General features: G+C 55.7%; 44 protein-coding genes and 2 pseudogenes (1 of these 46 running past the window's edge). 18 read left to right on the forward strand and 28 right to left on the reverse strand.

Annotated features, from left to right (window positions below; translation table 11 throughout):
- The first annotated feature begins 683 nt into the window (after positions 1–683).
- Positions 684–2,213 (forward strand): ATP-binding protein, encoded by a 1,530-nt coding sequence (locus FBR05_00005; GenBank protein MDL1870572.1) that lies wholly within the window; start codon positions 684–686, stop codon positions 2,211–2,213.
- Here FBR05_00005 and FBR05_00010 read toward each other — a convergent pair.
- A complete protein-coding gene (locus FBR05_00010) occupies positions 2,210–2,503 on the reverse strand; it encodes a hypothetical protein (GenBank protein ID MDL1870573.1) in 294 nt (97 codons plus the stop codon). The genes FBR05_00005 and FBR05_00010 overlap by 4 nt on opposite strands.
- 240 nt (positions 2,504–2,743) lie before the next feature.
- Here FBR05_00010 and FBR05_00015 point away from each other — a divergent pair, with 240 nt between their 5' ends.
- Together FBR05_00015 and FBR05_00020 are read left to right on the forward strand one after the other, a co-directional pair.
- Positions 2,744–4,057, forward strand: coding sequence for an inositol-3-phosphate synthase (locus FBR05_00015; protein ID MDL1870574.1), 1,314 nt, complete (start codon positions 2,744–2,746; stop codon positions 4,055–4,057).
- 15 nt (positions 4,058–4,072) lie between these two features.
- Positions 4,073–5,365 carry an endo-1,4-beta-xylanase gene (locus FBR05_00020; GenBank protein MDL1870575.1) on the forward strand — a complete coding sequence of 431 codons (1,293 nt, stop codon included), beginning with the start codon at positions 4,073–4,075 and terminating at the stop codon, positions 5,363–5,365.
- Between the two features lie 8 nt (positions 5,366–5,373).
- Here FBR05_00020 and FBR05_00025 read toward each other — a convergent pair whose 3' ends face one another.
- The 3 genes from FBR05_00025 to FBR05_00035 all read right to left on the reverse strand — a co-directional run bounded on the left by FBR05_00025 (position 5,374) and on the right by FBR05_00035 (position 10,841).
- Positions 5,374–7,107, reverse strand: coding sequence for a capsule assembly Wzi family protein (locus FBR05_00025; protein ID MDL1870576.1), 1,734 nt, complete (start codon positions 7,105–7,107; stop codon positions 5,374–5,376).
- A gap of 33 nt (positions 7,108–7,140) precedes the next feature.
- Positions 7,141–9,621, reverse strand: coding sequence for a hypothetical protein (locus tag FBR05_00030; GenBank protein MDL1870577.1), 2,481 nt, complete (start codon positions 9,619–9,621; stop codon positions 7,141–7,143).
- 71 nt (positions 9,622–9,692) lie between these two features.
- Positions 9,693–10,841: a glycosyltransferase family 4 protein gene (locus tag FBR05_00035; protein MDL1870578.1), complete on the reverse strand. Its 1,149-nt coding sequence runs from the start codon at positions 10,839–10,841 to the stop codon at positions 9,693–9,695.
- Between the two features lie 259 nt (positions 10,842–11,100).
- Here FBR05_00035 and FBR05_00040 point away from each other — a divergent pair, with 259 nt between their 5' ends.
- On the forward strand, positions 11,101–12,078 hold the full coding sequence (locus tag FBR05_00040; protein ID MDL1870579.1) for a flippase-like domain-containing protein: 978 nt from the start codon (positions 11,101–11,103) through the stop codon (positions 12,076–12,078).
- A gap of 71 nt (positions 12,079–12,149) precedes the next feature.
- Here FBR05_00040 and FBR05_00045 read toward each other — a convergent pair whose 3' ends face one another.
- Complete coding sequence (locus FBR05_00045; protein MDL1870580.1) at positions 12,150–13,766, reverse strand: hypothetical protein; 1,617 nt, start codon at positions 13,764–13,766, stop codon at positions 12,150–12,152.
- A gap of 51 nt (positions 13,767–13,817) precedes the next feature.
- Here FBR05_00045 and FBR05_00050 point away from each other — a divergent pair, with 51 nt between their 5' ends.
- A complete protein-coding gene (locus FBR05_00050) occupies positions 13,818–14,597 on the forward strand; it encodes a polyprenol monophosphomannose synthase (GenBank protein ID MDL1870581.1) in 780 nt (259 codons plus the stop codon).
- On the opposite strand, the gene FBR05_00055 is transcribed toward FBR05_00050, so the two are convergent.
- Complete coding sequence (locus FBR05_00055) at positions 14,551–16,365, reverse strand: capsule assembly Wzi family protein (protein ID MDL1870582.1); 1,815 nt, start codon at positions 16,363–16,365, stop codon at positions 14,551–14,553. The two genes, FBR05_00050 and FBR05_00055, sit on opposite strands and share 47 nt — an antisense overlap.
- On the opposite strand from FBR05_00055, the gene FBR05_00060 reads away from it, so the two are divergent.
- Positions 16,285–17,277 carry a flippase-like domain-containing protein gene (locus FBR05_00060; protein MDL1870583.1) on the forward strand — a complete coding sequence of 331 codons (993 nt, stop codon included), beginning with the start codon at positions 16,285–16,287 and terminating at the stop codon, positions 17,275–17,277. The genes FBR05_00055 and FBR05_00060 overlap by 81 nt on opposite strands.
- Before the next feature lie 78 nt (positions 17,278–17,355).
- The gene (locus FBR05_00065; protein MDL1870584.1) at positions 17,356–17,781 is read left to right on the forward strand and encodes a hypothetical protein; all 426 of its coding nucleotides are present in this window, start codon (positions 17,356–17,358) and stop codon (positions 17,779–17,781) included.
- A 33-nt stretch (positions 17,782–17,814) separates the two neighbouring features.
- Here FBR05_00065 and FBR05_00070 read toward each other — a convergent pair whose 3' ends face one another.
- On the reverse strand, positions 17,815–20,703 hold the full coding sequence (locus FBR05_00070) for a hypothetical protein (GenBank protein MDL1870585.1): 2,889 nt from the start codon (positions 20,701–20,703) through the stop codon (positions 17,815–17,817).
- A 285-nt stretch (positions 20,704–20,988) separates the two neighbouring features.
- Here FBR05_00070 and FBR05_00075 point away from each other — a divergent pair, with 285 nt between their 5' ends.
- Complete coding sequence (locus FBR05_00075; protein MDL1870586.1) at positions 20,989–21,990, forward strand: MBL fold metallo-hydrolase; 1,002 nt, start codon at positions 20,989–20,991, stop codon at positions 21,988–21,990.
- On the opposite strand, the gene FBR05_00080 is transcribed toward FBR05_00075, so the two are convergent.
- Genes FBR05_00080 through FBR05_00090 form a run of 3 tightly spaced genes read right to left on the reverse strand, consistent with a single transcriptional unit; the run spans position 21,938 to position 25,454 of the window.
- Positions 21,938–23,083, reverse strand: coding sequence for a glycosyltransferase family 4 protein (locus FBR05_00080; protein ID MDL1870587.1), 1,146 nt, complete (start codon positions 23,081–23,083; stop codon positions 21,938–21,940). The two genes, FBR05_00075 and FBR05_00080, sit on opposite strands and share 53 nt — an antisense overlap.
- The gene (locus FBR05_00085) at positions 23,080–24,294 is read right to left on the reverse strand and encodes a hypothetical protein (GenBank protein ID MDL1870588.1); all 1,215 of its coding nucleotides are present in this window, start codon (positions 24,292–24,294) and stop codon (positions 23,080–23,082) included. The genes FBR05_00080 and FBR05_00085 overlap by 4 nt, the downstream gene beginning before the upstream one ends.
- A 2-nt stretch (positions 24,295–24,296) precedes the next feature.
- Entirely contained in the window at positions 24,297–25,454 is a 1,158-nt protein-coding gene (locus tag FBR05_00090; GenBank protein MDL1870589.1) for a hypothetical protein, read from the reverse strand.
- A 184-nt stretch (positions 25,455–25,638) separates the two neighbouring features.
- On the opposite strand from FBR05_00090, the gene FBR05_00095 reads away from it, so the two are divergent.
- Genes FBR05_00095 through glf form a run of 3 tightly spaced genes read left to right on the forward strand, consistent with a single transcriptional unit; the run spans position 25,639 to position 28,698 of the window.
- Complete coding sequence (locus FBR05_00095; protein MDL1870590.1) at positions 25,639–26,328, forward strand: lipid carrier--UDP-N-acetylgalactosaminyltransferase; 690 nt, start codon at positions 25,639–25,641, stop codon at positions 26,326–26,328.
- An 8-nt stretch (positions 26,329–26,336) separates the two neighbouring features.
- Positions 26,337–27,611 (forward strand): flippase, encoded by a 1,275-nt coding sequence (locus tag FBR05_00100; protein MDL1870591.1) that lies wholly within the window; start codon positions 26,337–26,339, stop codon positions 27,609–27,611.
- Complete coding sequence (glf, locus tag FBR05_00105; GenBank protein MDL1870592.1) at positions 27,601–28,698, forward strand: UDP-galactopyranose mutase; 1,098 nt, start codon at positions 27,601–27,603, stop codon at positions 28,696–28,698. Before FBR05_00100 ends, glf begins: the two co-directional genes overlap by 11 nt.
- Positions 28,699–28,949: 251 nt before the next feature.
- Here the strand turns inward: glf and FBR05_00110 are convergent, their stop codons facing one another.
- A complete protein-coding gene (locus FBR05_00110; GenBank protein MDL1870593.1) occupies positions 28,950–29,120 on the reverse strand; it encodes a transposase in 171 nt (56 codons plus the stop codon).
- Positions 29,121–29,251: 131 nt separating this feature from the next.
- Here FBR05_00110 and FBR05_00115 point away from each other — a divergent pair.
- The 5 genes and pseudogenes from FBR05_00115 to FBR05_00135 all read left to right on the forward strand — a co-directional run bounded on the left by FBR05_00115 (position 29,252) and on the right by FBR05_00135 (position 34,391).
- A pseudogene (locus tag FBR05_00115) lies at positions 29,252–30,362 on the forward strand (IS3 family transposase).
- 196 nt (positions 30,363–30,558) lie between these two features.
- Positions 30,559–31,491 (forward strand): glycosyltransferase, encoded by a 933-nt coding sequence (locus FBR05_00120; protein ID MDL1870594.1) that lies wholly within the window; start codon positions 30,559–30,561, stop codon positions 31,489–31,491.
- Positions 31,492–31,680: 189 nt separating this feature from the next.
- Positions 31,681–32,103, forward strand: a complete 423-nt coding sequence (locus FBR05_00125; protein MDL1870595.1) for a hypothetical protein — start codon at positions 31,681–31,683, stop codon at positions 32,101–32,103.
- 150 nt (positions 32,104–32,253) lie between these two features.
- A complete protein-coding gene (locus FBR05_00130; protein ID MDL1870596.1) occupies positions 32,254–33,081 on the forward strand; it encodes a glycosyltransferase family 2 protein in 828 nt (275 codons plus the stop codon).
- A gap of 2 nt (positions 33,082–33,083) precedes the next feature.
- Positions 33,084–34,391, forward strand: a complete 1,308-nt coding sequence (locus tag FBR05_00135; GenBank protein MDL1870597.1) for an O-antigen ligase family protein — start codon at positions 33,084–33,086, stop codon at positions 34,389–34,391.
- On the opposite strand, the gene FBR05_00140 is transcribed toward FBR05_00135, so the two are convergent.
- Positions 34,378–35,460 carry a glycosyltransferase family 4 protein gene (locus FBR05_00140; GenBank protein MDL1870598.1) on the reverse strand — a complete coding sequence of 361 codons (1,083 nt, stop codon included), beginning with the start codon at positions 35,458–35,460 and terminating at the stop codon, positions 34,378–34,380. The two genes, FBR05_00135 and FBR05_00140, sit on opposite strands and share 14 nt — an antisense overlap.
- A gap of 261 nt (positions 35,461–35,721) precedes the next feature.
- Here FBR05_00140 and FBR05_00145 point away from each other — a divergent pair, with 261 nt between their 5' ends.
- Complete coding sequence (locus tag FBR05_00145) at positions 35,722–36,465, forward strand: FkbM family methyltransferase (protein MDL1870599.1); 744 nt, start codon at positions 35,722–35,724, stop codon at positions 36,463–36,465.
- Here FBR05_00145 and FBR05_00150 read toward each other — a convergent pair.
- The 4 genes from FBR05_00150 to FBR05_00165 all read right to left on the reverse strand — a co-directional run bounded on the left by FBR05_00150 (position 36,462) and on the right by FBR05_00165 (position 45,254).
- Positions 36,462–38,891, reverse strand: coding sequence for a LamG domain-containing protein (locus tag FBR05_00150; protein ID MDL1870600.1), 2,430 nt, complete (start codon positions 38,889–38,891; stop codon positions 36,462–36,464). The genes FBR05_00145 and FBR05_00150 overlap by 4 nt on opposite strands.
- A 162-nt stretch (positions 38,892–39,053) precedes the next feature.
- Complete coding sequence (locus tag FBR05_00155) at positions 39,054–41,732, reverse strand: LamG domain-containing protein (GenBank protein MDL1870601.1); 2,679 nt, start codon at positions 41,730–41,732, stop codon at positions 39,054–39,056.
- A gap of 139 nt (positions 41,733–41,871) precedes the next feature.
- On the reverse strand, positions 41,872–43,347 hold the full coding sequence (locus tag FBR05_00160) for an HAD family hydrolase (GenBank protein MDL1870602.1): 1,476 nt from the start codon (positions 43,345–43,347) through the stop codon (positions 41,872–41,874).
- An 86-nt stretch (positions 43,348–43,433) separates the two neighbouring features.
- Positions 43,434–45,254 carry an APC family permease gene (locus tag FBR05_00165; GenBank protein ID MDL1870603.1) on the reverse strand — a complete coding sequence of 607 codons (1,821 nt, stop codon included), beginning with the start codon at positions 45,252–45,254 and terminating at the stop codon, positions 43,434–43,436.
- A gap of 61 nt (positions 45,255–45,315) precedes the next feature.
- Between FBR05_00165 and FBR05_00170 the strand changes: the two genes are divergently transcribed.
- Positions 45,316–45,699, forward strand: coding sequence for a DUF983 domain-containing protein (locus FBR05_00170; GenBank protein MDL1870604.1), 384 nt, complete (start codon positions 45,316–45,318; stop codon positions 45,697–45,699).
- 419 nt (positions 45,700–46,118) lie between these two features.
- On the opposite strand, the gene FBR05_00175 is transcribed toward FBR05_00170, so the two are convergent.
- The 12 genes and pseudogenes from FBR05_00175 to FBR05_00230 form a co-directional block, all read right to left on the reverse strand.
- Positions 46,119–46,415, reverse strand: coding sequence for a hypothetical protein (locus FBR05_00175; protein MDL1870605.1), 297 nt, complete (start codon positions 46,413–46,415; stop codon positions 46,119–46,121).
- Positions 46,412–46,606: a hypothetical protein gene (locus FBR05_00180; protein MDL1870606.1), complete on the reverse strand. Its 195-nt coding sequence runs from the start codon at positions 46,604–46,606 to the stop codon at positions 46,412–46,414. The genes FBR05_00175 and FBR05_00180 overlap by 4 nt, the downstream gene beginning before the upstream one ends.
- A gap of 8 nt (positions 46,607–46,614) precedes the next feature.
- Entirely contained in the window at positions 46,615–47,070 is a 456-nt protein-coding gene (locus FBR05_00185) for a DUF882 domain-containing protein (protein ID MDL1870607.1), read from the reverse strand.
- Positions 47,071–47,262 carry a hypothetical protein gene (locus FBR05_00190; protein ID MDL1870608.1) on the reverse strand — a complete coding sequence of 64 codons (192 nt, stop codon included), beginning with the start codon at positions 47,260–47,262 and terminating at the stop codon, positions 47,071–47,073. It abuts the gene before it with no gap.
- An 8-nt stretch (positions 47,263–47,270) separates the two neighbouring features.
- Entirely contained in the window at positions 47,271–47,912 is a 642-nt protein-coding gene (locus FBR05_00195) for a hypothetical protein (GenBank protein MDL1870609.1), read from the reverse strand.
- A 4,328-nt stretch (positions 47,913–52,240) separates the two neighbouring features.
- A pseudogene (locus tag FBR05_00200) lies at positions 52,241–52,573 on the reverse strand (lytic transglycosylase domain-containing protein).
- Positions 52,574–52,612: 39 nt separating this feature from the next.
- Positions 52,613–53,170 (reverse strand): hypothetical protein, encoded by a 558-nt coding sequence (locus tag FBR05_00205; GenBank protein ID MDL1870610.1) that lies wholly within the window; start codon positions 53,168–53,170, stop codon positions 52,613–52,615.
- Positions 53,171–53,179: 9 nt separating this feature from the next.
- A complete protein-coding gene (locus FBR05_00210; GenBank protein MDL1870611.1) occupies positions 53,180–54,400 on the reverse strand; it encodes a hypothetical protein in 1,221 nt (406 codons plus the stop codon).
- Positions 54,327–54,971 (reverse strand): GNAT family N-acetyltransferase, encoded by a 645-nt coding sequence (locus tag FBR05_00215; GenBank protein ID MDL1870612.1) that lies wholly within the window; start codon positions 54,969–54,971, stop codon positions 54,327–54,329. The genes FBR05_00210 and FBR05_00215 overlap by 74 nt, the downstream gene beginning before the upstream one ends.
- A gap of 8 nt (positions 54,972–54,979) precedes the next feature.
- Positions 54,980–55,534: a hypothetical protein gene (locus tag FBR05_00220; GenBank protein ID MDL1870613.1), complete on the reverse strand. Its 555-nt coding sequence runs from the start codon at positions 55,532–55,534 to the stop codon at positions 54,980–54,982.
- A 145-nt stretch (positions 55,535–55,679) separates the two neighbouring features.
- Entirely contained in the window at positions 55,680–56,669 is a 990-nt protein-coding gene (locus tag FBR05_00225) for a hypothetical protein (protein MDL1870614.1), read from the reverse strand.
- A protein-coding gene (locus FBR05_00230) for a hypothetical protein (GenBank protein ID MDL1870615.1) crosses the window boundary here: on the reverse strand, positions 56,666–57,671 show its 3' portion. The gene runs 188 nt beyond the window's last position; the window shows 1,006 of its 1,194 coding nt (coding positions 189–1,194); its start codon lies beyond the right edge, outside the window; it ends in the stop codon at positions 56,666–56,668. The genes FBR05_00225 and FBR05_00230 overlap by 4 nt, the downstream gene beginning before the upstream one ends.

Raw genomic sequence — 57,671 nt, forward strand, 5'->3', positions numbered from 1 at the left:
AGCTGGTTCGCACGAAAATTTAGGGTCTTCCTTCGTCAGCCCCTAAATTTTGTGCTCTCTCAGCTTTTTTTCCGCTCCTACGCCCTCCCTCCTGCCTGACGGTCTGGGAGAGGGTATCGCCTCACGGCCTCCGATATAGTTTTAAAGAAGAAACCCAATCGAGTTCCTCAGTAAAACACTACCGCCCCCCAATCTGCGGAGGGGTGAGAATCTTCAACCCTCACAGACTTGGCAAAATCGACCGGCCTTTTCATATTTAGGTCGGCATAAAATGAATTGAATTTCAGTCGATATCCGTGGGCCAGCGTCCAAAAATCGAACACTATTCAAATTCTAAAGATCCATTTCGTCCCATATTGTTGTCCTCTTCCGTTTTTTTTCGGGCTGAAATCCGATTTTGTGGGCTTAGAAAACTAATCCTCGATTTCGACTCCTAGGCCGGGAGGGGATGTGGTTCTTCAGACCGTCAGGCAGGAGGGAGGGCGTAGGAGCGCTAAAAAGGCCTAGAGAGCACTCCAGTTAGAGGCTGACGAAGGAAGACTCTAACTGGATGTGCGAACAGGCCTTTTTAGTGCGAGTAGCCCGACCGGGCCGTAGGTCTGAAGAACCACATCCCCTCCCGGCCGGTGGGTGGCGACGAGCACAGATCAACGGAGCACGGATTTTGCAGACCAGAGCCTTGCATGCCCATCGCCACCCTACTCTCCGCCGGCCTCCAAGGCATCGACGCCACCCCGATCCACGTCGAGGTCGATATCACCCGCGGCCTGCCCGGCTGGTCGACGGTCGGCCTGGCGGAGAGCGCGGTCCGCGAGTCGAAGGACCGGGTCATTTCGTCGATTCATAACTGCGGCTATCAATTTCCCTTCCGGCGCATCACCCTCAACCTGGCCCCCGCCGACGTCAAGAAGAGCGGCACGGCCTTCGACCTGCCGATCGCGATCGGCCTCTTGGCCGCGGCCGAATTGCTTCCGGTCGAGTCGCTCCAAGGCTACGGCTTCCTGGGCGAGCTCTCGCTGGACGGGGGCCTCCGGCCGATCCGCGGCGCCCTCTCCGCCGCAGCCTTGGCCAAAGAAAAGGGCTGGCGCGGCCTGATCCTGCCCCTCGAGAATCTCCACGAGGCCGGCCTCATCCCGGAGGTCACGGCCTTGGGCGCCCGCAGCCTGCCCGAGGTCGTGGAGTTCCTGAAGGGCCGCGGTCCCCTTCCCCTGGCGACGGAGCTCCCACCGCCCCGCCCTCCCAAAGCGCCCCACCTGCCGGACCTCGCCGAAGTCCAAGGCCAGGGCCACGCCAAGCGCGCCCTCGAGGTCGCCGCCGCCGGCTTCCACAACCTGATGATGGTGGGCCCGCCCGGCACCGGCAAGACGCTCCTGGCCAGCTGCCTCCCCTCGATCCTGCCGCCGATGAGTCGCGAGGAGAGCCTGACCACGACGAAAATCTACAGCTTGGTCGGCAGGCTCCCGCCCGAGACGGGCCTGCTCACCGAGCGGCCCTTTCGCGCCCCGCACCATACGATCTCGGAAGCCGGCCTGATCGGGGGCGGCGGCGTCCCGAGGCCCGGCGAGGCGAGCCTCGCCCATAACGGGGTCCTGTTTCTGGACGAGATCGGCGAATTCAAGCGCCACGTCCTAGAGGCCCTGCGCCAGCCCTTGGAGAGCCACGGGGTGACCATCGCCCGGGCCCGGCACAGCCTGAGCTATCCGGCGCGCTTCCTGCTGGCCGCCGCAATGAACCCCTGCCCCTGCGGCCATCTCGGCAACGCCCGCGTCCCCTGCGTCTGCCCGCCGGCCTCGGTGCAGCGCTACCAAAGCAAGGTCAGCGGCCCGCTGCTGGACCGTTTCGACCTGCGCCTGACCGTCCCCGCCCTCGATTTTGCGGCCTTGAAGGCGAACGCGCGGGGCGAAAGCAGCCGCGAGGTCCGCGAGCGCGTCGCCCGGGCCCAGGAACGGCAAAGCCGCCGCCTGTCGGGAGAGGGCCTGTCCTTCAACTCGCAGATGGGACCGGCGGAGCTGCGGAGGCATGGACGCCTGGACGCGGCCTCGGAGGAATTGTTGAAAACGGCGGTGGAAAAATGGGGTTGGTCGGCGCGGGCCTATCATCGGGTCTTGAAGGTGGCGAGGACGATCGCGGATCTGGCGGGAGCGGAACGGATCGCGGCCGAGCATCTGAGCGAGGCGATGGCCTATCGCTCGGAGGAGGCGCAGCCAGTTTAAATGCCCAAAAGCCTCGCGCGCTGCGAGTCTTCGTTCACCACCTCGGCGAGGTAGTCGGTGAGTCCGTCGATCAAGGCGGGCACCTTGAAGACTTCGGTCAGGCTGGCCTCGACCTTTTTGCGGAGCTTCAGCTTGGCCTTGGCGGTGTTCAATTTGAGGGGACCGATCCCCCGCACTTGGGCGGCGAAAAAGGCCGACTCTTGGAGCGCGGACTCGGGCTTGGGAAAATCTCCTTGCGGAGCTTCCTCGGGTGCGAAAACGGGGCGAGTGCTCACTTTGCTGACTTTCATAGAATAAGTATTTCGGGAACGAGAGTGTGTCGGTGCCGCCGCGCATTTGTTGCTAAGAATTTTCTAATAATTCCGCAATTTTATGCCATTGATTCTGTACGAAATAACGCCTTCAAAAATCTCGAAACAATCCCTCGGTTTTTCCCCGGCCGGCCCGAAAATCGGCGTTTACAAGGCCGGAATCGCAATGCTATAGGCGCACCTCCAGTCACATTCCAGCTTTCAACGAGAAAGGTATATATGATCGAAAAGGGAACTCCCATTGAAGCCGCACAGGGAAAATTGGGCATCTTGCTCGTCGGCCTGGGCGCCGTCAGCACCACCTTTGTCGCCGGCGTCGAGCTGATCAAGCGCGGCCTCGCCAAACCCATCGGTTCCCTCACCCAGCTGGGCCACATCCGTCTCGGAAAACGTACAGACAAAAAGAATCCCCTCGTCAAAGACTTCGTCCCCATCACCAAGCTCGAGGACCTGGTCTTCGGGGCCTGGGACATCTTCCCCGACAACGCCTACGAGGCGGCGACCAAGGCCGGCGTCCTCAAGCAGAGCGACCTCGACGCCGTCAAAGAACCCCTGCAACAGCTGAAACCCTTCGCCGGGGCCTTCGACCAAAATTTCGTGAAGAAGCTGGAAGGCAAGCACGTCAAGAAGGGCACCCGCCGCGAGCTGGCCGACCAAGTCATCCAGGACATCGAAAACTTCAAGAAGCAGAGCGGCGCCAAGCGCGTCGTAGTGATCTGGTGCGGCTCCACCGAGGTCTTCATCCAGCCCGGCCCCGCGCACGCCAGCCTGAAGGCCTTCGAGGCCGCCCTCGACAAGGACGACAAGACGATCTCCCCCAGCATGATCTACGCCTACGCGGCCCTTAAGCTGGGCATCCCCTTCGCCAACGGCGCGCCCAACCTGACGACCGACACCCCGGCCCTGCTCGAGCTGGCGCAGGAGACCAAGGCGCCGGTCTCCGGCAAGGACTTCAAGACGGGCCAGACCCTCATGAAGACCATCCTCGCCCCCGGCCTCAAGGCCCGCTACCTGGGCCTCTCCGGCTGGTTCTCCAGCAACATCCTCGGCAACCGCGACGGCGAGGTCTTGGACGATCCCGATTCCTTCAAGACGAAGGAAGAGAGCAAGCTGGGCGTCCTCGACACCATCCTGCAACCCGAGCTCTACCCGGACCTCTACGGCAACTTCTACCACAAGGTCCGCATCCACTATTACCCGCCCCGCGGCGACAACAAAGAGGGCTGGGACAACATCGACCTGGTCGGCTGGTGCGGCTACGACATGCAGCTGAAGATCGATTTTCTCTGCCGTGACAGCATCCTGGCCGCCCCGCTGGTGCTCGACCTCGTCCTCTTCATGGACCTGGCCAAGCGCGCCGGCATGAAGGGCATCCAGGAGTGGCTCTCCTTCTACTACAAGTCGCCGATGACCGCGCCGGGGCTCTATCCCGAGCACAACCTCTTCATCCAAGAGATGAAGCTGAAGAACACCCTGCGCTACCTGATGGGCGAAGAGCAGATCACGCACCTGGGTCTGGATTATTACGAATAAATCCCGCGGTGGCTTATGCGAGGCCTTGGTGTCTTTGCCGAGATTGTAGGGGTCGTTCGCGAACGGCCCTTACGTTTCCTCGCCACGGCCTTGCTTTCTTTAGTGGCCCTGCTGGCCTCCGCCTCCGCCCAGGCCCGCGCCCCGCACCCCAGCATCCCTCCTCCCGTCGTCCCCGAGGGTTTCGGAGTCAACATCCACTTCACCGATCCCCAACCCGGCGAGATGAAGAAGATCGCCGAGTCCGGCGCGCGCTGGGTGCGGATGGACTTGCATTGGGACACCACGGAGAGAGAAAAAGGCGTCTACGACTTCAGCGCTTACGACCGCCTGGTTCAAGCCTTGGACGAGCACGGGCTGAAGGCCCTGTTCATCCTCGACTACGGCCACCCGCTCTACGACGGCGGCCTGGCCCCGCGCGACGAGGCGACGCGCCAGGCCTTCGCCCGCTGGGCCACCGAGGCCGCGCGCCGCTATGCGAAGAAGGGTTACCTCTGGGAGGTCTGGAACGAGCCCAACCAGAAGATGTTTTGGCGCCCCAAGCCTAACGCGAAGGACTACGCCGCGCTCGCCCTGGCGGTGGCGCGGGCCTTCCGCGAGGCGGGCTTGGACGAGGCCTTGATCGGGCCGGCCACCTCGCGCATCGACTTGGGCTTCCTCAAGACCTGCTTCAAGGCGGGATTGCTGGAGCACTGGGCGGCGATCTCGGTCCATCCCTACCGCATGTGGCTCCCGCCGGAGACGGCGGGCGTCTCCTACGACCGGCTCCGGGCCTTGCTGCGCCGCCAAGGCGCGGATGGCGATTTTCCCATTCTCTCCAGCGAATGGGGTTACTCCTCGGTGCAGTTCGGCCTCGACGCGGAGCTGCAGGGGAAATTCCTCGCCCGCATGTGGCTCTTCAACCTCGCCTCCGGCGTCCCGCTGTCGATCTGGTACGATTGGAAAAACGACGGCAGCGATCCCAAGAACAACGAGCACAACTTCGGGATCGTGGGGACCGACCTGAATCCCAAACCTGCCTTCCACGCGGCCAAGACCCTGACGGAGGCCTTGGCCGGCCATCGTTTCGAGCGGCGCCTGCGCGTCGGCGACGCCAAGAATTACGTGCTGGAATTTTCGCGGGAGGGAAAGCCCCGCTGGGCGGCCTGGCGCAGTTCACCGAAGCCGGCGACGGTGATCTTGCCGGGCCTGACGGGGCGCTTCCATTCGGTGAGCCATGACGGGAAGGTCGTCAAGCTACTCACGGCGGGCCCCAAGGGGCTGCAACTGCGCCTGGGCGATGCCCCGCAATACCTGCAGGCCCTTCCCTAAAAAGAAAGCTATCGCGGAAACCGCGTCCACCGGTCGAACTCGAAGCGCAGCCCGACCTCGCCCAGGAAATTATTGCGGTCGTTGCCGGCGACGAAGTTGAAGTTCTGCGCCCGCTCGTAGGCCAGTTGCGCCCGGACCTGGAGGGGAAAACCCTGGACACGGTGCAGCCACTCCACCCGGCCGCGCAGCCGCCGCTCCTCGGGGCCGTCCGCCACCTTGGTGAAGATGAACTCCCCGGCGGGATCGACGACGGTCCAGAGATCGCTGCTGCGCGACTCAAAGGCCCCGTGGAAGCTCAAGAGGTTGCTTGGATCGACGTCCCAATTCACCGTGCCATAGAGCCCCCAGGCGTTCGGCCCCAGGTTGTCGCCCATCAGGAATTGATTGAGCGTCCAACCGGAGACGAATTGGGCGTGCTCGTAGAAGCGCAGGCCGGTGCGGCGGTATTCCATCCGCAGGTCGATCGCGCCCGCTTCGTCGACGCGCGGCAGGTAGAAACCCGCCACGTAGGCGGCGTCGTCGACGAAGGCCTTCTTGGGCTTGCTGAAAGGATTATGGTTGTCGTCGAAGTTGGCCTCGACATAGAGCTCGAGCCCGCGCGCCGGGGGGATTCGGAAGCGGAAGTCCACCCCGCCGATATGGTTACCGATCTCGACCTGATTGACCCCGCCCGCTTGGTCGACCGGAAAGACGTCCCGCACCCGGTCGAAGAAAGAGGCCGGCGGCGAGCCGTCGCCGCCCGATTGGGTCAACAACGCGGCGCCGATCTCGAAAAAATTCAAGGGCTGTAGGCTCCACTTGTAACCGACCAGATAGGCGTTCGGAAAGTTCTGCTCGGGGCCGAGGTCCGCGTAGAAAAAGCTGATCTTGTTCGCCCCGAGGTATTTGAAGACCCAAGGCAGAAAGAAGGGCGAATCGTTGCTGATCTTCGCCATATCCAACCCGCGCGGGTTGGTCGAGAGCAGCTGGCCGGCCTCAATACCCTGTCCCCACATCAGGTTGTCGCGACCAATTTGGATCTCGAGGTTTTTCACCCAAAATTTCCCGTAGAGATTGAGGACGTCGGCGCGGTTTTGGTCGGGCGTGGCATTGCGGCCGAGGCCCAACTGAAAGCGGGGCCTCACCAGCATGGCGAAGTAATCCGAGGCCCTCAGCCAGGTCGTCGTCTCGAGGCCCAGGTTGGCGCCGTCGACGAGGTGCCGGCCCTGGCGGTAGTCGAGCAAGGGATTGATGACGGCGTCGATCGAGCCGAGGCCGTTGCTCACCGGCAGGGGCTCGGCGGGGCTGGAGGCAACGCCGAGGTCGGCCTCGACCTTCTCGAGCAGGTGCACGGAATACCACTTGGTCTCGCCCTCGAGGGCGCCGTTCTGCACCAGTTCTTCGTGGTAATCACGCTTCAGGCGCTCGAAGATCGGCTTGAGGTAGTCGAGACGCGCACGCAGCTTCTCCTTGCGCGATTCGGGGACCTGCGGGTCCTCGAGGGGGCCTTGCAGGCGCGGCAGGTGGACCATCGCCTCCTTCACGATACGAGCGATCTCGCGCCGCGAGAAGGGACGCTGGCCCATGATGATCTTGTCGACCAGGCCGTGCGCGACCAATTTGTCGATGTCGCGGTAGACGGGATCGGTGACCGGCACGTTGACCGAGGCCTGGCCGAAAACCGGCGCCGGCGGAAAGCTCGATGCGGCGCCCAACACGAAGAAAAACACGAGGAAATACCGGCGAATTCGCGAAAAACGCATAGGGACTGGGACTAGCCGGGGCCTAAGGAGGCGTCAATCAAATACTTGGGCGGAGAGGGCCCCGCCCTTCACCGAATCGGGCTCGGTCCCCGGGGCTCCTTCGAGAAGGAGGAGGCGCGGGAACACCCACACGCAGACGAGGGCCACGATGCTCAGGCCCAGGATCGAGATCCAACCGATCGAACGCAGTCCCGCGCTGGAAGACAAGGCCAGGCCGCCGAAGCCGATCAGGCTGGTCAGGCTGGAGACGAAGATCGCCGGCACGTCGCGGCGGACGATCTCGGAGAGGTCGCGCTCCTCGTCGAAGCGGTGGCTGTAGTGGATGAAGCAGTCGATGCCGGTGCCGAGCACGATCGGGATGATGGCGATGTTCATCACGTTGAGCCGGACGTCGCAGAGCCACATCGCCCCGGAAAGCAGGACCAGGCTGCCGAGTAAATTCAAAAAAACGGTCAGGGCCCGCTTGGCGGGCTTGAGCGTCACGAAGAGAAAGCCGGCGAAGAAGAGCAGGATCAGCCCCATGCCGCGGGGCGCCTCGCGCTCGATCAGCTTGATCAAGTCCCATTGGACGAAGACGGCGTCGACCGGCTCGAAGGCGATGCCGCTCTCGCGACGGGCCTGATCGATGCCTTCGAAGTAGCGCCCGATGTTCTGCGAGGAAGTCCGGGGCAGGGATTGGTAGACCAAGACCGTCTGCACCGCCGCGCCGTCCTGGGCGCGGAAGGCGCGCCGCACCTCTTCGGGCAGCTCGTCCCGCGTGATGGGCGGGACGGCCAGGCTGTCGGAGAGGCTCTCCAGGGTCTGGGCCTTCTTGTCCTTGTTCACCAGCTTCGCCAGCGCCAGCTTGTCGCGAATCCGCGCCAGCCGCTCGCGCTTGCCCTCCTGGTCGGAGGGGACAAAGCTCGCGAGGCCCAGGGCCTTATGGTAGACCAATTCCTCCGGGGGGCGGCCGTCGATCTTCGCGTTCAGGTATTCCAACAGTTTTTCTTCTTCGGCCTCGGAGGCCACCATCAGGACGCCGGGCTTCAAGGTGCCGTAGCTCGCCTGGCTGACGCGCTGGTTGAGCTGGTTGGCGGGCAGCTCCTGGACGTCCATCTGACCGTCCTCATAATAGATGCGACTTTGGACCGGCAGCGTCAGGGCGGAGAGCGCGACCAGCACCGCGGCCACGCCCGTGCCTAGCCAGGCCCGGCGCGGCGTAAACCAGCGCACCCAGGCCCCGCCACGGCCGAAGGGGTTGAAATTGGGCAGGCGGTCGAGGCCGTGGAACCACTGGAACCAGCGATGGCCCTGCCAGTCATGCGCCAACTTCAGCAGGCTGGGGACGATGAGCATCATCGCGACATAATTCATCACCAGTCCCACGGCGCCCAGGATGCCCAGCTCGACGAAGACCTGGAAGTTGGAAAAGAGCAGCGCGGCGAAGGCGGCCACGGTCGTCACCATCGATCCGAAGGTCGCGCGGCCCGTGTTGCCGAAGGCCAGGCGGCAGGATTCGGAAAAGTCCCGCTCCGCGGCCCGCTCTTGGTAGTAGCGCGTCAGCAGAAAGATGCCGTAGTCGCTGCCGAGGCCCGTGAGGATCGCGGCGCCGAAGCCCGTCATCATGTTGAGGTGGCCGAGCGAGAAATACAGGATGGCCATCGTCCACAGGACGCTGAGCAGCAGCGGAAACCCGATCAGCAGCGCGGCGCTAAGCCTGCGGAAGTACAACACGACGACTAAGAGCAGGAGGAAGGTCACCAGGGCGGAAATCCAGGAGATCTCGCCCTTCGCGTGGTCGACCTGCTCGATGCTGTTTTTATATTCCCCCGTATAACCGACCGTGACCGAGGCCAGGCCCGTCTCGCGCTTCAGGTTGTCGACGAGGCCGCGGATGTCGGCGATCAACCGGCGGTTGTAGTCGAGGTCGCTGGAGGGCCGCTTGGGCTTGACCCAGACGATTTGAAAGGGATCCTCGATGGAGCCGGAGCTGAACTTCTGCACCTCGCCGTCCAGCTTGTCCTCGTATTTCTTCCGGATGTCGGTGAAGGTGAGGTCGGGGCGGTTTTCCTCGTCGGCGAAGTCCATCAGGTCGTTGAAAACCGGGCTGACGCCCTTCTCCTGCAGCGCGAGCGAGCGCTCGATGCGGCGCTCGATCTCGGTTAAGTCTTTCGTCTCGAGGTAATACCAGAGGCGCTTCTTGAAGAACTCCACCGGCTGCTTGTAGTCGACGTATTTCACCTCGGGAAGCCGGGGCAGGGCCTCGGCCAGGCGGTCCGCGAAGACCTCGGCCGCTTCCGGGTCCTTGGACTCGACGGTCAAGACGACGTAGCCGACGTTGCCGAAATGCCGCTCGAACTTGCGCAGGTTGCGGACGCTCTCGGTCTCTTGTGGCAGCAGCGAGGCGAAGTCGCTGTTGAAGGCGAGCTTTTGGACGAAATAAAGCGAGAGCGCGGAGAGCAGCGCCGCGACCAGCAGCACCGTTTTGGGATAGGCTAAGCCCAGTTGGTAGAGTTTGGGGAAAGCGCGCTTCATGAAGGTCTAGGGGTAGCATGGGCCAGAGCCGCCCTTCAAGGCAAAGCTCCGGATTTTCATGATATTTCTCGTTATTTCCAGGCTATGCCCCGCTCGCGGCGATAGACCTGGTCGTAAAAATCCAAGATCCGGTCCGTGACCCGCGACCAGGAAATCCCCTGCACCCATTCCTGCCCGTTCTTGGCGATCCGGGCGGCGCCCTCGCGGTCTTCCAATAATTGAAGCAAGGCCTTGGCCAATTGTCCGCTGTCTTCGGGGGGGACCAGCAGGCCGTTCTTGCCATTTTCGATCGCCTGCCGGAAGCCCAGGTTGTCGGTGCCCACCACCGGCTTGCCCGCGGCCATCGCCTCGAGCAGGGTCACGCTGAAGGCGGCGATCTTGGCGGGGTAACAGAAGACGTCGCAGGAGGCGAAGTACTCGGGCCGGTTGCCGTTGATCTGGCCCTCGAAGAAGACGTTACGGCCGTTCAGGGCGCCGGCCTTCTCTTGGTAGAGCGGCAGCATCGGGCCGTCGCCGACGACGATCAGCTTGGCTGCGGGTAGGCGCTCGACCACCGCGGGAAAGGCGTCGAGCAGCGACTCGAGCCCATTGCGCGGGTCCATGCGGCCGAGAAACATTACCTTCGGCGTCTCGTCGTCGAACTTCTCGATCTTGCCCTTCGGGTTGGCGAACCACTCGGTGTCGACGCCGTTGGGGATGTAGGCGAAATCGCCCTTCAGATAGGGCTCCAGGGCCTTTTTGCAGGCCTCGGAGACAGCGATCACCCCGTCCATCTTGTCGAAGAATCGCTGGATGAACTTCTGGAAGGCGCGGAAAAAAAAGCGCGGCCCGACGGAGTCGAAATAGGTATGCAGCGTTCCAACCGTCACCGTGTCGGAATACTTCAAGAACAAAAGCGGGAGCGTCATGAAGAGCGGCGAGTGGATGTGCAAGAGGTCGAACTTCTCTTCCTCAAGCACCCGGCGGACCTTCTTCCCGAGGTTCCAGCCTAGAGTCACCTTCGCGAAGGAGTTGTTCATGTAGAAAGGCACGCTCTTGCCCAGGCGGACGATGCGCAGGCCCTCGGGAATAGGCACATCGGTCGTCTCGCCCTCGTAGCCGGTGAGCAGGACGACCTCGTAGCCGCGCTTCACCAATTCCTTGGAGTAAAAGTAGACGTGCTCGGTGATCCCGCCCAGGTGGGGGTAGAAATACTCGCTGACGATGCCGATCTTCTTCATTTCACCTTCCAGAGGCGGTTTTGGATGCCGATGGCGCAGAGGGCCGAGAGGACGAGGGCGAAGAGAAAGCCCTGTTTAATTTGGTACAGAAATTTTCCGATGCCGTTCATAAGGTTGGCCGTCTCCTAGTCGATTCCCCGCGAATAAACAAGCGGGCTTGACCTGGGTATAAGGGTGGGCGACAAAGCCCTGGGCATGGCTCTCTAACGGGGCCCAAGGCCGTTGGGTTTCACAACTTATTGTATCTATTTAATTTTTAATGAAATCCCTTCGACAGCTTCCCTGGTTACGCATCTCCGGCCTCCTGCTCTCCGGCCTCTTCCTCTATTATTGCTTCCACGCCCTCTCCTGGGCGGAGCTGCGCAGCGCCTTTGCCATCCCCCAGCCTTGGCTGCTGGTCGTCGCCGCCCTGGGCAATCTGGCGGTCCTGGGTTTCAAGACCTGGGTCTGGCAGATCCTGCTTAGGCCCACCGCCCGCATCCCCTTCGCCTTTCTCTTCGAGGCCCAGCACGTCGGCTGCATGGCCAACGTCCTCCTGCCGCTGAAGGCCGGGGAATTCCTCAAGGCGGGCGTGGTCAAGAAGCGCTACGCCGTGCCCTACACCCAGGCGCTCACCTCGATCGGATTGGAGCGTTACCTCGCGGGCTTCAGCCTGGTGCTGCTGGCCCTCGGCCTGGCGCTGGTCTTTCCCCTCCCCGCCTGGATCAAGACCGGGGCCCTCGTCATGACCCTCGTCTTGGTCGCGGTGCAGGCCGGGCTCTTCCTGCTCTGGCAGCGCCATCCCGACCTCGAAAAGTGGCGGACCCGGCATCCCTGGCTCTACCGGATCTTCCAGGCCCTCGCCCACATCGGCGAGGGCTCGCAGGCGCTGAGATCCTGGCGGACTTTCTTGTGGCTGGTCCTGTTGTCGATGCTGGTCTGGATCTCGGAGATCGCGATGCTGAAGGTTTTGGAGCTGGCCTACGGATTGGAGCTGAGCTGGGCGGCCCCCGTGCTGGTGCTGGTCGCGATCAACCTCGCCATCGCCCTGCCCAGCGCCCCCGGCAACCTCGGGGCCTTCGAGATCGCCACGGTCCTGGCCTACACCGGACTCGGCCTCGACAAGGCCACCGCCTTGGGCATCGCCGTGTATTTTCATGTTCTGCAGATCCTGCCGGTGACCGCGCTGGGGCTCTTCTTCTATTTTCGCTGGGGGCTCCGCGCGAAGGATTGGCAAGGGGTCCCGGAGGCGGCTTAAGGGCCGGACGCCGATACTCGAGCGCTTCGCTCACCGGCCTTGGGCGCACCGGCGCGTTTTTTTTAGAGGTTTTAAATGCGTTGTGGCAAGGGCACCTTGCCGAATTTCTTGAGCAGCTTGGCGTAGGTTTTGTAAGGCGCCCCCTCCTCGCGGAAGGGGTCGCGGAACAGCTTGCCGATCTCGCGCTTGCTGAATTTTCCCTGCAGCATCGCGTGGTAGAGGATCTCCCCCATCATGTAGCCCAAGGCGTGGGTCACGCCGAAGAAGAGCTCGTGCCGGCGGTAGATCGAGCCGGCGTTGGCGACGGGCAGGCCGCGCTTCTCGTGCTTTTTCACCTCGATGACCATGTGGGCCACCTCCAGCTCGAAGCCGCGGTCGCGCGGCACGCGATTCTTCTTGAAATACTCGATCAAGCTCTGGAAATCCTCGACGCGCATGCACTTCCGCTTCTGGTTGATGATCTTGGAGCCGAAGAAGCCGATCGCCTCGTGCAGGACGTTGGCGTAGAAGGCGTCCTCGTGGCTGCGCGGAAATTCGTCGCCCGCGACCAGGTGCCGGATGAAGTGCGTCGCCTCCTCCGCCGCGTGGTTGAGCGAGACGTTGGCCAGGTAGACCCACTTGTGCTTCGGGATGTAATAGCTCTCGGAGAGCTCGACCTGCTTTTGGATCATACGGCGCTCGCGCGCGCTGAAGTCGGGGTCTTCGTCGAGGCGCTCGAGGAAGCTCAAATCCCCGCAGGTGAAGACCTCGACCTCGTCCTTGCTCTTGGGCAGGCGGATGCCGAGGAACCTTGCGATGCGCTCGGCCAGGTCGAGGAAGCTGTGCTTCGGGTCTTGGTAGTCGATCTCGCCCTCTTCGTTCTCCAGCCAATTGAGGTAGGACTGCTGCCAGACGATGGGCGGGGTGTTGATCAGGCAAAAGCTCTTGTCGTCGAGGCGGACGACCTCGACCTTGTCCTCCAGCTGGGCCTCGGCCAGCCGCCAGTAGATCTTCTCGGAGTTTTGGTAGAGGAAGAGCTCGCGGCCGGGATCGTAGCCGTCGGCGATCGCCTTGGCCACCTGCTTGGGCAGGTTGTCGGGCGCGATGTGCAGGTCGCCCACGAAGACGATCTTCTTGTAGTCGGGCCTAAGGGCGTGGATCTCGGCCAGGGTCTTGGCCATCGCCTCGTCGCGTTTTTTCAGCCCCGCGCCGAAGGGCGCGGACTCGATGCCGTAGACGTCGAGCTGGTAGTATTTGGCAAAGTCGAAGATCGGCTCGAAGTTCTCCCAGAGGTCGAAGTAGAAATGCTTGCGTAGGTTGATGCGCTTGAGAAAGGTCGTCACCGACATCTTGCCCTGGAGGAAGCGGTCGGCATGGGGCTGGTGGCGCTTCTGCAGAAATTCGAGGCAGATGACGAAGCGGTCGGTCTGCCCGATCATCATCTTGAGCAGGCGCAGCAGGGCGCGCTGGGACTGGCGGTTGGTGTGGTAGTCGCCCAGGTAGATCCAGTCGGCGCGGGCCAGGGACTTTTTTAGCTCCTCGGCGTCGGCGACCGAGCGGAAGGTCTGGACCCGCTTCAGGTAGTTCTGCTCGTACTTGGCGAAGCCCTGCTCGCTGACCAGGATCGATTCCTCGATGATCTTCTGGTTTTTGCGAAAAATCTGCTTTTGGATCTTGATCAATTCTTCGCGTGGGGACAAACTCGCCATGGCCCGGTCAGGTTAAAGGCCGAGGCCGAAAAAGTAAAGAAAGACCGAGACATGGCCTTCCGACACCCCCTGGTCCTCCTGCCCACCTACAACGAGGCCGAGAACCTGCGCCCCCTGGCCGAGGAGATACTGGGGCTTCAGCCCGCCTTTCGCCTTTTGATCGTGGACGACGCCTCGCCGGACGGCACCGGCGCCATCGCGGAGACCTTGGCCGCGGCGCATCCGGGCCGCGTCGAGGCGCTGCACCGTCCCGCGAAGGAGGGCCTGGGCAGGGCCTATCTCGCCGCCTTCGCCCGGGCCCTGCAGGGCCCCGCCGACGCCGTCCTGCAGATGGACGCGGACTTTTCGCATCCCCCCGCCCTGCTGCCCAAGCTGCTCGGCGCCTTGGAGGGCTTCGATCTCGCGCTCGGCTCGCGCTACGTCCCCGAAGGGGGCATCCGCGACTGGGGCTGGTTTCGTCGCGGCCTGAGCCGCGGCGCCAACGCCTATGCCCGCCGGGCGCTGCGATTGCCGGTGCGCGACCTCACCAGCGGCCTCAAGGCCTTTCGTCGCGAGGTTTTGGAATTTCTGCTCGCGGCGCCGGTCGATTCCCTGGGCTATTGCTTTCAGATCGAGTGCACCGCGCGGGCCTTGGCCGCGGGCTTCTCCTGCGCGGAGGTTCCGTTCACCTTCACCGAACGCCGGAGGGGGGTCTCGAAGATGTCGGGGAATTTGATCTGGGAGGCCTTTTGGAAGACTTGGAGGCTGGGCCGGACCTTGCGCCGAGGCGAAGCGCCCGAGGCGGTCAAGGGCTGCGCCCGACTTCCAGCGACGGCCAAAAATAATAGGTGAGTCCCGCCTCGCCCAGCCATTCGGTCCGCCCGTTTCCGGGAATGAAGTTGGCATTTTGCACGCGCTCGACGCCCAGCCCCAAGCGGGCCGTGAGGCGGTCGTTGAAGCGGTGCCGCACCCCCGCCGTGGTGCGAAACCGCGTCTCCTCGGCGCGGTCGAAGGATGCGGCCGAGTCGGTCACGCCGTCGCCGTCTCGGGTCACGGTGTAGATGTCGCCGTTGCGCCGGGCGAAACGAAACCCTCCGCTGAGCAGGGTGTCCTCGCTCAGATCGTAATTCACCTCGGCGGAGATCGCGTAGGCATCCGGCCCCAGGGGATCTCCGATCAAGAAGCGGTTTTCGCTGACGCCGTCGCTGAAGGTCTCGTGGCGAGCGTAACGGGGGGAGAGCCGCGCGTACTCCAACCTCAGATCGAGGGTGCCGCTGTCGTTGAGGCGCGGCAGATAAACGCCGCCCAAAAAGGACAAGTCCTCGTCGAACAATACCGAGAGGTTGCTGTCGAAGTCTTCAAAGTGCAGCTCGGCGTAGATATTCATCCCGCGCGCCTGCGGGATGGTCCCGATCAGCTCGAAATCGAAATTGCGGTTGGTGGCCCGCTTGCCGTCGTCGACCCCGGCGCCGAAGAATTCCGCGACGCTGTCGCCGAAGCTTAAATGCGGCGCCCCATCCCCGCCCAGGATCAAGGTCTGGCTGAAACCGAGCTCGAAATAACGACTGCCCCGGTTGGAATTTTTATAGGAAACCATCCAGGAATCGGGAAAACGCTGCTCGGGCCCCAGATTGGCAACGACCAGGCTCCATTGGTTGATGCCAAATTTCTTGAACAGGAAGGGATAGCGGAAGGGCATCACGGAGGAGAGCTTGATGAAGTCGAGGGGCCTGGCGTTGTTGGAAAAGACCAGGCCACCCAGCGCGGAGGGGCCCCAATTGAGGGAATCGCGGCCGATCTGGACGTCGAGCTTGTTCCAGGTGAAGCGGCCGTTGAGGCGCTGCGCGAAGACCTTGGTCTCGGCGTCGGCATTGCCCTTTACCCCTTGGATCTGGAAGCGCGGCTCGGCCTGCGCCGAGAAATACTTGCCGAGGCGCATCCAATGGCTGGTCTCGAAGGCGAGGTTGATCCCGCTTTGGTAGTGACGGCCGGCCCGCTTCTCGACGAGGGGGCGGCTGACGGCGCGGACGCCGCCGAAGCCGTTGTCGGGGACGTAGAACTGCGGAGCTTGGTCGAGGTAGAGGAAGTCCATGCGCCCTTCCTCGAGCGGCCGGCCTTGGATTGCCGGGACGCGGCCCTCGAAGGCGCCGTTTTGGACGAGCTCTTCGCGGTAGTCCCGCTTTAGGTCTTTCAAGAGGCGGTCGACGTAGTCCCGGGCACCTTCGCTTTTGACCGACTCGACGTTCTGCAGGGCCTCGGCGACTTGCCGGGCGATCTCGGCGCGCACGTAAGGACGCTGTCCGAGGAGGCGATCCGGGATCAGCCCATGGGCCGCCAGCTTGTCGAGCTTGCGGTAGACGGGGTCTTCGATAGGAACCGTGACGGAGGAATACCCCTGCGCCAGGGCGGGCGCCAGAAAGAGGAGCCAGAGTAAGATGAGGGATCTGCGGAGGAGCAAGGCCCCTAAACTAAGGGCTGGGGCCAAGAAGATCAATAAAATCTTGCCAAGAATTCGAAGATCCTCCAGAAAAAGACCTTCATGTCCCCGCGTCGCAAAAGGCAGCTCTTCAACGTCTTGGGCATCGCCCTCTCCGGCATCTTCATCTACTTTTGCTTCCATTCCCTCGACGGCCAGGACCTGCGCAAGGCCTTCCTGCTCCCGAAGCCCTGGTGGCTGCTCGGCGTGGTCCTGCTGAATTTCCTCTTGATGGCCCTGCGCGCCCTGCTGTGGTCGGGACTGCTGCGCCCCTTGGCCGCCCTGCCCTTCTGGACGCTCTTCGACGTGCTCCACATCGGCTACATGGCGAATAACCTCCTGCCGCTGAAGGCCGGCGAATTCTTCCGCGCCTCCTTCGTCGCCAAGAAGTGGAATCTGCGCTACACCCAGGTGCTGACGACGGTCGGATTGGAACGCTTCTTTCCCGGCTTCTCCATGATTCTGCTCTCCTTCCTCGTCGCGAGCTTTTTGCAAGTGCCGATCTGGATCAAGACCGGCGCCTACACCCTGGGCGCGATCCTGGTGGGCGTGCAGGTGATGCTGATCCTGCTCTGGAAGCGGAAGCCGGACCTGGTGAAGTGGGAGAAACGGCACCCGGCGATCTACCGGGTCATCGAGTTTTTCTATCACATCGGCGAGGCCTCGCAGCCGCTGCGTTCTTTCTCTTCCTTCGCCTGGCTCTTGGGGCTGGCCTTTCTTAGTTGGGCACTACAAGTTGCGATGCTCATGTGCGTCGAGGCGGCCTTCGGGATTCATGTGGGGGTATTGCAGACCACCTTCGTGCTCATCGCCATCAACTTCGCCATCGCCCTGCCCAGCGCGCCCTCGAGCATCGGTACCTTCGAGTTTGCCGCGGTCCTGGCCTACACCTGGCTGGGCCTGGACAAGGCGACGGCCTTGGGGATCGGCTTCTACTTTCACTTCCTCCAGGTGATCCCGGTCACGTTGGTGGGTTTGTTCTATTATTTTCGTTGGGGGATAAGGTTGAAGGACTTGGAAGAGGCGGAGATGAAGAAGGCGGAGGCGATGCCTTAGTCCGCAATAGAGTGGCAATGATATTGCATATTAATTGCCCTATTGAAATCGCAACCGCCATCCGCTAAGGAGTTCAAAATGGAAAAGGCCGACATAAAACCCCTCGAGAAGCAGATTGCCAATCTTACTATGCTCTTTGAAAAGAGCCAAAAGGTCGTTTTAAAAGGGTTTAAAGATATCAACAGACGTTTTGAGCAAATAGACCGACGCTTTGACCGGCTGGAATATCGTTTTAATAAACTGGAAAAACGCTTCGACAAATTGGAATTACGCATAGACCGACTGGAACTGCGCATTGACGACCTGGAACAACGGTTCGAAAATCGAATGAAGGCCTGGGAGCTACGGTTCGAAAAACATACTCAACTGACCGAAGACCGGTTCACCAACCTCTTAAACATTTGTACTGCCCTCAGGGTGGACATGAACGCCCTGCGCCAGGAGTGGGCTAGATTCTTGAAAAAACAAGAGGAAAGCGACCTCGAAGCCCCGCTGAGTCACTAGCCTTCCGGATTACCCCTAAAAAGGTCCTTGGATTTAAGAAAACAAGTACTCCAAGTCCTCGATCTTGAGTTTTTTACCCAAGGCCGAATCCGCGCCCAGCAGGCCCTTGGCCAGCGAGCGCTTCCGCTCTTGCAGCATCAGGATTTTCTCTTCCACGCTGTCCTTGGTGATTAATTTATAAGAAAAGACGTGCTTGGTCTGGCCCAGGCGGTGGACCCGGTCGGTGGCCTGGTCTTGGACGGCGGGATTCCACCAGGGATCGTAGTGAATGACATAGTCGGCGCCGGTGAGGTTGAGCCCCGTGCCGCCGGCGCGGAGGCTGACCAGAAAGACCGGGATCGAGGCGTCGCCGTTGAAGCGCTTGATCTTTTCCTCGCGCCGCCGCGTGCGGCCGTCGAGGTATTCGTACGCGACCTTCTCCTCTTCCAACCAAATCCGCAGCAGCGACAGCATCTCGACGAATTGGCTGAAGACCAGGATGCGGTGCCCCTCGCTGAGCACCTCGGTGACCAGGTCTTGGAAGGCTTCCATCTTGCCGGAGACGATCTCACGCTTCTTGAAGCTGGGGCCCAGCAGCTCGGGGTGGCAGCAGACCTGGCGCAGTCGCAGCAAGGCGGTGAGGATGGACACGTGGCTGCGCTCGATGCCCTTCTGCTCGATCTCGGAAAAGACCTGGCGCCGGCAGGAGGCGAGCATCTCGTGATAGAGGCGCTGCTGGTCGCCGGTCATCTCGCAGTACTGCACGACCTCGGTCTTGGGCGGCAGCTCCTTGGCGACCTCGTCCTTCAGGCGGCGCAGGATGAAGGGAAAGATGCGGCGGCGCAGGCGGTCGAGCTGCTCGGCGCTTTGCTCGTTTTCGACGGGCTGCTGGTACTTACGCTTGAAGTGCGGGTAGCTGCCTAAAAATCCCGGCATGAGGAAGTCGAAGATGGACCAAAGCTCGGAGAGGTGGTTCTCGAGCGGCGTGCCGCTTAAGGCCCAGCGCTGCTCGGACTGCAGCTCCTTGACCAGGAGCGCGGTCTTGCTGCGGAAGTTTTTGATGTTCTGCGCCTCGTCGAGGACGACCGTGCGCCAACGCTGCTTGGCCAGCACCTCGACATCGCGGCGGAACAGCGCGTAGCTGGTCAGCACCAAGTCGGCCGAGGGGATTTCCTCGTAGAGCTTCTTGCGCTCCGGCCCCGTCAAGATCAGCACCTTGAGTTCGGGCGTGAACTTCTGCGCCTCGTTGGCCCAGTTGAACACGACGGAGGTCGGCGCCAAGACCAGGTTGGGCATAGGACCGTGCCGATCTCGACGGTCTTGCAAATACGCCAAGGCCTGCAGGGTCTTGCCCAACCCCATGTCGTCGGCCAAGATGCCGTGGAAACGGTGGTCGTGAAGGAAATGCAGCCAGTCGTAGCCGTGGTGCTGGTAATCGCGCAGCACGGCGGAGAGTCGCGGCGGCAGCTGGCGTTTGGGAATTTCTTGGGAGTGCCGCAGCGAGCGGATCATCGCACCGAAGTCCTGGTGCCGGCTCCAATCGACGCGCAGCATCTCGTCTAAATAGGCGGCGTGGTATCCCGAGAGCCGCAATCGCCCGGTCGCGTCGATCTCGCCCTCCAACTCGGCCAGCTTCTCCTCGAGCTTCTGCAGGTCTTCCTTCTGGATGCGCGCGAAGCCCTTCCCAGGGAGATGAAGGTAACGCTTGCCCTGCGCGATCAGGGTCTGAACGACCTCATAGGGAACCTCGATGCCGTCGATCTCGAAGCCCACGTCCATCTCCAGCCAATCGATGCCGCCCGGCGCGGCCTTGGCCTTGAGCTGCAGGGTGCCGAGGTCGCCGAAGAGCTTGAAGTGTTGGAGGCCCTCTTCGCCTTCGATGGCGGCCTCTTGTTTCAGCTTGGGCAGGGTCTCGGAGACGAAATCGAGGGCCTTGTCCTCGCCCGTCTCGAAGCGCGTGGGGCCGACGCGGTGGAAGCCCTGCTCGAGGAAGGGCGCAAGGGTCTCGCGCTCGTAGGCGAGATTGCGGCGCACGAGGAGCTTTTTCCCGTCTTTTGTCGCCTCGACCAGGACCTCGCTTTCCTGCTCATGGGGCGGGACGCGGTGCTCGCCGTAGGCGAAGAGGATCTCGAGGATCAGCTTGTCGCGGATGGTGTCTTCGCGGATCGAGTAGACGGCCTCGGCCTGGGTCTCGAGGATCTCGGGGAGGTGGAAACCCTCGGGCAAGATCATCTGCGGCTTACGGGCCAGTTGCGGGAGGTAGTCTTGGATGAAGTCGGCGGCCTCGTCGCCCGTCAGCACCAACTGCCCGTCGGCGTTGAAGTCGCTGAGCATGGGGCTGAGCACGGTGCTCTTGATCGGATAAAAGGCGTCTCCCACCCAGGCCCAGACGCGCGGACCCAGGAAGACCGTCGCCCCGGAGAAGGGAAATTCCTTCAAGGTCTCGCTGTCTTGGAAGCTGGCCGCCAGCTTGACGTGCGACTTGGTCTGTTCCAGCAACTCCACGAGCGGAACCAGCGGCTGCTCGGAGAATTTCGCCGGAGCTCCGTCGCCCAGCGATTCGACGCGCGGGAATTTTGCGAGCTTCGAGAGAAAAAAGGCGATGTGCTTCCGCGGGACGACGTAAAAACCCTCGCTGGCGTTGAGGTTGGCGAAGCGCAGCAGGTGCTGGGCGAAGCGGCGATGCTCGGGATCGAGCTCGCTTTGGGGGGTGCCGTGCCGATGCAGGCCCAGCGCGTGAATGCCGAAGCGCTCGAAGCGGGTGACGGCTTCGTCGCCCAGCACCACCTTGATCGCCAGGCAGTTTTGCCGGGGCAAAAACTCGATCTGATAGCCGAATTGAAGAAAACCTTCGTCGCCCTCCTCTTCCCGGATTGCCTTGGAAAGTTTTTCAAACATACGCGGATGTTGCGGTGGATCGCGGTCTTGCATCGGACCGCACATACTAATGGAACTCTTGGGAAATTGCCAGAGATGGATCGTAGGAAAATCGGACGGTGCGCGCAGGGATTTGGATTGTCTTTTCGTCGGGACCTAACCGCTCAGCGTCGCAACATTTCAGGCTATAAAAACTAAGTATATGTTTTTATTTGTCTTTTTGCAAGGCGCTTTGAAGGAAGACCATTTAATGCTCCTTGGATTTCCAAAGAGACCCCCTTCCCGAATCGGCTCCCGCCGATTTTTTAGCTGGCATGCGCTCTGCATAATTTTCCCGCGAAAGGAAAACTTATGCGAATCCTCCCAATCCTGGTCCTATTTTGTAGTTTGCCCGCTTGCATGCCACTGCCCGCCCTCCCCCAACGCGGGGATTCCGGAGTCGGCGTTCCAGACGCAAACGCGGTGGAAGGTGGATCGAAGCTGGAAATTTACCTGCCGGATGTCGGCCAAGGAGACGCGACGCTCTTGCGAAGTCCGGGCGGGAAGACCTTGCTGATCGACGCGGGGCCGCCGAGCGCCGGCCGGGAGCGTTTGCTGCCTCTTTTGAGAGAACTGAAGGTCGCCAAGCTGGATGCGCTGCTCGTCACGCACTACGATTTGGATCATCTGGGCGGGGTGCCGTCGCTGTTGGCCGGCGAGGACGGAAAAATCGGCACTCCAGATGACATCGCCGTGGGCGTCGCCTATGACCGCGGCGGGGTTCCCTGGGACAACAGTCCAGGCTATGGCGGTTATTTATCGGCCCTTGCCAAGGCTGGGGCACAGCGCCGGACCTTGGAGGCGGGACAAGGGTTGGCGCTGGACGACGCCTTGAAAATCCGATGCTTGGCGGCCAACGGCGCCGTGGCGAATTTTGGGGGATCTGCCGCAACGGTGGATCTGACGCCGGCGACCTATTCCGGAAAGGAGAACGCGGCCTCGATTGCCCTGTTGGTCGAGTACGGCAATTTTCGTTATCTCACCGCGGGAGACCTGACCGGGGGCGGCTCGCTGGACGGATTTCTGACGCCGGATGTCGAGTCGCTGCTGGCGGAATCGATGGGCAGAGTCGACGTGGTGCATGCGAACCATCACGGCAGCCTGAGCAGCTCGAACGCGTCGTTCGTGGAGGCCACGGCGCCCAGCGCGATCTTCATTCAGGCCGAGAAAGACAATGCCTACGGGCACCCCCATCCGGAGGTGCTTGCCCGGTGGCGGGCCATCGGCGCGGAAATATACTCGACGGCGGAGGGAACGGGGTTCAGGTTGGAGACCTTGGGGGACGGGTTTGAAATTCTTCCCATCGCTCCTTGACGAAACTCGAATACGCTGAGCGAAACCGCGAAACGTCAAAATTGCGCGCATTGCTCCGGCAATGCTCCGGAGAGAACATCTCTCGCCGTTCCTCGAAGGCACGCACGGCGGCCTGCAGGGCGGAAATGCTTTGTTCCTGGAAAAATATTCCGGTGGGATACGGAGCTTCGGGTCCGCGCACGGTTTCCAGCGCCCCGCCCCGTCCAAAGGCTATGACCGGGGTTCCGGCGGCTTGGGCTTCGACGACGGAGATGCCGAAGTCTTCCTCGGCCGCGAAGACGAAGGCGCATGCCTTTTGCAGAAGCCGTTTCATCTCTTGGAACGGAAGTGCACCGAGCATACGCACGTTGGGGCCGGCGGAGCGCCTGACCTTTTCATAGTCTGGGCCATCACCGATGATCAGTAGCTCTTTTTCCGGCATACCCCGAAACGCCGCGGCGATGAGATCGACCTTTTTGTAGGGAACCAGGCGTGAGACGGTGAGATAGAATCCTTCGCGCGCCTCTTCTCCAGAGAAATCATCTACCGATACCGGCGGATAGATCACGGTGGATTCGCGTCCGTAGCAGTTATTGATGCGACGCGAGATATAGCCTGAATTGGCGATGAGCTGTTGAATTCTCCGGTTATTGCGAAGATCCCAAGCGCGAAGCCGCTTCAATAGCCATCGGACTACTGCGCCCTTGAGACCCGAATCCAATCCGGTCTCCCGCAGATATTGTTCTTGAAGTTCCCAGGCGTAACGCATCGGCGAATGGATATACGAGATATGCAGCTGTTCCGGTCGAGTCTTAACCCCCTTGGCGACGGCATGGGAGCTGCTGAGGACCAGGTCATAGTCGCGAAGGTCCAATCGCTCGATCGCGAAAGGCATGATCGGCAGGTAAGAGCGGTATTTCTTGGGAGCAAGGGGAAGCCTTTGGATAAAGGTCGGATGGGGGTTTTTCCCCTTCAAAAAACCGCGCTGGTTAGGAGAAAGAAAATCAACGACGCAAAATAGATCTGCATCGGGAAAACAATAAAGGATTTGCTCGAGAACCCGCTCGGCCCCCGCGTAGGTAACCAGCCAGTCGTGGATGACGGCGATTTTCACCTGGGGGATTCTTTGGCCTTAATTTGACGGATATATTCGGAAAAGAAAGCAATAAACACGGCGACGAAAAATCCTCCAAAGATCCCTATAGCGACGTTTAGGATCAACTTTGGAGATGAGGGCCTAACCTTAACGTCAGCTTTGTCTATTACCTGAAAGGCGAGATCTTCTTTGGATTCTTCGATCTTCGCCAACTCATATTGTTGTGTCAACAAGGCATGGGATCTGGCAATCAATTCTCGCTTTAAGGTAAGGAATTGGAGAACAATCTGTCCTGGTACCTGCTTTACCCGTGTGTCAGCCAATTGCTTATTGACATTCTCTTCTCGTCTCTGATTCTCCAACAATTCAGCATTGAAGTCTTCGAACGGCTTGGGCAATGATTCGAAGCTTCCAACATTGACGTCTAATTGGGGAATAATACTAGAGATACGGTTGTTACCATAAAAATTGTTAAGCTCTTTTCCAGCCTCAAGCAACTTGGCGCCGTTTTTGACTAATTGCTGCTCGATGAAAATCCTATTCCTTTTAGAAAGCGTGAGGGAATTATTTTCAATAAAGGCCTGCAATTGAATCACCATTTCATTGGCTATTTTAGCGGCCAACGCAGGATCCCCAAGCTTGACCTGAACCTTGATCAAGCCCGTCTTTTTATCTTCTTCAACATCAGAAATTTTTTTTTGAAAAACATTAATGGCATCTTCTTTGACAGGAATCACTCCCATCCAGTTCGGACGATATGTGTCTGAGGCCGGATCATATTGCCTGGCAAAAATCACCTTCATCAAACCCAACTTATCGATGACCTTCTCGCTCAAAGTTCGGCTTTTGAGAATATTAACCAACTCTTTGCTCTTGCCACCCCCCAAGGCGCCTAAACCTCCCGGCTGAGAACCCACCAAAGGGATTGAAGATACTTGGCTGGCCAGATTGGACAGTCCACTGCTGCCGCTGGAGGTAAGTGGCATAATAGATGCCTGAGTTTTATATTTTTTACTCATTATCAAGGATACGCCAACCGCCAACGCACCGCACAGCAAGGTAATGATCATAATGAGCCATTTTCGTGCCCAAAAAACACGCCAGTAATCCAGAATCGTCACCTCAGGCTCAACGTAATAGCCCATCATGGGCATCCCTGGATAATTTGCCGCGTAATGGGAGAATTCCGGCGGAACCGGCACATCCTTATGAAGATTATTAGGTTCCATAATTATTTAAACAATGCAGTGGCACTTAAACCTAAAGAAGCTATTGTCGGAAGCAAACCAATGTAAAATGACGTTGGAATGGATTTTTCGGGGACAACAATGGTGTCTCCGGGATTGATTAGGCGGTCGTAATTGCCATCTTTGGCTTTATAGGTTTGCCCATCGACTGTGACGACTTTAATCTGCTTATTTTTTGCCATAGTGGTGGTGCCACCGGCCAGTGTTAGATATTGACGCAAGGAATAATACTGATTGAAATCGAAAGCGCCTGGGCCACGAACAGCCCCGATAACAAACACTCGATCCTCTTGAGATGGGTAAAAAATATTGTCGTTGGGTAATTGTTTCAAATTGTAGTCAAACTGATGGTTCGCCAAGAATTTATGCGGAACAACAATAACATCACCATCCTTGACTTCGAAGGCGCCCATATTTGGAGAGTCTGAGTAAATTTCCAATATCTCTTTATCGGTATGACCACCGTATCGGATCACCTTCAAAGGTTGCTTTGGGTCGACTCCGACGGTGAAACCACCAGCTAAGTCAATAACCTGTTGGAGAAAGCGTTCGGATTTCAATTCAAATATTCCGGGTCTTCTTACCGGTCCTTCGATTTGAATCGCTCGCTTTTTTAGAGGGATGAAAATTGTTTCATTGTCTTCAAGATATGGATTTTGCGACAATTGCCCGAGGGTCTTATAGGCGAACAGGTCTAAAACTTGCCCACGACCTTGCCCTGCTTTTCTAACTTCCACAAAGCGTTCGGTTCCGCTTGTTTTGACATTTCCCGCTAGTTGAAGAGCATCTGTGACACGCATAGAAGGACTTACGCGATAAGTCCCAGGCTTCTTCACTTCTCCCAGAACGTGCACCTGATAAATAAGTCCGCGATCCATCAAGGAATCCTGGGACCCGCGCCCACGGTATCTGGAACTGCCTCCAAGGGTGGAATAATCATCGCCTTCAGCGCCTAGGTCATCAGGTTCATCCCCAAAACCTCGAAAGCCAGTTGGGTCTTTCTGTCCGCTAGGTGGGTCTTGCAAAAATACCCCACGTCGTTGTTGCGAAAAAGCGACGGGCGCAAGAAGGAAGGTACATAAGTAAATTGCTAAAATCTGAAGAAAAACTGATTTAAAAAAAATAACTAACTTTCTGTACATATTTAACGTCCGAGGATTGTCACCCACCTAACCTAAGCATTAATGGAGTAGCAATGCTTTTTTCCCGCAATTTAAAATATCTGCTTGAAAATAATAGGATTCTGACCTAAAGGCAGGGATCTAAGGTGCACTCCAACTAATATATCCTTACAAAATACGAATAACCTCGTCCGGGTTAATTTTTATGGAGTCTACAGAAAAAGCTCACCCCATATCTCTACTAGGCACTAGAAGTGAAGGGACCTTCTGGCGAAAGGAGCTATACCCAAATTATCTTAAGCGATTTTTTGATCTATTACTCAGCGTGCTACTGCTACCCTTAGCCATACCTATCCTCGCTGTCATGTATTTCATGATAAAATTAGATAGTAAAGGTCCTGTGTTATATAAAAGTGAGCGAATGGGAAAAGATGGTAAAAAATTCTATATTTATAAATTTAGGACGATGGTTCTTGATGCGGAAGCAAAACTTACTGAGCTTTTAGAGAAAAATCCCGAATTGAAACGAGAATGGGAAATTGATCATAAGTTGCGTAAAGACCCTCGCGTAACACGAGTTGGGAAAATCATACGGGCACTGAGTTTAGATGAACTACCCCAGCTGTGGAACGTCGCTAAAGGTGAAATGAGTTTCGTTGGACCCAGACCTATCGTTGAGGCTGAGGTACAAAAGTATGGGAAATATTTTAGAATATATAAATCGGTGAAACCTGGAATAACTGGCTTATGGCAGGTTAACGGGCGAAACGATATTTCTTACGAAGCTAGAATAAATTTTGATAAGCATTATGTAGAAAAAATGAGTTTCCCTTTGGATCTATTGATCATGGGTAAGACCATCCCAGTGGCTCTATCTAAAAAAGGGGCTTATTAAGTGATATAATGCCCCGCCCTGTTTTAAAATCCACATTAATAAAAAATATTTTTTCTCTAACCTTTCTCCAGGCAGCAAACTACATTCTGCCCCTGATCACCGTCCCATATCTGGTCCGCGTTCTTGGACCTGACGGATTCGGCATCATCGGCTTTGCTTTTGCATTAATACAATATTTTATTTTACTGACCGATTATGGCTTTAACCTATCGGCTACACGTATGATTGCATTGAGAGAGAACGATCCGAAAAACCTCTCAACTACATTTTCATCAATTTACACAATTAAGCTAGCCTTCATTATATTGAGCTTACTTTTACTCGTATTAATTACTCACTTTATACCTCAAATTCGTCTTCACGCAAAAATCTTCTATCTTACATTTTTAATTGTTGTCGGGAACGCCCTCTTCCCAATTTGGTTATTTCAGGGATTACAGGAAATGGGGCATATCGTCTGGTTAAATCTATTCAGCAAAGCATTGTGCACCGGAGCGATTTTCCTTTTTGTAAAATCTCCACAATCCATCAATCTCGCAGTCGGACTTCAATCCTCTGGTTATATTTTATCAGGGGTCCTAGGGTTTTGCATGGCCGTGTATAAATATAAGATAAAATTAGTAAATCCAGGGAAAGAGACTATTAAACACCAGCTACGTGAGGGATGGCCAATTTTCATCTCAACAGCCTCGATAAGTCTATATACAAACACAAATATTGTTTTACTTGGACTACTAACAAATGAAACGCAGGTGGGATATTATTCCGCAGCAGACAAGGTTATTAAAGCAGTACAGGGGCTCACAACTCCTGTTACGCAAGCCATCTACCCTTATATAAATCGATTAATATCGCAGTCAAAAGAGAGCGCAATTCTATTTATTAAAAAAAGCCTAACAGCATTTGGATTTGCATCCATATTAATGTCCATCTGCCTGCTTTTATTTGCAGAACCCATTGTTAATTTGATTCTAGGCGCAGGATTTGAGCAATCGATAATCTTAATAAAGATAATGTCACCTCTTCCGCTAATTATCACAATTAGCAATATCTTAGGCATTCAAACAATGCTCCCCTTTGGATTAAATAAGGAATTCAGCAGGTCGATTATAATTTCATCCATAATCAATATTGCATTAATAATTCCATTTACATCCTGGCTCTTAGCAAAAGGCACAGCCGCCTCGTTGGTCATCACAGAATTAACAGTCACGGCATTAATGTGGGGTTACCTAAGAAAAAATAAAATTATTTTATTAGGAGCAACACGAAATGCTATTTGATTTTTTAATTGTCGGAGCAGGATTCTCGGGAAGTGTTGCAGCCGAACGATTGGCATCGCGGGGAAATAAAATCCTATTAATCGATAAGCGTGAGCATATTGGCGGTAATGCTTTTGACGAATATGATTCTAACGGAATATTAATCCATAAATATGGCCCTCATATCTTTCATACTAATTCCAGGCGAATTTTTGAATATTTATCAACCTTCACCACTTGGAGGAATTACGAACATCGAGTCTTGGCGCATGTAGATGGAAGGCTTTTCCCTATCCCTATCAACCTTGATACGATAAATGGTCTATACAATCTTGATCTCGATGAGAAAGCCCTGAAAGAGTTCTTTGAGAAAGTGCGAATTCCTCGCTCTCCAATCAATACAAGCGAGGATGTGGTTTTAAACACAGTAGGCATGGACCTTTACGAAAAATTTTTTAAAGGATACACGCGTAAACAATGGGGATTAGATCCATCTGAACTGAGCGCAAGTGTTACTGCAAGGATTCCAGTACGAACTAATCGAGATGATAGATATTTTACTGATAGCTACCAGGCCATGCCAAAAGATGGGTACACTAAATTATTTTCAAATATATTGGATCATCCAAACATCCAAATTGAGCTGAATGTAGATTTTTTTAAAAAAAGAAACTCTTATAAATATAAACATTTAATCTATACTGGCCCGATAGACGCATATTATGACTTTAAATTCGGCCCTCTCCCATACAGATCGCTCATCTTCGAACATACACATATACCCAATATTGAATATTTTCAGAAAGTTGGCACAATAAATTATCCCAATGATTATAGCTTTACTCGCATTACTGAATTCAAACACTTAACAGGCCAAAAATTTAATGGCACATCTATAGTAAAAGAGTACCCAACAGCAGAAGGCGACCCGTATTATCCAATCCCAAACTCTAGCAATGATATTTTATTTAAAAAATATTATTCAATAAGTACCTCCGAGAGAAACGTAACCTTTATTGGAAGATTGGCACAGTATAAGTATTTCAATATGGACCAATGCGTTGGAGCATCTCTCAAAGCTATTCAGGACATTTTTAATGAACCCTAAGGTTTTATGCATCATCACCACCTACAACAGAATCGAATACCTTCAGCAATGTATGGATCAAGTGGTCGGAGCAGCGTTGTCAGCAGTCCAAAAGTTAATAAACCGTAGCCTCTGACAAAAACGAACTTTGAAGAGTGTTTTTAATTTTTTCCAAAAATGGGCTTTTTAGCTTTCTTGGTTGTTAATTATCAGGGGCAAATCCCTTAATTTTTGGTCTTTGACAATCCTCAGACACATTTCTTTCTTCCATCTCATGGTGCGAGGACAAGCAGGGACCGCATCCGGAGCAGATTCATCGCTGTAGGCAACAGGAAACCCTTGCTTCGGTTTCTTGCCAAGGTTCGATATCGGCTTCTACTAAATCCGAAAATATTCTTGGCGCGGGCAAAGACCCTTTCGACTCCGGCTCTGACCTTAGCAATTCTTCGATTCCGCTCCGTTTGCTTTCGAGTCTAAGGGCGGTTTCGATACGCTGACGTCCTCCCTAAAAACTAGACCGAAAATAAGATTAAAAATAAGGTCATCATGGCGGACTTGAAGAAGGAGACCCGACATGAAGAAATCTCGATTTTCGGAGGAGCAGATCACTTACGCTATAAAACAAGCGGAGGGAGGGGAACCAGTAGCGGACATATGCCGGAAGCTGGGAGTAAGCCAGAACTCCTTTTACCAATGGCGGCGGAAATATCAGGGGATGGGAGTTCCTGAATTACGCAAAATGCGTCAGCTTGAGGAAGAGAATCGAAAATTGAAGCGACTAGTAGCCGATTTATGTTTGGATCGGCATATTTTACAGGAGGTGATTGCAAAAAAGCTTTAAAGCCCATGGCAAAGCGTGAGCTGCTGGCTTGGTTAATCGATCGATTCAAGGTCAGTATCCGACGCAGCTGTCTGCTAATCCAGTTCAATAAATCAACTCATTATTATCGGCATCGGAAAGATCTCCAAGTGGCCCTCCGGATGCGTTTACGAGAGCTGGCGGAGACGAGACGGAGATTCGGCTGCAAGCGACTTCATGTGCTGTTGCGTAGGGAGGGATGGAAAGTGAATCACAAGCGAGTAGAGCGCATATATCAAGAAGAAGGCCTGAAATTGCGGTTAAAGGGGACAAGGAGAAAGCGAGCCGCTTATGTTCGGGTTCCGTTGGCGATACCGAATCGGTCTAACGAGCAATGGACGATGGATTTTGTGGCTGATCAACTGGCCGATGGAAGGCGAATTCGGATACTAACGGTGTTAGATAAGTTTACACGTGAATGTGTGTTAATGGAGGCTGATTTTTCACTGACAGGCAGGAAGGTTGCCAGGGCCTTAGAAAAGGTTGGTCAAGAGCGGCCCTTGCCCGAGGTGATTACGGTAGACAATGGGTCTGAGTTTGCTGGCAAAGACCTGGATAATGGGTGTACTGGAAGCGCATAAAGCTAGACTTCATTCGACCAGGAAAGCCCGTTGAAAACGCATACATCGAATCTTTTAATGGACGCCTGCGAGATGAGTTTTTAAACGACCAGCTTTTTATTTCTCTTGAGGATGCGAAACGAAAACTGGAAGATTGGAGGGTGGACTACAACCAATGCCGCCCTCATGGCTCACTGGGAAATCTGACCCCTATTGAGTTCATCAAAACCTGGTCAGAAAAACATTCCGCCGAAGGCCATTTTTAATCCTAAGATTGGTCTAGTAAACGGGGAGCCCTCACTACCGATTCTCAGTGCTTTCAAGTGGCGTAATTAAAGGGGGATGGTCAGTCAAACTATGTCTGAGGTTAGACTAACATTTTCCCTCCTTGTCTGGGGGGGCTTGCTTATATCATAAGACCCTACAAACTTCGGAGTTTTTCAAAGGATTCAAGTGAATAACATGACGAATATTATTGCTGTTGTTGTCACCTATAATAGGAAGGAACTTTTAAAAAATTGTCTGCAGAAAATCTTTTTTCAAAATGTTCCACTCCAAAAGGTAATTGTAATCGATAATGCTTCTACAGACGGAACAGAAACCCAAGTCAAGGATTCCGATTTTTTTAAATCGGGGCGGATATTATATTTCAAATTACCATCCAACTTTGGAGGTGCGGGGGGATTTCATGAAGGCATCAAAATAGCTTCAACGCTTAAACCTGACTGGATTTGGTTGATGGATGATGATGGAGAGCCTCGACCTGACACATTAAGCAATTTACTTAATATGCCGGAAAGATTTCTATTCCGAGGACCGTTAATTATTGATATCTTGGATAATCAACACAATCGATTATCTTTTCCCATCCCAATAATTCAAAAGAATAAAAAAAGAGATTTACTTACAATAATCGACGCGAAAGATAACTCTCCTTTTGGCTACATAGAAGGTTATTTAAATCCATTTAATGGGGTACTATTAAATAGAAAGGTAATTGACTTGGTAGGATTGCCATGTCCAGACTTTTTCCTTTGGGGAGACGAAACTGAATACTTTTTGAGAATCAAAAAAAAAGGAATACCTATCGCGACTTCCACATCGGCATTGTTTTTCCATCCATCAGACAAGATGAATAAAAGGAAGTTCAGTGTTCTTAAAAAGAATATTATTGTCAATTTTTCTAATGATAATTTTAGATCGTATTTATTAATAAGGAATTCGACCTTTATAAGCAAAAAATATTTTGGTATTAAAGGATTATTCAACCAAACAATTAAAAGTTTGTTTTTTTATAAAATAGCATCTCCTCAAACTCCAACAAGCATTATTTTCAAAGCGTATTTCCATGGTCTTACCGGGAATTTAAGAAAACATTTAAATTATAAAACATAATTAGTAGTATCCCAATGTTGACTTTTAGGTTAACGCCAAAATCTGATTTTTAGTTTATGTAACCGATCGTCTGTAAATTTGGAGAGGCCTTGAATTCTGGACAGATAAAAAGTGGCATCCTATTTGGAGTGCGGTCATAAAACTGGAATCTAAGAGACAAGATAAAGTGGGATTGGCAGCTGACTTCAAATGCCCGATAAGAGGGCGGAAGGAGTCAGTACCATGTCCAGAGATAAGCGTCATTATTCGGAAGAGATCAAGCGACGAGTCGTCGATGATTATGTAGCCGCTCGGAAAACCGCGCAGGAACTCGCCGCAGAACTTGGCGTAGCCCAGGGTCTCATTTACAAATCGAAGGTTCGTTTTGATGAGAGTGCCAAGGGGCAACGAATCGAAGAGATGCAGGCTCAAGGTATGGATACTGAGAGCGCGCGGCGCATCCTGGAATTGGAAGTCGAGCTGGCCGAATTTAAGAAGAAAGTTGGCGAGCAGGCGGTGATCATCGATATTTTAAAAAAACTCCAGCCTCCGAACTCACCGCTCGCGAAAGGATCGAATGGGTTGAGCGACATCATGAAGCATGTGGGTCGATCAAAAAGGCCTGTGAAGTGATGGAGATCGCGATGTCGACCTATTATTACGACCCCAAGATTTCCCGGGCTGAGCGCGAGGAGGCGGAGACCGACCTCCGCGATTATATTGAACAGATTCGGGTGGAATTTCCCCGGACCGGTTATCGGATGTTCACTACTGAAACATAATATGAAATTTTCATTAATATTGGCCACTATCAACAGAACAACAGAACTTGAAATTTTTCTTAAATCACTCCTATCGCAAAACCCACAATCATTCGAATTGATCATCGTAGACCAAAACAACGATAATAGGCTTCAGACAATAATCGAGAACTTCCAGGACATTTTTAAAATCATCCATATTAAATCCCCTCCAGGGCTTTCCAGAGCAAGAAATGCCGGTTTAAATGCTTCAACCGGAGACCTCATTGCTTTTCCTGATGACGATTGTCAATATCCTCCAGGGCTATTGGATAATATATTTGAATTATTTTTAAATAATAATTGTGACGGTATCTCTGGGAGATGTGTAGACGAATACGAAAGAGATAGCGCGGGAGTTTTTCTAACCAAAAGAAGCTTAATTAATAAATTTAATGTTTGGTCTTCAGCTATATCAGTTTCGTTGTTTATAAAAAGAAGTGCAATTCAAAACCTCTTTTTTGATGAAAATTTAGGTCTAGGAAGCAATACGCCCTATCAATCAGGTGAAGAGACAGATTTTGTTCTATCTTTACTCAATAATAGAAGACAAATAATATATTTCCCCAACATATTTGTCATTCATCCTTCTCCCACTACAACATTTACTGAACACGCAATTCAGAGAGCATTTAAGTATGGAATGGGTTGCGGGAAGGTGCTTAAAAAACACAACTACCCTGTTTGGTATAAAGTATATTTATTATTCAGACCATTAGGCGGGGCATTATTAAGCCTCGGATGCTTTAAAATCTCAAAAGCCAAATACCACTTTAATATATTTAAGGGACGTCTACTTGGAATGAAATGATAATGGAATCAACTCTAAATAGAAAAACTTATCATGCCATCTTTTGCTTTTACCAAATTTCCCTTGTCTTTCTACCGCTTTCGTTCGCCACAAAATTAATTTTGGGAATACCGTCAATTACGTGGATCGAACCTACATTGATAATCAATTTCCTAATTTTTCCATTCCAAATTCCTACATTAAAATTTTCCGATGCCCTTGCATTGATATGTGCAACTTTGCTGTTCCCAACTATTGTTATAGTCTTTTCATTAATATCTCTAATATCTTTAGACCCAGCTCCATTTTCAAAAACCTTAGTAGAAATAGCTAGGCTTAGCCTTTGCTCAATCTTTGCATTTAATTCCTACAATTTTCTCTCGCAAACTAATTTTCGTAAAAGAGCTTATTTCACAATTGGCGTTTCCGGAACCTTACAACTGCTTTTCGCAATATATATTATTTCAACTCCGTTTTTGCCCGTTCCTACGCTGTCTTCATTAAAGGAATATGCAATTGAATATCTTTATCGGCAATCAGTATTTGGTTTTGGAATTCCAATTCCCCGACTCGGAGGGACATTTATTGAGAGCCCTCCATTTGGTCTTTTCATGTTATGCGTTCTAATGGTTTCTATTTTTAACTTTAGGGAATTTAAAACAAAATCTTCAGTATTTTTTATTTTGGCATCATCCTTCGGAACACTAGCATCTTTATCTTCCCAAGTATTGCTTTCCGCCATCCTGATTGGAGGCATTTTCTATTTTCGATCAAGATTTGCAAAAAAAAATATCTTATTTTTTAATATTACTTTTTTGATAGCAGTGGTCTTTTTAGTCACCTGCTATTTGGCGTTACCCTATTTTTCACAAAAATATACTGAATTTATTACCGGCCAGTTTTCAGGAACTTCATTTGGTGAGAGGTACTTTCACCTTGAAAAATCATTAGATTTACTCTCTCAAAATATTAGGATTCTTATTATTGGAATTGGGGCTGGAAACTTTGGTTTTTATTCAGCTAAGGACGGTATTTTCCCAGATACAGTAACACCACAATTTATTGTTTCTGAAATATTGGTAGAAAATGGCATTTTGGGGCTTACTATATTTTTATTCACAATCCTTTTTATTATTAAAAAAATTAATAAAGGAATGGGATACTATGGAGTATTGTTATTCCTTGCATTATTTTTCGCCAACTCATTTCAGTCTAACTGGAAACAACCAAGTTTCTTTTTGCTTTTATCGCTATTATTAGCCATTGCTTCAAAAGAAAGAGTATACAATTTACCATCCAACGCGGAGATGATCACAATCAAGACCCATTAATGACCTGCAAATATTGAGATGCAGCCTTTTCCCATGAAAAGGCGTTTCTTATTTGGAGTGCCCTTTTGGCTTTCCCTGCCTGATCTATAGAAGTTTCTGCAGATATGCGTATGGCATTAATTAGCGAAGTCAAATTATTTGGATTGAAATAAGAAGCCCTATCCCCACAAATTTCCCGATGAATGCTTATATCGGATATTAACACATCACATCCCAACGCGATCGCTTCCACAGGTGGAAGACCAAAACCCTCATATAATGAAGGAAAAATTAACGATTTTGCGTTAATGTAAAGTGCCTTTAGTTGTGAATCGTTTATATCTGATACCCATTTAATATTATCTCTTTCGGTGATTTCATTATTCCCCTGAAATACAGAATAGTTACTTTTACACACAATCAAAAGATCAAAATCTTTTATTTTTTCTTGCAAAAATGCTTTAATCGCAAAATCAATATTTTTATTTTTAGAAAAACTACCAACCAAAAGAAAATATTTTCCGCTCTTAACATTAGCTTTTTCAATAATTGAATTATCAGCCGAGACTCTATCCAAGTGATCCGAACCAAGATAGATTACTTTTGGCTCGTGTTTTGGCGATAATATTTTTTTTATTTCCTCTCGTGAAAACTCTGAAATTGTTATTAGTTTTACTTCTTTAAACTTTAGAAGCCGAAAGAAAATTTTATAAAACATTCGAAAACTTAAAGAAAAGTTTTCCGGAGTTCTAAACACAGTCATATCATGAATTGTGAGAAATTGATTTCTCTTTAGAAGCGGACAAATATTTCCAAAATTAACTAGTGGCGAACCCGCCGAGAATATTGGCAACTCAAACTGTTCCCAAAAGTAGCCGCCTAACCACCCCACTTGCTTCAATCTTATTTTTTTTAATTTTAGATCTGTTAAATTGGCACGTGGAGCAAGGATTGTAAACTTAACTTTAAACTCTTCCTCACTTCTTTCAGCAAGCAATTGATCTAATTCCCGCACCATTTCAAATGCATATCTTTGAACACCGGTAAGACTTTGTGTTAAAAACCTCCCGTTTATAAAATATTCGACCATCTCGTGATTTTTAGAGCCTAAACGCGATATAAAATAACGAAGGATTTGATTTGAAGAAGTTGAAAGCAGCGTCCTTTAAACCAATTGTAATGGGTGCTCCGAAGATGCAATGGTGCTTTATGAGTTTTCTAATCACCACCCAGCCCAGCTCTGTTGAAGTCGAGTACCTTTCACAATTTGCCCTCGAAGCGTCATCGGAATGACCTACATTTTATACTGTTGTCAAAATTATTTTAATGATTATATAATTAAAATTTATCTATGGACTTACTATCAAGAATTAAAAATAAAATTAAGAATAATATTTCCCGCAAACAAGAACCTACCTCAATTTCACTCAAAGATGCAAAAATCTGGTTTGAAAATAGGCGACATAGTTATGATTATATTGTTGAGAAGGTGTACAGATATGTAAACCCTAATGGAGTGTATTTTGATATTGGGGCCAATATCGGTTTTTTTTCCAAAATTTTGTTGGAAAAAATTTCTTTCACTGGCACTGCTCACCTTTTTGAACCAATTCCTCATCTTGCAAATTTGTGCGAACAGTTATTTTTTAATTCCACCTTAAACATCAATATCCACGCATTTGGACTTGGATCATCAAATACCCAATGCACAATTTTTACTGCAAGTGACGGAAATATCGGATGGAACACAATTGTTGAAGAAAAAACTTCCTCAAATATGAAATCAATCACAATTGACATCAAAACAATTGACTCTTTAAACTTGCCTAGTCCTCAGTTTATAAAAATTGATGTGGAGGGTTCTGAATACCAAGTACTGGCTGGAATGATAAAGAGTTTGAAACATGCACGCCATTTACCAATCATACTTTGCGAGATTGGATGGGGTGCAAAAGATCATCCTCATTGGGACATGGAGGTTTCGATATTCAATGAGTTGTTCAACCTGGGCTACAAACTACAAAGTTTAGAGGGTAAAAACCTTAATCTCAATTCTATAATAAAAACCACAGATACGCTCTTAATACCTGGTTAGTTGTCCGAATTTACCAGATTTAGGATTTCGCTTGAAACAAGGCTTTTATTAAAAATTATACATTCATCAACTATTGATGTTAAAAATCCATTCCAGAACGGATCAAATCCAATCTTTAGATTATTTGTGTTATTTAATACTGTTCCTGTTCCCGAAACAGTATTCTGCACATTTTCATTAAAGTATATATTTATGTTTATTCCATTATAGGTTCCAGTAGCTCTTAAATTTGATCCCAAAAATGGGGTTGCATCCGCTAAGGCTTCCTTCCAAGTAGTTGTTGTTCTGACCGCTATTCCTATGTTGTTTGCAGTTGTTTGTCGAAATGCATAAGGACCGTCAGAAGGATTATCTTTGGTTAAAAAAGCGGTATTTGAGGAAGCAGACGCAAAAGTTATCTTACAAGAAATACTCATTTCAGTACCTATATCTAATGATAAGTCATGCAAAACATCAATTTTATCATTAATACCGTCAAAATCTATTGCGCCGCCTAGCACACCTATACTAGGCGGCGGTAGCCACGTGGGTCCTCCACTCGGCACTCCATGGTTGTTATTTCCCGACGAATCGCAAACCGACTCCCCAACCCCACCACCAGCGCATACCGGACCAGTCGGATCTTCATCAAACCTCCACCAACCAACAACACTGCTATCAGTGATAAGCGTCCTAGTCGGGCTACTGGTAACACCCCCTTGTCCATCATCGGCCTCAATCTTCCACCGATAAGTCCTTCCTGGAAGTAATGTAATTCCAGTCATTACTTGTGTTTCCGGTCCGATAACGAATTGGGTTTGGGTTAAACCAGTAACTTGAGGGGTTGCTGGAACAACAGTTTCTCCAAAATAAAGGCGATAGGTGATCGTACCCCCATCCGTATCAGTGGAAGCATTCCAACTCAAATAAGCTCTAATTGGAGCGAAAGTAACTCCATTAATTGGCGTTAATAGTACCGGAGCCGTTGGTGGCACATTTGTAGTCCCACCATCCTCCGAAGACACAAATTCCACAAAAACCTGCTCCTCTCCTCCTGCCAGGCCATCCCAGCTAGCTATAAAATTGCGTTCATCACTGCTCACCTCAACGGCGCGATTGGAGACACTCATGCCAGCCGAAATGTTTTCTGGTCCATGAGCCACGCTCAAATCCTCACGCAAGGTAGCGACGAAAATATTTCCACCATTTTGGTAAGCGATTAATATTCTTTCCGGGGAAGAGTTCGGCGCCGGTCGTACACCACCGATGCCTAAATTGCTTGCCGCTCGAACATTAATCTTCGATCCACCGCTCAAATCGATCACGGATGGTGCCGAAGAGGAAATGGAGGAACTGCTAAAAGCCTTTCCTCGGATATTCGATCCGTCACTGGCGAAAACAACGTATTGATTTCCATAACTAACAACTTCGGGGTTATTTAGGCTGGAGCCACTGACTGAAGCCACCAGGTCCGGCATGATATTACCGTTAACCTGTCCGACATTGGAACCATCCAAAGTCACTCGTTTGGCGCCGATACTGGCATTTCCACCACTAGCTCGCGCCACCTCATAGGCAATGACAAAATCATTGGAGGTCTGATTTACGGCAATACGAGGATTGCTACCGTTGTCCACATTGGAGGTCGGCTCGCAACTATCTGCCATAGTGGAGTCATCTTTGAAGACCGCAAAAGCCGGAGGATTGGTCGTGGAAGTGGCCGAAAAATTCTGATCGATGTAGCGCCCGTAAACAGCCCATCCTCTACGCCGGTCGGCGTCCGCACAACCGATAAAATCCTTATTGGTCTGCCAAGTGACGACAAAACCCTGCCCTCCCACACGCGGCGCCACGTCAGGATTAATGGACTTGCTCCAAGCCTGAATCTGGCTGTCGTTACAGGCGTGGCGATCCCCGCACCTCGACTCCGCGTTGTTGGCCGCGATAAACACCTTGCTGATCAAAATCCCCTCTTCCCAGCCGGATAGCGGGTTTAAGGTATTTGCATCAATGACTTTCGCAAAAAGGTTGATGAATTGGTTGTCAGGAGCTGAAGAAGGGGCGCCGGCAGTGCCGTGGACTTCCCAAACGACGATATACTGCCCGTTGTTGAAGGCAACCGACGGGTTTTTATTCCCAGGGCAATCAGTCGGCGTCGTAATGTCCCCATTGTGGGAATCAAATTGACCGTAGAAACATCCCTGAGTCGGCCTCGGCACCGAAATCAAAGTCGGAGCACCGGCCCCAACCGAACCGTCCGGATTTCTAAATTGAGCTAGGATATTGGTATTTGCGCCATCCGACTCTTCCCAAACCATTAAATACCGGTTGTTGACCGGATCGTAAGCGGCATCCGGATCCCTTTTGCCCTGAGCAAGGGCCGCACCCATCGGAAGAATGGCCGAGAAAACGATAAAAGCGAAAAGGACCTTAAAGAGACCTTTCATTTCAAACTCCTAGATAGCCTGTATATTTACCCCAGGTATGTACAGGCCTCATGCGGGAAGGTTTGGTTTTGCGCTTTAATATCGTCTAATAACGAATAAAGTTGCTTCAATTTTTATTTGAAATTACGAAAGGTTAGCTCTTAGTAGCATATGTCGACATGGTTATAATGAGCCTACCTCACCTAATGAAAGGGACCTACCAAACATCATACAATCGTATAATTTTCCAGAAAAATAGTTATCATGGTATGGGCTGTAACCCAAATTAATCGATTGAGGATAATTCACAATATTTCCCGAAATCGATCTTGAATCAATTAATTGATTGTCAATGTAAAGGTAAAAAAAGCTCCCATCATAAACACCTGAAGCTCTGAAAGAAGAACCAATTAAACCTAAAATATTTGCCCTTAAACCCTTCCATGAACCTATGGTTCCTTCGAAAGTATATAAACCAATATCAAGATTATTTGATCCAACTTGTTCCATAAAAAAAGGTCCAGGCTGTGGTGAATCTTTTACTATAATACCAGTTGTCACAGAATTTGCCCTTGCCTCTAACCTACAAGAAAAAGTCGCCCCGTCAAAAATCTCCAGGGAAATACTATGAGGTATTACGATTTTGCTATTGCTTGAAAAATCAATCGCATCATCCAAAACAGATAAATTTTCGTTAATCCAAATTAAAGTCTGATTTGGATCCCCATGATTCCCCTTCCCCGAATAATCACACACCGTTCTACTTGACGTTTCCCCAGGGCAATCCAATTTATTAGGATCATCCTTAAACCTCCACCACCCCACCAACCCCAAATCCCCCGTCGTAAACTCCCTAAACATTTCCGCCAAAACATTCCCTCCAGGGCCATTCAAAACCTGCAAGGTCGCTATGTAATCACGGCGTGCCTCCAGCGCATTCAAGATCGCAGTTTCATCGCTTTGCAGTTCGTCGGCGAAAATCTCGGTGCCCTCCCGCAGGTCCTTAACCGTCAGCCGATAGTGTTGTGTGGGACTTTCCACCGGAAATTTAACCCTCGCCGGCGCCTCCGGCTCGTCATCGCCCACAATCGCCGCGTTGATCTCCGGAATGTCTTTAGGCAAAGTCACCCCGGCATTGACGGTCCCCGAGCTCGCCTCCGCACCGCAATTGACGCAAGACTCCCCGGAAGTCGCCAAGCGCGCCGCCGAAATCTCAAAAGACTCCGAGCTCGTCACCTTCACCGGATACTTTCCGGTGCAAACCGTAATCCCCTTCGCGACGGCATCCTCCTCGCAAATACGGCTGCCCTTGCCGTCCGTCGGTTCGCCCTCGATAAATAACTGCTGGGGATCGACATTGACGACCTTATAAAAGAGATTCGTGCTCCAGTTGCGAAAGACCTTCGTCGCCTCCGGCACAAATTGAATCTGGGGTCGATTTCGAACCGTAAACTCCACCTTACGCACCACCTCGCTGCCGTCGGAACGCACCGCCTTGAAGGTTAACGGCAGGACGGCTCCCTCGGCGAGATTGCCCACGGCAAGCTTCCCGACGGCTCCTCCCGCCGTGCTGGAAGTCAGGCTGAAATTGGGATTTCCCTCGATGACCACCAGATTGCTGTCCGGCAAATTTTTCACAATCACCGCGATTTGCTCGTTGCCGAACACCCATCTTCGGCCGACCGGCGACACCAGCTTGATCTGATTATCGTTGACCACGCTGAACACGCGGCTCCCCTGCCCCGTCTTGCCGTTGGAGTCCTGCACTTCCACCCGAAGGGTGACCAGGCCGTCCGGAAGCACGGTGGTGTTGACAGCCTCGCTCGTCATCTCGAAATCGCCCGACGGCGTCCGCTGTCCGGTCCATGCAACCGACGAAATCTCTTGGTTGGCGAACCTCACCGACCCGACATCGATCTCCGCCCGACTGCAGGCGATGCCCCGAAACACCGCATCCCCCTCGACTTCCCCCTTCTCTTCCGGCTCGGTAAAAACAAAATACGGCTGCGAGGCACTGCCCACCACCGTGAAGTTAAGCGTATGGTTGGCATTCTGCGCCGGCGTCACGCCGTCATCGGCCAGCCCCTGAAGCGTCCGCGGATTCTTGCTCACGCTCAGCAAATCGAGCCGAAGCGTCAGGGTGCGCGTCACCGAGCCGTCCACGTTGTTCACCAAGGTGTCGCTGATCACCGTCACCCCGCAAAGCGGGTCGACCAAGCGCAAATCCTCGACGTGCGCGTTGTCCCGCGCCGTCACGACGACCGTCGCGGTCGTCGCCGCGCCGTCCTGCTGACCCCGCACCTCGACGGTGGGCACAATCGGCACGCTGGTCGGGCTTTTCGGGTTCACCTTGTCGCGAAGCTCTTCCCAGTTGGTCCAGCCGTCGCCGTCCAGATCGAGATTGGGGATCTTCCCCTCCGACAGCGAAGCGGAAACCAGGGGATCCTGCGCGTCATAACCGTAGCGGATGTCGTTTTCGGAAAAAGTCACCTCTTCGCTGAACTCATCCACCAGCCAAGTAAAGTCCGCATAGGCGTAGGGAATGGCCTCGCTGGCGCTGAGGGCGTAGTTGAAAATAATAATGAAGCGGTAGGTATCTCCGATGGGAATTTTGAACTGCGGTGCGCTCACCGTCCCCTGCTCCATGTCGACGATCAAATCGACATGCGTCGCCAGCGCGCCGTCGCCGCCGTAAACATCCAGGGTCGCGGTGATACCGCCGGGAGTGAGGTATTTTCCCCAAGAACCGGGAACCGAGCCCAAGGTCGAATTTTCCAGGGAGCTACCCCCGCCGCAACGCACCAAGGCAAGACACAAAAAGAGAGGGACGATCGCTGAAAAGAAATGACGGGACCGGGACACGAAGACCTCCTGGATGTCGGAATCCCCTCACCCGGCGTGGCGGAAAAACGGCTCTCCTGGCCTAAATAATTCCCAGGCTCCGGTCAACAGGAATGTATGGACGCAAAGAGTTCAGTGAAAATTGTACCGATTTTGCCCCCTAGGACTGGACGTTGAATTCGGACGCCATCTCGTAGCGGTGTCTCCTCTTCCCCGCCCCCTGCCCATAGTAGCACCACTGCGGAAAATTGAAGTCCGAGGCGATCGCGTCCGGCAGCAGCAAGGTCGCCTGCAGGAAGGCCTCGAGATCCGGCACCTCCTCCACCGCCACTCGATACCCCCAGTCCCGAATCCGCTCCAGCAGGCCGCGCTGCCGGGCGAAAGGCCAGCCGACGCCGAATCGGTTGACTCCCCAACCGCTCAACCTGCGCAGGAATTTCTCCGCCTGCTCCGGCGAGGCCTGAAACATCGGCACGAGGAAGTCGACCGAGCACTGCAAGCCGGCCCGCGGAAAGGCCGCGGCCAACAAGCGAATCCCCCGCTCCTCCAGCCGGGGCGGCTCGGCCTTGAAGCAAAGGCGGTCCTCCGGGATTCCGGCGCGCTCCAGGGCGTCGATCACACTGTCGAGACATGCCGGATCATGCAAGTCAACCAGCAAGGACTTGCCCTGCCGATGAAAGGCGGAGAGATACTCCTCAAAACGCCCCGCGTCTTCTCCCCCTAGACCCGAGGATTCCGAAAAACCCTCGCAGCCCAAGACCAAACCCTGCGCAGAAGGGCCCCGCCGCACGTCCATCTCTCCCCAAGTGACGTTCGAGGCCAGAAACTGCCGCAGGTTGGCCCCGTCGTTCACGCCCTGCCAAATAAATTGCACGTGTCGGGGCAGCTGGCGCTCGGTGACCAGCGAGCTGAGCGCGTATTCCTTCCCGCTCACCGAACGCTCCGGAATGAACCGGGGATGCGATTCGAAGAGCGTGTCGGCGTGCAACAGCAAGATCTTGTGCTCGGGATCGGCCTCGGCCACCGCCTTCAAATTGGCCGGCTCGTTGTCGATGAAGGCCACCACGCGGAACCCTTCCGCCTCGAAACGACGCATGCCGGCGACCTTGGCCTGCACGATGTCGTGGTCCCAGCTCGAGGGGTTCATGAACAGCAGCTCGCTGGTAAATTCCACTCGATATTCTTCCGCGAGCGCATTGAGCGAGCGCAGCGTGTCCGTTCGCAAAAACTCCGGGCGGCCGGTGTTGAGGCCGACGTAAGTCTGCGGCTGGATTTGGAACCACCGAATAACCTCCAAGACCCCTTGGAAGGGCCGGTGCGACTCCATCACCGCGCTGGGGGCCCAGCGGTTCTTCTCGTACCAGGCCGCCAGGCGCTCGCGCTCCGCCGCGGGCAGGCCGCGGCGCTCCAAAAATTCTGCCAGCTGGTTCTCGTGGATGCTCAACTCCTCCACGTCGAGCTCCGCGAAGTGGGCCGTGGCGTGCTCCCGGTCGAAGGCCCGCAGCACGTAGAGCATCATGTAGCGCATGTCGAGGATCGTCCCGTCGATATCGAACAGGATCATCAGCTTGTCGTTGGGGTATAGCCGGCGCGCCTCTTCGTAGCGCCGGGCCAGGATGGTCATCCAGTTTTTCATGTTCTCTCCTTTTGGTTCGGAGAGATTCTCGGGAGCCGAGGAAAAGCGGGGATCTCTATCCTGTGAATTTTAGGTGAATTTAGCCGCTAATAATCGAGGAAATGCCGCACCGAAGTGACCGTCACGCCCTTCTTGAACATCAAGATCCCGCGGATCAGCAGCGCCGTCTGGTTGTGCAGGATCTGCTGCCACCACTTGGCGGCGACGAATTCGGGCAGGATGACCGTGATCAGCTGGTCCTTTTCCTCCTTCTGCAGTTCGTCGATATAGTCGAGCAGGGGCCGGATAATCGAACGGTAGGGCGACTGCAGGATGACCAGCGGGATGTCGATGCACCAGTTCTTCCAGATGTCTTTGATCTTCTCGGAGCGCTCCGGATCGAGGGCGATGTAGACCGCCCGCACGTCGTTGGAGATGGACAGCGCGTAGCTGATCGCCTTCGCCGTCCCCTTGTGAAAGGTCGAAATCGGGATCAGCACCCGGTGCAGCTTGGGCGGCAGTAGGTCTCCCAGATTGGGGTGCAGCTGGTCCACGATGTCCCGGTAGTGGTTGTGCACCGAGAGAAACCACAGGATGATCGCGGGCACGAAGATGATGACCATCCAGGCGCCGTGGGTGAACTTGGTCGAGGCGATCACCAAGAGCGTCACGAAGGTCGCGGTCGCCCCGATGCCGTTGATGATTACCTTGCGGAACCATCCCTTGCCCTTCAGCTTGATCCAAAGGCGCACCATCCCGGATTGAGAAAGCGTGAAGGAAGTGAAGACGCCGACCGCGTAAAGCGGGATCAAGCTGTGGACGTTGGCGTTGAACAAAACGATCAACAGCACCGAAGCCACGCCCAGCAGGATGATTCCGTTGGAGAAGGCCAGGCGGTCGCCCAGCGAGGAGAGCTGCCGAGGCATGTAGCCGTCCCGCGCCAGCAGCGAGGCCAGCCGCGGAAAATCCGCGAAGGCGGTGTTGGCGGCCAAGACCAAGATCATCGCGGTCGCACCCTGGATCACGTAGTAAAAGAATCCCTGGCCAAAGACCGCCCGCGCGATCTGGCTGACCACCGTCTCCTCGTGCTTCGGCAAAACATGATAAAAACGCGCCAACTCGGTGACGCCCAAGAACAGGGCAAGCAAGATGACGGCCATCCACACGAGGGTGGTATTGGCGTTGCGCGACTCCGGGGACTTGAAGGCCGGAACCCCGTTGGAGATCGCCTCGACACCGGTCAAGGCCGCGCAACCCGAAGAGAAGGCCCTCAGGATCAGAAAATAGGTCAACGCATGGCTCACCGGCGGATAATGGCTGGGCTCGTGCACCTCGATCGGCGCCCCCAGAAAATACCGGTACAAGCCGACCACGATCAGCGTGAGGAAGCTGAAGACGAAGAGATAGGTCGGGATCGAAAAGATAAAGCCCGACTCCTTGATCCCGCGAAGATTGGCCACCGTGATCAAAAAGACAAAAAAGATGCAGATTGGGATTTTGTAGGGCAAGAGGGAGGGAAAGGCCGAGGTGATGGCCGCCGTCCCGGAGGCGATGCTGACCGAGACCGTCAAGATGTAGTCGGTCAAGAGCGAGGCCCCGGCGATCAGGCCGGGATAGGTCCCCAGGTTTTCCTTGGCGACGATATAGGCCCCGCCCCCCGAGGGGTAGGCCTGGATGGTTTCCCGGTAGGAACTGACTAAGATTATCAGTAAGATGCCGATGGCGATGGCGATAGGCAGCGACAGCTGGACTGCGACCATCCCGGCGGTGACCAGGACAAGCAGGATTTCTTCGGTGGCGTAGGCCACGGAGGACAGGGCGTCGGAGGAGAACACCGCCAAGGCGACTTTTTTGCTGAGCTTTTGCTCGTGGATCTCGGCGCTGCGCAAGGGCGGCCCAAGGACGAACTTCTTGAAGGTTTTAAACATAAGCGCGTGACGGGACTCCCGTAAGGGTGCTTCTTTCTTAGCAAATTTCGAAAAAAAGGCTATGGAAACTTTTTCGATCCTGGGCCGGGGGATTCGCGGCCGTTGCCCCCAGTGCGGGGAAGGCAGGCTCTTCGAGGGTTGGGTGACCCTCCTCCCCCAATGCCGGGTCTGCGGCCTCAAGCTGGCCTCGCGCGAGGGGGATACCTGGGCCTTTATGTACATCAGCACCGCCTTCATCACGGGCCTCTTCGTCCTGGCGATGCTCTGGGTCTTGCCGGACAATTTGGCGGCAGGCCGCCTGCTGGTGGCCTTGGCCGCCTTGGTTTTTTTCTTGCTAAGTTGGCCGCCTCGAAAGGGCTTCGCGGTGGCCTTCGATTACTGGGTGGAATGGAGATGGAACAACGACGGGAGCCTGCAATTCCGAAAAAAAAGGGGCCGCTGTTAACGGCCCCCTTGGAGCGGGAAACGGGGTTCGAACCCGCGACCCTCAGCTTGGGAAGGTGATCCGGACCTTCTCAGCAAAACCCAATGAATCCGAAATCTTGCGGTTATGATATTGAAATATAAGGTGTTTTTCGCTTTTTTACATGGCGGCTTAAACCATGTTATGCCGCCTTAAGCAAGGAAAAAACAGATAGTGCGGTTGCAGCAGGGTTGCAGAAAATGAATAGCAATTCAACGGGAGCCGTGGCATAAAAAAGCCCCGCCTTTCGGCGGGGCCCTTCTTCCAGGTCCATCCGGCCTCCTTTGCCGGAAACTCAATAGGCGGCCTCATGCAGGCGAACACATTCCGCCAGCGCCAGCACCTCGTGGGGGCTCGGCGGCGCAAACATCAGCCCCGCCTCGATCTTCTGCAGCAAGGCCTCAACCTTGGGGGCGCAGAGCGGCTTGACTCTCGCCATCGGGCGGCAGTTGATTTTCGCCGCGCAAGCGCAGAGTGTCCCAATCATCAGGAGTATCAGCACGCAGTTTTTCATACTTCTCCCTGACCTTCCGCTGGGCGTCCATGGTCTTCTGCACGTCCTCCAGGGCCTGCTGGGAGGCCTCAGCCTCGATCTCCTTGATCGTCTTCTGTCGGAGGTCGCGCCGGCCGAGGAAGAGCAGGATCCCCACCACGGCGAGGAAGGCCGTCGCCAGGATTGCGCCGAGCTCGAGGGTCATTTCGTTCCCGCAGACTTGGCGGCGACGATGGCCTTATCGATCCCGCTGCGGACGAAGATCAAACCAAGGCCAGCGGATACCCCTTCGAGCACCGCACGGAAATCAACGGCCTTGCCCTGCAAATATTGGATCCCAGCACCGATCAGCGCACCGACGATGATGAGAATTCCGAGGATATTGGTTTTGGACATATTACCTCCTAGTTTTTCTTGCGGCCACCGGTCCAAAAGGCCCGGTAACCGCGGGTGTCATAATGCACGAAAGTTGGGTAGACACCGATCCCGCCTGGCGTGATCTTACCCTTGCCCATTAGGTCGCGGACGATGGCTGCGATCGTTGCTGGCCGCTTCCCCCGGCACTTGAAGTCCGCAGCCCGGCCCTCGAGGTGCTGGGAGTGCCTGGCGCCACCGATCTTGCGGTTGTAGGCGGGCGTCCGGTAACCCGAGGTCACGATCATCGGCTCGCCCAAGGCCTCACGGATGATCTCTAGGTTTTCGCAGAGCAACTCCAGGCGCGGCTTGATCCATTTCTCGGGGTATGGCGTGCCGTCCGAGCAGTCGAACTCGTGAAGGGAAAAATGATCGGTAATTTTTGGCATAGCGTACCCCTGCACTGTGCGAAAAATAAATTGTCCCAGCCAGTTGAGCGGGCCCATTTATTTTGCGGCGGTGCGCCCCTCCTTCTCGAAGACGTAGTTGTATAGCGCGTCCACTCTCGTCTCGATCTTGGTGGTCACGCCGAATAGATGCTCTACCTTCTGGTACATGACGCCGAATGAGATCGCGGCGCCGATCAGCGTAATGACGAGACCAAGGGAGAGCCTCGTTTGATGGTCTAGTTGCTTCATGGCACCTCCTAATAAGCCGGCACCTCGGCCCACCGAACACCGATGGCGATTTCCCATGTCCCCGTCGCTGGCACCGTGCCGCGGACGACGAAGCCTTCGTTCGCGGCGAGGATAAGGGGATGCTCTCCCGACCCGACATCGGGGGCCCATAACCGGACTGGACCCGTTGTGCCGCCGAGGAAGACGGTGTTGGTCGCGGCCGAGATCGTGGCCTTGGTGTAGGCCAGGCTGTTGCCGTCTAAGGTCTTCGTTCCGGCGCCCAAGGCGGCGGTGGTGGCAACCCGAATCTCGCCGACCGCCGTGGCGGCCATCGCTGTCCTGAGCTTGTTGGTGTTCCCGGTCAGGGTCATCGCGCCACCGCCGGTCCCGGCCGCACTCCAGCCGCGGGCCGCGGTGAGGTGGAAGGTCCCGACGCCGGCCGTGAAGCCCGTGCCCAAGGAGTTCATGGCGTCGATCCGTACCTCCTGGATCAGCGCTAGAAGCGTGGTGGAGGTCCATCGGAACTGGAATATTTCGCTGTTGCCCGCCATGCCGGCCGCCATTGTCCCGGTCACAGCGGCCACTGAGAAGTGTCCGGCGTCCGCGTAGTCCGCGGGCTTGGGCGTAAATTTCAGGGCCTGAAATCTCGGCCCGTCAAATGGTAAATTCATTGTGTTCCTCCTTGGTTGAAGACTTGGAATAAGGCCATGTCCCGAAAGACCCCTTTGACCTGGTCGGGGGAGAGTTTGTTTTTGCGGAAGGTCTCGGCCATGAAGGCGGGCCGTTGCACCAGTGGGTGCTGGTTGACCTCGTAGAGAAAGATCGAGGCGCGCGCCGCGCCGCGGAGCTTCGTTAGGTACTCGGTCAAGAGCTTCACCTTGCCTTCATCCGGCATCTGCTGGAAGCCAGGTGAGGCCGCGAGCGCCGCGAAGGTCTTCTGGGTGCGCTCCCCGAGCCACTTCTGCATGACGTTGCGCTGCTTGGCGTTCATCTCGTAGGGGATTCCGTTCCACTTAAACTTGGTCTCAACAACGATAGGAACAACCCGGGCGTCGCTCGTGCTCCGGTAGAGATCCACAACCATCTTGCTCTCTGGCGTGGGCCGGTACTTCGCCATGAAGGCCGGATTCAGCATGACGTTTAATAGGCTGTTCGTCCCCCCCTGGTAGTTCTCCATCGGGCGCCCGAAGGGGTCCATCCGTGCCGGGAGTTGGTCGGCGAAGGGGGTCTTACCCTGCGCCATATTGAGGGCCTGCAAGACCGGGTTGGGGTCGAAGGTGTCGCGTCGCGTGTTGTCGGTGAGTTGCTCCACCTGCTTGAGCATCGTCGGCGTAAAGCTGGCCGGGATCCCCTTGGCGATGTTCATCAGCGACTTCGCCATCCCCTGCCCGCGGGCCAGGCTGGTCAAGGTCTTAATCATGGGCTGCTCGCCAAGGGTGTCGAGGGCCCCCTCGAAGCCGGCGGCCGCCAAGGCCAGGTTGTCGAGCTGGGTGCCGAGTTTCAGCTCGTCCTCGACGCCCTTCTCCTGGGCCCGGGCCCCGAGCGAGAGGGAGGTCGAGAGCGGGACGGCCCAGTCGTAGGTGACGAGGGTGTCTTCGGGCTTCCACTCCGCGGCCTTCGGGTCGAAGCCGCTCATGATGTACCGGCGCAGGGCCGAGACATTCATCTGCGATTGGGTGCGGCCCTCGGTGGCCTCGACGGCCCGGAGGTCGGGGTCCCGCGGCGCGGTGTTGCGCAGCACGCCGATATTGGAGAGCCCATAGCCCAAGGCGGTCAGCCCGCCGGAGCCGATCAGGGCGCGCGCCGTGGAGTCGACGAAGGCCCTCTGGTCGAAGCCGTGACCCATCGCTGCGCGGCCGACCTCCATCAGGCTCTTCACGAAGCCCGCCGGCGAATACTCCAGCGAGCGCGAGAGAATGTTGCCGGGGGTCTTCGGGTATTTCAGCAACACGTCGCCGGCGCCGAACTCCTTGCCGAGGTTCATCGCCCGTTTCAGGCCGACAAAAACCCGCGCCGCCGCAGACTCGTCTTGGAAAGTCTTGTACAGACCCTCGAAGTGCGCCTGGGCGATCATCTCGTCGGTGGGGTTCGCGACCTTCGCCAGGGCCATCTGCTCGGCCAGGGACTTGTTGACGGCCGCCTTATAAAAGGCGCGATCAGGGGCGCGCAGCGCGACGCCGAGCGTGCGCTCGATGGTCCCCATGATCTTCCCGCGGAAGGTTTGCCCCTGGAGAAAGCCCCGCTTCAAATCGTTCATCTCAAATTTGTCGGCGATCCTCGTGGTGTCGATGCCGTGCCAGGCCTCGCGGGCCCCCTCGTAGAGACCCTGCATGAAGCCCTTGAACTGCTCCTTGTACTGATTGCCGCCGGCCAAAGACTTCGTCCGCTGCCCGGTGATGAGGCCAACGCCGCGATCGAGCCCAGCAGCGACCACGTCCTTGACGTTTTCCCCGGCGGTGAAGGCCGCGTTGCCGACCAAGTTGCGGGTCCAGGTCTTGGGGTTGAAGAGCTGGGCTATGGTCTGAAAGGTCGAGATTTTGCGGAGCTTCGAGGCCGGCACCAGCTCGCCGATGTCGCGGAGCATCTGGGCCGTGGCGAAGGACTTCTCGTAGCCGTCCGCCATCTGCTCGATCTGGGCGGCGCGCTGGGTGATGCGCTGCGCGAATTCTGGGGTAACGGAGGGTAGCTTGAGCTTGCGGGCAATCATCTCGCGGATCGCCTCCACGTCGGGCGCCTGCCCGGAGGCCTCGGCCTGCTTCACCGCTTCCTTCACCTGCCGCTCGAACTGGAAGACCTTCGCCTTCGGCATCTCCTCCCTGGCCTGCCGGACGGTCTTCTGCGCCAGGCGCAGGATCCCCTCGGGCCCCAGGCGGGCATAGTCGGCGTAGGCCTGGATCGTCTGCCCCTGCTTCGTCCCCATCTCCGCCATTTTGTCGGCGATGCGGATCGACATGTCGAAGTCGCCCTGGGCGTTGTGGACCCGCATCAGCTCATGGCCCATGCGGACGATCTCGGGGGTGTACTCCCTGGCGTTGAGGACGATCTCCCGTGCCTTGACAGGGTCGATCTCGACGGCTTTCTGGGCGACCGCCATCGAGCGCTGGCTGCTCAGGCGCTCATATTCCCCGGAGACGCCGGCGGCGACCTCGGCGGGGGTGTTGGGGGCCTCGCGGACGGTCCGCGTAAAGCCGCGTTCCAACTTGGCGGGCCCCGAGGGCGGGGGTTGGGTCGGGGGGGATCCACCGGCCCCGGCTGGCGGCGGGAACTGGAGAACATCGGCGCCGCCGGAGGCGCGGCCCGCTTCGGCCTGGTCCATGATGTAGGCATAGGGGCTGCCCTTGACGTTCCGCTGCGCGCGCACATAGGCGCGCATTTCGTCCAGAGTTGCCCTTTGGTTGGCGGTGAGTTTCTGCCCCTTGAGAAACTTATTCAGGACCACGAGTTGATCCTTCTTTTTCCCGAGGTTTGGGATCGGGAAGGTCGATGCTTGAGCCGACACCTGGAGATCGCCGCCCATGCCAGGAAAACCCTCTTGAAAGATTCGCTTCCCGGGTTCGGCCTGCTCGATTTCGAAGCGGAGTTGCTGGAAAAGCTGCCGCTCGGCGTTGGAGAGGTTGCGGGCCCGAAGGACCTTCCCCGCGGCGAGGGGACCCTCTACCGAGACCTGTGCGGCCGGGAACTGCCGCTGGAGCGCCGCGGCCTGGGCCTGGGCTCCCTGTGGAGACGCCAGCGAGGTCTTGGCCTCGACCCCCCCCTGGGTCGCGGTGACGACCTGGCTGGTCTGCGGCCCCTTGGGCTCGAGGTGTCCGAGGTGCTTTCCGTACTCGCCGCGGAGCACGTCCCGCTTGATCTCAAAGGTCTTGAGCTTGGCTGGGTCATGGATCCAGGTCCCGACCTCGGTCTTGGTCGTCAGGTACCCCTTCGGGACCTCCGGCATCTGGGATCCTGGGGTGACGAGGACCGCCTTGGCGCGACCGGATCGCAAGGCCTCCATCTGGAGGGCGATGGTCTCCGGGGCTTCCGGGGTCGGGATGGGCTGCTTGGCGAAGGGCCGGACGGCGCCAGTCTGGTCCTTCAAGACCTCTTTGATAGCGGGCAGCTCGCGGCGCGCGGCCGCGGCGCCCTCGCGCCCGTAATACCCGAGCCCCGCCCCGGCCAGGGTCATCGCTGGGAAAAGAGCGGTGTTGAGGGCCGCCTCCCCAGGTTCGCCCTTGGCCGTGGCGCCGGTGAGCCCGCCGAAGCTCTGCTGGGCCGCCATCTGAAGGTTGCGGGCCACCGCCGGGGCCTGGACGTTGAAACGTTGGGTCACGGCCTGTCCGAAGCCCTGCGCTGGCATGGAGCCAGCCATAAGCAGCTCGGGCGCGTAGGCCCCCATCGAGCGCGCCAGCTCGCCCGCCGAGGGGATGATGGTGGTCCCGCCCTGGGTCTGCCATATCGGCTTATCGAAGCGCTGCTCGAAGGCCGTGGGCGGCTCGGCCTGGGCCTGCTGGGCCAGCCGTCCGGTGAGGTCGGTGAGCGCGTTGAAGGGGTTCAGGCGCCGGGTCAGCTCCGCGAGCTTCGCCTCCACCGAGTCCTCCTTGACGGGGACCCCCACCGTCTTCGCGAGGTCCCGCATGGTGTTGGGGAGGCCGAAGGGGGTCAGGTCCCGGAGGGCCCGGGCCCCGGTGTCGAGGATCTTCGCCGCGGCCTGGTTGGCGCCCTTGAAGGCCGTGCGCGCCGCGCCGTAGGTGTTCTCCGCCAGCGGCTGCTTGGCGACGCTGCGCGCGGCCTCGAGGGGCTGCAGATACCAAGGGGTCTTGGGATCGACGGGGCTCCCGAGGGGGTCGAACTTCACGGCCGGCTCCCGCCGCTGGGGCCTCGAGAGGTCGACGGGCTCCATGCCCAGCGACCGGCGCAGGTTGTTGAAGGGCTCCATCATCTGATCGAAGGGGCCCCACAGGGAAGGCTGCGGCGCCTGCATCCCGCCGGTCATCGAATCCCAGGCCCCGAGGCGCCCGAGCACGTCCTTGACGTAGCCCTGGGTCTCCTTGAAGGGCGGGACGCCTTTATGCTTCTGCACGTTCCCTGGCCCGGCGTTGTAGGCCGCCACGCCTCCCACCAGGCCGAACTTGGAGATCTGCTGCTTGAGGTAGCGCACCCCGCCGTCGATGTTCTGTTCGGGGTCAAAGGGATCCTTTACGCCCAGCTCCTTCGCGGTGCCCGGCATGAGCTGCATGAGCCCCGCCGCGCCGACCGGACTCACGGCCTTGGGGTTCCCCCTCGACTCCTGGTAGATCACCGAGCGGACGAGCGAGGCCGGGACGCCGTACTGTCTGGCCTTCGCCTCGATCAGCGACTCCCAAGGGGAAAGTTTTTCGTAGAGCGTCGCCATTTACTGCCCGTAGTTGAGACCTCCGCCGCCCGGGAGCCCTCCGCCGATGCCGCCCATTCCGCCCATCATCATCATTTGGGTCATCAGGTCTGGACGGTAGAGGTACTGGAGGGCTTTTTCCTGGGTCATGCCAGGCATCTGCATGAGGAACTGAAAGTCGCGCTGCCGGTTGGTGGGAGATCCGGTGCCGTACTGGTCCTGCCAGTTTTGGCGCTGGGCCTTCCAGTAGTCCATTTGGTTGCCGTAATTTTGATTTTGCGCCTGCTGCTGGAATTGTTGCTGCTGGAGTCCGAGTTGCCCTTGCCTGAGTGCCAATTCCTGCGGCCCTAGCGGGTCCATCGCCTGACGGAATTGCTGGAATTGCTGCGGGTCCTGCTGGTACATCCGCATCAGCTTCATCTCGGCGGTGGGCGCTTCGGCCTCGAGGCGCTGCTGCTCCTGCAAGAGCTTCAAGCGCTGGGCGTACTCGTCCTCCATCTGTTTTTTTCGGTCGCGCCGCTCCTGGCCTCGGTAAAAGCCCTCGGCGATTGCCTGTCCTGTGAAAGCCCATGGATCCATAGTCGCTCCTTAAATAAAGCTGAGTCCCATCCCGATCAGCGGGCCGAGGACACCCATGGCCCCGGCGCTGCCTTCGGTCGCTCCGATCTGCCCGCTCTGCTGCTGCCACATCTTCATGAGGTCCTCGAGGGGCTGCCGGCGGAAGAGGTTCGCGAGCTGCTCCTCGGCGGTCGCCTGCTGCCGACCCTGCAAGGCCTGCTGGAACTGCTGCCCCTGCTGGCCCATGAGGAGTTGGGCATTGCTCAAGCCCTGGCCGTATTGCTGCTGCTGGGCCCCGAGGTTGGCCTGGAAGCCCGCGAGGTTCTGCCCGGCCTGCTGGCCCTGGAGGTTGACGTTCTGCGAGGCCAGGAACTTCGCCTGCTCGTCGGTGGCCCCCATCTGCCGGAACAATTCCTCGGCCTGGGAAAGCTGGCGCTGCGCCTCCATCTGGCGGCGCATCTGGTCTTCCTGCAGTTGCATCCGGCCATGCTCGATAGAGTATTGGCTGGAGAGATCCGCCAGGCGCCGGTCGCGCTCCTGGAGGTTCAGCATCACGGCCCGGTTAGCGGCTCCAGAGGTCAGCATCCCTCGGCGGTTCATATCCGCCAGGATCTGCTCCTCGGACTTCTGCGCCTGGTCGGTGAGGTCCCGCCGCGCGATGTCCATCTGCGGCGCGTAGATGTCCTGGACGTTGACCCGCGGCGTCTCGGTGAACTGAAACGGCGTGCGCTCGGTGAAATTCGCGCCCGGGTCCCAAAACTGGAAGGGCCGGTAGCGCATCCCACTCCCGGTCGTCGTGGCCGGCAATCGCCCAACGGTGGTGTTCGATCCCATCTGCCCGGCGATGGGAGCCCCGGCGTACTGGAAGCCTTGCGGCGCGTTCGGCTGGATCTGCCCGAGCTGGGCGTAGTTGAGGGCGCGGTATTGGTTGATCTTGTCGAGGTCCTTGTTGCCGGATCCAAAGCCACCGCCGCCACCCTGGAGCATATAACCCTGGTTCAATCCGGTTCCGCCGGTGCCGAGGGTCTTCATGATGGGGTTGTAGTTGGTGCCGCCGGGATAGTAGGAGCCGCCGCTCTGCCCGCTCGCGTAGGAAGTGCCGACGTTCCAGACCGGCCCCGACGCGCCCGAGCGATTGTAGGCGTTCTGCCCGAGCATGTTGCCAAGGACGGTGTCGCTAAGAAGCTGCTGCTGCGCTCCGAACTGCGGCCCTTGGTATGGTTGGGATGGCTTCGGTTTCGACTTGCCCATGTCCGTGATCTTTCACGATGGGGGTCTCTAACCGAGGCCCGATAGATTTAAATTCGTGTTGGTACTTCTTGTTAAAGTCGGTCTTGAACATCGCGTAAGCCGCGATGTCGTGGAACTCTCCGTCGAAAAAGGACTCCTTGCGAAGGAGCCCCTCTTGCGTGGCGCCGAAGGTCTCAAGGGCGTTGCAAAGCCGCCGATTCCTCGCCACCACGTTGATCTTCACCTTGTAGAGGTTGCAGAAATTAAACTTCCAGTTGAGAAAGATTTTGAGCGCTGCAAAGCCGACGCCCTGGCGCTCAACCTGCTTGTCGACGAGCATCGCGACTTCGAAGCGTCGGCTGTACTCGTCCTCTTGGAAGTGCATGAGGCAGCCCAAGGGTTGATTCTCTGGTCCGACGATCATAAAGGCCTTCCCCACCGCGGCGCTCGCGATCTCCTCCGAGTTTGGGCAGCTCGGGAACTCGCGGTAGAACTCCGGGTAAAGATCCGAGTAGTACCAGGAATAGAGCTGCGCCGCGTGGTATTGGGGCTCGTAGCGCACTAACCGCACGCCGTTGATTGTCTTAAGCATGGCTCACCTCAAAAGGTCGCCCCCAGGTCTCCGGGGAGGTCGTAATAAACCGTAATACTGTGGTGGTCGCAGCTGAACGTCACCAACGACGCGCCACCACCGCTCACCGCGACATGGTGGAACATGCCGAAGGAGCTGGAATTGATCTCGGCCGGGGTCCAGGTCGTCGACCATAGATGCGCGGTGTCGCTGATCGGCGCAGAATAAACCGCATCCGAAGTCGTAATATCCTGGATCTGATCGGGGTCTGAGCCAGGCCCGCCCTCGGCGCCGGTGGTGTCGGCGACCTTCGACGGCTTGATGCTCCTGACAAAAGGATTATGGGTGCCATTGTCCAGGTCCGCTTTGATCTCGGTCGAGACGACGATGCCACGAATGATCGCTGTCGGCGGAATACTGAAGCCGTAATCCCAAGAGCGGATGCTCTGGGTTGGAACGCCGTTCGCGGCGCGCTGCGCGGTCGCATAGGAGTTATTGCTCGAAACAACGTTTGACTCGTTGCTCCAGTCACCGCCGGATCCACCTTCGCCTGCCTGGGCTGGGCTTCGGGTTTGACTCAGCATCGCGCACCCCTCATCGACGCAAACATCCGGCGCCGGGCTCTCGCTCGGCACGGGAGACTCGGAGGGATTTGGGAAATCCTCCGCGCCGCCACAGCCAGAAAAAGCCAGGAAAAGTATAATAAGAATTGCTCGCATAAAACCTCCCTCACGTGATCGCTCCTTTGAATCCTACCACGCTCATCCACCACAGACCAAGAGTCGCGTCGTAGATTCCGCTGATGATGTCGACTTTGTTCGCCGTCGTCGTGAGAGTCGGCTTGTCGGTCGTCGAGTCCGTCGCGCCGGTCCCGTTGAGCCAGCGGAAGCTGGTAGGCCAGGTGCAGGTATGCCCGCCGGTGCTCTGTCGGACGATGAATGTCGCCCGTTGTCCGTCCTTCATGTTGGAGACCGCGAGGGTGAAATTGCCCGTGGCCCGCATCCGAAAGGTGTTGCCGGTCGAGAGATCCGCAGGCACCGTCCCGGTGCCGGTGTCGCCCAGGTCGACGTAGCCAGTCTTGGCGGCCTTAAGCTCCAGGATCCCGGTCCCTTTGGCCTGGAGGGTCGCGCCGATGTTGGCGTCGTCCCCGGTCACCTCGAGGACCGGCTTGTTCCCGGTCGCCGCGTTGGTAAGTTTCCAGTGGTTGACAGCGCTGGCGACGCTCCCGGACTCCAGGACCTCGTTGCCGTTCGCATCGGCAAGGGTCTTGCTGCGCAGCGTCTCCACTCCCGCAAGGGTCGCCAGGGTCCCGGTCGTGGGGAGGGTGACGCCGGTCGCCCCGGTCAGCGTGAGGGTCGCCGCAAAGGCCCCAGCGAAGGTCACGGCCCCGGCGGTGGCAAGGTTCCCGCCCAACGTCACCGAGCGGTCAGCGTCCCCGATGTCCAAGGTCAGGGTGTGGTCCGCCGTGAACACGGTCGGCACCGCGAAGATCAGACTGAACGCCGCTCCGCTGGAGAGGATCTTGAGCTTTGCTGAATCAAAGCGGTGGATTCCGCCCCAGTTGAAGGCCGAGGCCATCGACATATTGTCGGAGGTCAGCCCGCCATTGAGGATCGAGTAGAGCGGTGAAAACCTCGCATGCAGTCCGGTTGCTCCGGCTAGAAGCACGTAGTCTACGTCGTCTTGAAGGCTTGTTCCTGGGTCGACGGGGACGGTCATAGAATCTCCAATATCCCTCCGTCTCGGCAGATCTCCTGGTTGGCGCTGGAAGCCGAGTGGGTGATGGTCACAGCCAACGTCAGGGCGTTCGCGGAATTCTCGGCCGCTGTCCCACGAATCGGAGTACTGAATCCCGTGGCGGCGGCAATCACGGCGGCAAGGTCGCCAAGGCCGGTCGTGGCGGCACCAGCCACGCCCATCGAAAGGGTCCCGCCAAGTCGCTGAACGCTGGCAGAGTTTTGATTTTTTAGGATGATCTCGAAGTCGAAAGGATGCCGCGAGGCGCTGGCCGTGATGACGGCGGTGGTGTCGTCGTAAAGCGTGGTCGCGCCGAGCTTGATCTTGACATTCAGGGTGCGGGCAGCTCCGTTATTTTGCAGGTAGTTACCCCAGAGGCGAAGGCGCAGCGTTTTATTGGTGCCAAGAATTCCGGCCGGGACGGAGAAGGAATAGAGGCTCGTCTCCGCTGCCGTCGTGTTGATAACAAGCTCATTGACGCTATCGAGCAGCCCGACGCGGCTCACCCAGGCGGCGTGATCGTATCCTTCGAATCTTTTCTGGTCGGTGTTGTATCTCTCAAGCCCGGAGGTGGTCGCTGGGCGCTGGGCATCGGTGCCTTTCGGTAGCGCTATGGCGTCGGTCTTGTCCGATACGTCAATTGAGTAAGCTGGGGTGAACGGTGATCCGAACTTCGAGTTGTAGACGTAGAAAGGCGCCGCTCCTCCATTGGTCGGCGCGTTCAGGACTAAAATTCCGCCCTCGCACTCGAGGCTGAAATTTCCGGAGCTAAGGATAAAGGTATTTCCGGCCGCGGATAAAATTCTTAGGTCGTAGTCCGACGATGCCGTAGAGTGTAGGTCAATATAGGTGTTTGCGTTGCCGGTGATGGCGGCGCCGATCTCTATCGCGGTAGTATTGGTTCCCGTCGCACTAATAAAAGCCGTGGCATCGTTGGCGCCGAGAACGTGCAGGGTATAAGTCGGGGAATTCGTCCCGATGCCT

This window comes from Deltaproteobacteria bacterium PRO3 (assembly GCA_030263375.1).
Taxonomy (GTDB): Bacteria; UBA10199; UBA10199; order DSSB01; family DSSB01; genus DSSB01.

Bases quoted from the DNA above. Each gene is read 5' to 3' on its own strand.
- FBR05_00205 (MDL1870610.1), bottom strand. From the start codon at position 53,170: ATGGATCCATGGGCTTTCACAGGACAGGCAATCGCCGAGGGCTTTTAC.
- FBR05_00180 (MDL1870606.1), bottom strand. From the start codon at position 46,606: ATGTCCAAAACCAATATCCTCGGAATTCTCATCATCGTCGGTGCGCTG.
- FBR05_00045 (MDL1870580.1), bottom strand. From the start codon at position 13,766: ATGGCGAGTTTGTCCCCACGCGAAGAATTGATCAAGATCCAAAAGCAG.
- FBR05_00020 (MDL1870575.1), top strand. From the start codon at position 4,073: ATGCGAGGCCTTGGTGTCTTTGCCGAGATTGTAGGGGTCGTTCGCGAA.
- FBR05_00190 (MDL1870608.1), bottom strand. From the start codon at position 47,262: ATGAAGCAACTAGACCATCAAACGAGGCTCTCCCTTGGTCTCGTCATT.
- FBR05_00185 (MDL1870607.1), bottom strand. From the start codon at position 47,070: ATGGGCCCGCTCAACTGGCTGGGACAATTTATTTTTCGCACAGTGCAG.
- FBR05_00175 (MDL1870605.1), bottom strand. From the start codon at position 46,415: ATGACCCTCGAGCTCGGCGCAATCCTGGCGACGGCCTTCCTCGCCGTG.
- FBR05_00065 (MDL1870584.1), top strand. From the start codon at position 17,356: ATGGAAAAGGCCGACATAAAACCCCTCGAGAAGCAGATTGCCAATCTT.
- FBR05_00075 (MDL1870586.1), top strand. From the start codon at position 20,989: ATGCGAATCCTCCCAATCCTGGTCCTATTTTGTAGTTTGCCCGCTTGC.
- FBR05_00025 (MDL1870576.1), bottom strand. From the start codon at position 7,107: ATGCGTTTTTCGCGAATTCGCCGGTATTTCCTCGTGTTTTTCTTCGTG.
- FBR05_00150 (MDL1870600.1), bottom strand. From the start codon at position 38,891: ATGAAAGGTCTCTTTAAGGTCCTTTTCGCTTTTATCGTTTTCTCGGCC.
- FBR05_00055 (MDL1870582.1), bottom strand. From the start codon at position 16,365: ATGGAAGCAAAAGTAGATGAAGATGCCGGAGAGGGCGATGCCCAAGAC.
- FBR05_00215 (MDL1870612.1), bottom strand. From the start codon at position 54,971: ATGCTTAAGACAATCAACGGCGTGCGGTTAGTGCGCTACGAGCCCCAA.
- FBR05_00130 (MDL1870596.1), top strand. From the start codon at position 32,254: ATGAAATTTTCATTAATATTGGCCACTATCAACAGAACAACAGAACTT.
- FBR05_00120 (MDL1870594.1), top strand. From the start codon at position 30,559: ATGACGAATATTATTGCTGTTGTTGTCACCTATAATAGGAAGGAACTT.
- FBR05_00070 (MDL1870585.1), bottom strand. From the start codon at position 20,703: ATGTGCGGTCCGATGCAAGACCGCGATCCACCGCAACATCCGCGTATG.
- FBR05_00040 (MDL1870579.1), top strand. From the start codon at position 11,101: ATGAAATCCCTTCGACAGCTTCCCTGGTTACGCATCTCCGGCCTCCTG.
- FBR05_00145 (MDL1870599.1), top strand. From the start codon at position 35,722: ATGGACTTACTATCAAGAATTAAAAATAAAATTAAGAATAATATTTCC.
- FBR05_00010 (MDL1870573.1), bottom strand. From the start codon at position 2,503: ATGAAAGTCAGCAAAGTGAGCACTCGCCCCGTTTTCGCACCCGAGGAA.
- glf (MDL1870592.1), top strand. From the start codon at position 27,601: ATGCTATTTGATTTTTTAATTGTCGGAGCAGGATTCTCGGGAAGTGTT.
- FBR05_00170 (MDL1870604.1), top strand. From the start codon at position 45,316: ATGGAAACTTTTTCGATCCTGGGCCGGGGGATTCGCGGCCGTTGCCCC.
- FBR05_00035 (MDL1870578.1), bottom strand. From the start codon at position 10,841: ATGAAGAAGATCGGCATCGTCAGCGAGTATTTCTACCCCCACCTGGGC.
- FBR05_00135 (MDL1870597.1), top strand. From the start codon at position 33,084: ATGGAATCAACTCTAAATAGAAAAACTTATCATGCCATCTTTTGCTTT.
- FBR05_00090 (MDL1870589.1), bottom strand. From the start codon at position 25,454: ATGTACAGAAAGTTAGTTATTTTTTTTAAATCAGTTTTTCTTCAGATT.
- FBR05_00165 (MDL1870603.1), bottom strand. From the start codon at position 45,254: ATGTTTAAAACCTTCAAGAAGTTCGTCCTTGGGCCGCCCTTGCGCAGC.
- FBR05_00210 (MDL1870611.1), bottom strand. From the start codon at position 54,400: ATGGGCAAGTCGAAACCGAAGCCATCCCAACCATACCAAGGGCCGCAG.
- FBR05_00050 (MDL1870581.1), top strand. From the start codon at position 13,818: ATGGCCTTCCGACACCCCCTGGTCCTCCTGCCCACCTACAACGAGGCC.
- FBR05_00030 (MDL1870577.1), bottom strand. From the start codon at position 9,621: ATGAAGCGCGCTTTCCCCAAACTCTACCAACTGGGCTTAGCCTATCCC.
- FBR05_00015 (MDL1870574.1), top strand. From the start codon at position 2,744: ATGATCGAAAAGGGAACTCCCATTGAAGCCGCACAGGGAAAATTGGGC.
- FBR05_00195 (MDL1870609.1), bottom strand. From the start codon at position 47,912: ATGAATTTACCATTTGACGGGCCGAGATTTCAGGCCCTGAAATTTACG.
- FBR05_00085 (MDL1870588.1), bottom strand. From the start codon at position 24,294: ATGGAACCTAATAATCTTCATAAGGATGTGCCGGTTCCGCCGGAATTC.
- FBR05_00100 (MDL1870591.1), top strand. From the start codon at position 26,337: ATGCCCCGCCCTGTTTTAAAATCCACATTAATAAAAAATATTTTTTCT.
- FBR05_00005 (MDL1870572.1), top strand. From the start codon at position 684: ATGCCCATCGCCACCCTACTCTCCGCCGGCCTCCAAGGCATCGACGCC.
- FBR05_00125 (MDL1870595.1), top strand. From the start codon at position 31,681: ATGCCCGATAAGAGGGCGGAAGGAGTCAGTACCATGTCCAGAGATAAG.
- FBR05_00140 (MDL1870598.1), bottom strand. From the start codon at position 35,460: ATGGTCGAATATTTTATAAACGGGAGGTTTTTAACACAAAGTCTTACC.
- FBR05_00095 (MDL1870590.1), top strand. From the start codon at position 25,639: ATGGAGTCTACAGAAAAAGCTCACCCCATATCTCTACTAGGCACTAGA.
- FBR05_00160 (MDL1870602.1), bottom strand. From the start codon at position 43,347: ATGAAAAACTGGATGACCATCCTGGCCCGGCGCTACGAAGAGGCGCGC.
- FBR05_00220 (MDL1870613.1), bottom strand. From the start codon at position 55,534: ATGCTGAGTCAAACCCGAAGCCCAGCCCAGGCAGGCGAAGGTGGATCC.
- FBR05_00225 (MDL1870614.1), bottom strand. From the start codon at position 56,669: ATGACCGTCCCCGTCGACCCAGGAACAAGCCTTCAAGACGACGTAGAC.
- FBR05_00060 (MDL1870583.1), top strand. From the start codon at position 16,285: ATGTCCCCGCGTCGCAAAAGGCAGCTCTTCAACGTCTTGGGCATCGCC.